The sequence below is a fragment of the Streptomyces sp. NPDC020742 genome, assembly GCF_040641675.1.
GTDB lineage: Bacteria > Actinomycetota > Actinomycetes > Streptomycetales > Streptomycetaceae > Streptomyces.
This window is the reverse complement of the sequence record NZ_JBFAEA010000001.1, coordinates 626,535-683,063: the sequence shown is the minus strand read 5'-3', so window position 1 is coordinate 683,063 and position 56,529 is coordinate 626,535. Positions and strand designations below refer to the sequence as shown.

Annotated in this window: 48 protein-coding genes and 2 pseudogenes (2 of these 50 running past the window's edge); 25 read left to right on the top strand and 25 right to left on the bottom strand. The window is 72.3% G+C overall.

All coding sequences use genetic code 11. From position 1 onward, the window contains the following. A protein-coding gene (locus AB0G84_RS02935; RefSeq protein WP_361314516.1) for a hypothetical protein crosses the window boundary here: on the bottom strand, nt 1–668 show its start. Its footprint begins 997 nt before the window's first position; 668 of the gene's 1,665 nt are visible here — the first part of the coding sequence; it begins with the start codon at nt 666–668; the stop codon falls past the left edge of the window. Nucleotides 669–1,040: 372 nt separating this feature from the next. On the opposite strand from AB0G84_RS02935, the gene AB0G84_RS02930 reads away from it, so the two are divergent. Further along, complete coding sequence (locus AB0G84_RS02930) at nt 1,041–2,111, top strand: chitinase (protein ID WP_361315116.1); 1,071 nt, start codon at nt 1,041–1,043, stop codon at nt 2,109–2,111. A 79-nt stretch (nt 2,112–2,190) separates the two neighbouring features. On the opposite strand, the gene AB0G84_RS02925 is transcribed toward AB0G84_RS02930, so the two are convergent. Next, nucleotides 2,191–3,066 (bottom strand): trypsin-like peptidase domain-containing protein, encoded by an 876-nt coding sequence (locus tag AB0G84_RS02925; protein ID WP_361314513.1) that lies wholly within the window; start codon nt 3,064–3,066, stop codon nt 2,191–2,193. A gap of 250 nt (nt 3,067–3,316) precedes the next feature. Between AB0G84_RS02925 and AB0G84_RS02920 the strand changes: the two genes are divergently transcribed. After that, nucleotides 3,317–4,666 (top strand): M14 family metallopeptidase, encoded by a 1,350-nt coding sequence (locus AB0G84_RS02920; RefSeq protein WP_361314510.1) that lies wholly within the window; start codon nt 3,317–3,319, stop codon nt 4,664–4,666. Between the two features lie 84 nt (nt 4,667–4,750). Here AB0G84_RS02920 and AB0G84_RS02915 read toward each other — a convergent pair whose 3' ends face one another. The 3 genes from AB0G84_RS02915 to AB0G84_RS02905 form a co-directional block, all read right to left on the bottom strand. Beyond that, nucleotides 4,751–4,942, bottom strand: coding sequence for a hypothetical protein (locus AB0G84_RS02915; RefSeq protein ID WP_361314507.1), 192 nt, complete (start codon nt 4,940–4,942; stop codon nt 4,751–4,753). A gap of 95 nt (nt 4,943–5,037) precedes the next feature. Then, on the bottom strand, nt 5,038–5,229 hold the full coding sequence (locus AB0G84_RS02910; RefSeq protein WP_361314504.1) for a hypothetical protein: 192 nt from the start codon (nt 5,227–5,229) through the stop codon (nt 5,038–5,040). A 10-nt stretch (nt 5,230–5,239) separates the two neighbouring features. Further along, a complete protein-coding gene (locus AB0G84_RS02905; protein WP_361314501.1) occupies nt 5,240–6,091 on the bottom strand; it encodes a helix-turn-helix transcriptional regulator in 852 nt (283 codons plus the stop codon). A gap of 266 nt (nt 6,092–6,357) precedes the next feature. On the opposite strand from AB0G84_RS02905, the gene AB0G84_RS02900 reads away from it, so the two are divergent. Then, nucleotides 6,358–6,846 (top strand): ATP-binding protein, encoded by a 489-nt coding sequence (locus AB0G84_RS02900; RefSeq protein ID WP_361314498.1) that lies wholly within the window; start codon nt 6,358–6,360, stop codon nt 6,844–6,846. Nucleotides 6,847–6,912: 66 nt separating this feature from the next. On the opposite strand, the gene AB0G84_RS02895 is transcribed toward AB0G84_RS02900, so the two are convergent. The 4 genes from AB0G84_RS02895 to AB0G84_RS02880 form a co-directional block, all read right to left on the bottom strand. Then, nucleotides 6,913–8,406 (bottom strand): gluconate:H+ symporter, encoded by a 1,494-nt coding sequence (locus AB0G84_RS02895; protein WP_361314495.1) that lies wholly within the window; start codon nt 8,404–8,406, stop codon nt 6,913–6,915. A gap of 125 nt (nt 8,407–8,531) precedes the next feature. Next, nucleotides 8,532–8,942 (bottom strand): RidA family protein, encoded by a 411-nt coding sequence (locus AB0G84_RS02890; RefSeq protein ID WP_361314492.1) that lies wholly within the window; start codon nt 8,940–8,942, stop codon nt 8,532–8,534. 92 nt (nt 8,943–9,034) lie between these two features. Continuing rightward, entirely contained in the window at nt 9,035–9,796 is a 762-nt protein-coding gene (locus AB0G84_RS02885; protein WP_361314489.1) for an IclR family transcriptional regulator, read from the bottom strand. Next, complete coding sequence (locus AB0G84_RS02880) at nt 9,793–11,124, bottom strand: sugar kinase (protein ID WP_361314486.1); 1,332 nt, start codon at nt 11,122–11,124, stop codon at nt 9,793–9,795. Before AB0G84_RS02880 ends, AB0G84_RS02885 begins: the two co-directional genes overlap by 4 nt. A gap of 388 nt (nt 11,125–11,512) precedes the next feature. Here AB0G84_RS02880 and AB0G84_RS02875 point away from each other — a divergent pair, with 388 nt between their 5' ends. Together AB0G84_RS02875 and AB0G84_RS02870 are read left to right on the top strand one after the other, a co-directional pair. After that, entirely contained in the window at nt 11,513–12,802 is a 1,290-nt protein-coding gene (locus AB0G84_RS02875; RefSeq protein WP_361314483.1) for an amino acid deaminase, read from the top strand. 144 nt (nt 12,803–12,946) lie between these two features. Continuing rightward, nucleotides 12,947–14,581: a D-aminoacylase gene (locus AB0G84_RS02870; protein ID WP_361314480.1), complete on the top strand. Its 1,635-nt coding sequence runs from the start codon at nt 12,947–12,949 to the stop codon at nt 14,579–14,581. A gap of 18 nt (nt 14,582–14,599) precedes the next feature. Here AB0G84_RS02870 and AB0G84_RS02865 read toward each other — a convergent pair whose 3' ends face one another. Next, nucleotides 14,600–17,176, bottom strand: coding sequence for a P-loop NTPase fold protein (locus AB0G84_RS02865; protein WP_361314477.1), 2,577 nt, complete (start codon nt 17,174–17,176; stop codon nt 14,600–14,602). A 168-nt stretch (nt 17,177–17,344) separates the two neighbouring features. On the opposite strand from AB0G84_RS02865, the gene AB0G84_RS02860 reads away from it, so the two are divergent. Further along, on the top strand, nt 17,345–18,556 hold the full coding sequence (locus AB0G84_RS02860) for a pyridoxal phosphate-dependent aminotransferase (protein WP_361314474.1): 1,212 nt from the start codon (nt 17,345–17,347) through the stop codon (nt 18,554–18,556). An 86-nt stretch (nt 18,557–18,642) separates the two neighbouring features. Beyond that, the gene (locus AB0G84_RS02855; protein ID WP_361314471.1) at nt 18,643–19,113 is read left to right on the top strand and encodes a hypothetical protein; all 471 of its coding nucleotides are present in this window, start codon (nt 18,643–18,645) and stop codon (nt 19,111–19,113) included. Nucleotides 19,114–19,291: 178 nt separating this feature from the next. Here the strand turns inward: AB0G84_RS02855 and AB0G84_RS02850 are convergent, their stop codons facing one another. After that, nucleotides 19,292–21,136 (bottom strand): phosphoenolpyruvate carboxykinase (GTP), encoded by a 1,845-nt coding sequence (locus AB0G84_RS02850; protein ID WP_361314468.1) that lies wholly within the window; start codon nt 21,134–21,136, stop codon nt 19,292–19,294. Nucleotides 21,137–21,375: 239 nt separating this feature from the next. On the opposite strand from AB0G84_RS02850, the gene AB0G84_RS02845 reads away from it, so the two are divergent. Further along, complete coding sequence (locus tag AB0G84_RS02845; RefSeq protein ID WP_361314465.1) at nt 21,376–22,092, top strand: hemolysin III family protein; 717 nt, start codon at nt 21,376–21,378, stop codon at nt 22,090–22,092. Between the two features lie 319 nt (nt 22,093–22,411). After that, nucleotides 22,412–23,128 carry a TetR family transcriptional regulator gene (locus AB0G84_RS02840; protein WP_361314462.1) on the top strand — a complete coding sequence of 239 codons (717 nt, stop codon included), beginning with the start codon at nt 22,412–22,414 and terminating at the stop codon, nt 23,126–23,128. A gap of 93 nt (nt 23,129–23,221) precedes the next feature. On the opposite strand, the gene AB0G84_RS02835 is transcribed toward AB0G84_RS02840, so the two are convergent. Both AB0G84_RS02835 and AB0G84_RS02830 read right to left on the bottom strand, forming a co-directional pair. Then, on the bottom strand, nt 23,222–24,571 hold the full coding sequence (locus AB0G84_RS02835; protein ID WP_361314459.1) for an amidase: 1,350 nt from the start codon (nt 24,569–24,571) through the stop codon (nt 23,222–23,224). Nucleotides 24,572–24,631: 60 nt separating this feature from the next. Next, the gene (locus tag AB0G84_RS02830; protein WP_361314456.1) at nt 24,632–26,683 is read right to left on the bottom strand and encodes a thioredoxin domain-containing protein; all 2,052 of its coding nucleotides are present in this window, start codon (nt 26,681–26,683) and stop codon (nt 24,632–24,634) included. A 458-nt stretch (nt 26,684–27,141) separates the two neighbouring features. Between AB0G84_RS02830 and AB0G84_RS02825 the strand changes: the two genes are divergently transcribed. After that, a complete protein-coding gene (locus tag AB0G84_RS02825; RefSeq protein ID WP_361314453.1) occupies nt 27,142–30,432 on the top strand; it encodes a tetratricopeptide repeat protein in 3,291 nt (1,096 codons plus the stop codon). A 671-nt stretch (nt 30,433–31,103) separates the two neighbouring features. Here AB0G84_RS02825 and AB0G84_RS02820 read toward each other — a convergent pair. After that, nucleotides 31,104–31,355: a hypothetical protein gene (locus AB0G84_RS02820; RefSeq protein ID WP_361314450.1), complete on the bottom strand. Its 252-nt coding sequence runs from the start codon at nt 31,353–31,355 to the stop codon at nt 31,104–31,106. Nucleotides 31,356–31,359: 4 nt separating this feature from the next. Further along, nucleotides 31,360–32,232: a mycothiol conjugate amidase Mca gene (mca, locus tag AB0G84_RS02815; RefSeq protein ID WP_361314447.1), complete on the bottom strand. Its 873-nt coding sequence runs from the start codon at nt 32,230–32,232 to the stop codon at nt 31,360–31,362. A 130-nt stretch (nt 32,233–32,362) separates the two neighbouring features. Between mca and AB0G84_RS02810 the strand changes: the two genes are divergently transcribed. Continuing rightward, complete coding sequence (locus tag AB0G84_RS02810) at nt 32,363–32,773, top strand: DUF4307 domain-containing protein (RefSeq protein ID WP_361314444.1); 411 nt, start codon at nt 32,363–32,365, stop codon at nt 32,771–32,773. 233 nt (nt 32,774–33,006) lie between these two features. Beyond that, nucleotides 33,007–33,504, top strand: coding sequence for a transcription elongation factor GreA (gene greA / locus AB0G84_RS02805; protein ID WP_361314440.1), 498 nt, complete (start codon nt 33,007–33,009; stop codon nt 33,502–33,504). 144 nt (nt 33,505–33,648) lie between these two features. Here the strand turns inward: greA and AB0G84_RS02800 are convergent, their stop codons facing one another. The 3 genes from AB0G84_RS02800 to ilvA form a co-directional block, all read right to left on the bottom strand. Next, entirely contained in the window at nt 33,649–34,524 is an 876-nt protein-coding gene (locus tag AB0G84_RS02800) for an ABC transporter permease (RefSeq protein ID WP_361314437.1), read from the bottom strand. Further along, nucleotides 34,521–35,558, bottom strand: coding sequence for an ATP-binding cassette domain-containing protein (locus AB0G84_RS02795; RefSeq protein WP_361314435.1), 1,038 nt, complete (start codon nt 35,556–35,558; stop codon nt 34,521–34,523). Before AB0G84_RS02795 ends, AB0G84_RS02800 begins: the two co-directional genes overlap by 4 nt. A gap of 285 nt (nt 35,559–35,843) precedes the next feature. Then, entirely contained in the window at nt 35,844–37,121 is a 1,278-nt protein-coding gene (gene ilvA, locus AB0G84_RS02790) for a threonine ammonia-lyase (protein ID WP_361314433.1), read from the bottom strand. Nucleotides 37,122–37,283: 162 nt separating this feature from the next. Here ilvA and AB0G84_RS02785 point away from each other — a divergent pair, with 162 nt between their 5' ends. The 3 genes from AB0G84_RS02785 to AB0G84_RS02775 all read left to right on the top strand — a co-directional run bounded on the left by AB0G84_RS02785 (nt 37,284) and on the right by AB0G84_RS02775 (nt 38,848). Further along, complete coding sequence (locus tag AB0G84_RS02785; RefSeq protein WP_361314430.1) at nt 37,284–37,784, top strand: MarR family transcriptional regulator; 501 nt, start codon at nt 37,284–37,286, stop codon at nt 37,782–37,784. A gap of 111 nt (nt 37,785–37,895) precedes the next feature. Continuing rightward, a complete protein-coding gene (locus AB0G84_RS02780; protein WP_361314428.1) occupies nt 37,896–38,480 on the top strand; it encodes a sigma factor-like helix-turn-helix DNA-binding protein in 585 nt (194 codons plus the stop codon). Then, nucleotides 38,477–38,848, top strand: a complete 372-nt coding sequence (locus tag AB0G84_RS02775; protein WP_361314426.1) for a hypothetical protein — start codon at nt 38,477–38,479, stop codon at nt 38,846–38,848. The genes AB0G84_RS02780 and AB0G84_RS02775 overlap by 4 nt, the downstream gene beginning before the upstream one ends. 116 nt (nt 38,849–38,964) lie before the next feature. On the opposite strand, the gene AB0G84_RS02770 is transcribed toward AB0G84_RS02775, so the two are convergent. Further along, nucleotides 38,965–40,116 carry a cystathionine gamma-synthase gene (locus tag AB0G84_RS02770; protein ID WP_361314424.1) on the bottom strand — a complete coding sequence of 384 codons (1,152 nt, stop codon included), beginning with the start codon at nt 40,114–40,116 and terminating at the stop codon, nt 38,965–38,967. Nucleotides 40,117–40,272: 156 nt separating this feature from the next. Here AB0G84_RS02770 and AB0G84_RS02765 point away from each other — a divergent pair, with 156 nt between their 5' ends. The 4 genes and pseudogenes from AB0G84_RS02765 to AB0G84_RS02750 all read left to right on the top strand — a co-directional run bounded on the left by AB0G84_RS02765 (nt 40,273) and on the right by AB0G84_RS02750 (nt 44,091). Beyond that, a complete protein-coding gene (locus AB0G84_RS02765; RefSeq protein WP_361314421.1) occupies nt 40,273–41,400 on the top strand; it encodes a hypothetical protein in 1,128 nt (375 codons plus the stop codon). A 123-nt stretch (nt 41,401–41,523) separates the two neighbouring features. Beyond that, the gene (locus tag AB0G84_RS02760; protein WP_361314419.1) at nt 41,524–42,378 is read left to right on the top strand and encodes a YwqG family protein; all 855 of its coding nucleotides are present in this window, start codon (nt 41,524–41,526) and stop codon (nt 42,376–42,378) included. A gap of 515 nt (nt 42,379–42,893) precedes the next feature. Next, nucleotides 42,894–43,607, top strand: a complete 714-nt coding sequence (gene msrA, locus AB0G84_RS02755) for a peptide-methionine (S)-S-oxide reductase MsrA (RefSeq protein ID WP_361314417.1) — start codon at nt 42,894–42,896, stop codon at nt 43,605–43,607. Between the two features lie 130 nt (nt 43,608–43,737). Next, nucleotides 43,738–44,091, top strand: a pseudogene (locus AB0G84_RS02750) (DUF6247 family protein). Between the two features lie 149 nt (nt 44,092–44,240). Here the strand turns inward: AB0G84_RS02750 and AB0G84_RS02745 are convergent. Then, nucleotides 44,241–44,894: a maleylpyruvate isomerase N-terminal domain-containing protein gene (locus AB0G84_RS02745; RefSeq protein ID WP_361314415.1), complete on the bottom strand. Its 654-nt coding sequence runs from the start codon at nt 44,892–44,894 to the stop codon at nt 44,241–44,243. A 133-nt stretch (nt 44,895–45,027) separates the two neighbouring features. Here AB0G84_RS02745 and AB0G84_RS02740 point away from each other — a divergent pair. Both AB0G84_RS02740 and mgt read left to right on the top strand, forming a co-directional pair. Then, a pseudogene (locus tag AB0G84_RS02740) lies at nt 45,028–45,123 on the top strand (peptide-methionine (S)-S-oxide reductase); the annotation flags it as partial. A 65-nt stretch (nt 45,124–45,188) separates the two neighbouring features. After that, nucleotides 45,189–46,400 (top strand): macrolide-inactivating glycosyltransferase, encoded by a 1,212-nt coding sequence (gene mgt, locus AB0G84_RS02735; protein WP_361314412.1) that lies wholly within the window; start codon nt 45,189–45,191, stop codon nt 46,398–46,400. A 484-nt stretch (nt 46,401–46,884) separates the two neighbouring features. Here mgt and AB0G84_RS02730 read toward each other — a convergent pair whose 3' ends face one another. After that, entirely contained in the window at nt 46,885–47,721 is an 837-nt protein-coding gene (locus AB0G84_RS02730; RefSeq protein ID WP_361314410.1) for a helix-turn-helix transcriptional regulator, read from the bottom strand. A 168-nt stretch (nt 47,722–47,889) separates the two neighbouring features. On the opposite strand from AB0G84_RS02730, the gene AB0G84_RS02725 reads away from it, so the two are divergent. Together AB0G84_RS02725 and AB0G84_RS02720 are read left to right on the top strand one after the other, a co-directional pair. Further along, entirely contained in the window at nt 47,890–48,627 is a 738-nt protein-coding gene (locus AB0G84_RS02725; RefSeq protein ID WP_361314407.1) for an SDR family oxidoreductase, read from the top strand. A 132-nt stretch (nt 48,628–48,759) separates the two neighbouring features. After that, complete coding sequence (locus tag AB0G84_RS02720; RefSeq protein ID WP_361314405.1) at nt 48,760–49,671, top strand: phosphorothioated DNA-binding restriction endonuclease; 912 nt, start codon at nt 48,760–48,762, stop codon at nt 49,669–49,671. A gap of 260 nt (nt 49,672–49,931) precedes the next feature. Here the strand turns inward: AB0G84_RS02720 and AB0G84_RS02715 are convergent, their stop codons facing one another. Next, nucleotides 49,932–50,510 carry a hypothetical protein gene (locus tag AB0G84_RS02715; protein WP_361314403.1) on the bottom strand — a complete coding sequence of 193 codons (579 nt, stop codon included), beginning with the start codon at nt 50,508–50,510 and terminating at the stop codon, nt 49,932–49,934. A gap of 274 nt (nt 50,511–50,784) precedes the next feature. Here AB0G84_RS02715 and AB0G84_RS02710 point away from each other — a divergent pair, with 274 nt between their 5' ends. Continuing rightward, the gene (locus AB0G84_RS02710) at nt 50,785–52,059 is read left to right on the top strand and encodes a sensor histidine kinase (protein WP_361314401.1); all 1,275 of its coding nucleotides are present in this window, start codon (nt 50,785–50,787) and stop codon (nt 52,057–52,059) included. A 154-nt stretch (nt 52,060–52,213) separates the two neighbouring features. Next, entirely contained in the window at nt 52,214–52,867 is a 654-nt protein-coding gene (locus AB0G84_RS02705) for a response regulator transcription factor (protein WP_361314399.1), read from the top strand. Nucleotides 52,868–53,120: 253 nt separating this feature from the next. Here AB0G84_RS02705 and AB0G84_RS02700 read toward each other — a convergent pair whose 3' ends face one another. The 3 genes from AB0G84_RS02700 to AB0G84_RS02690 all read right to left on the bottom strand — a co-directional run. Then, nucleotides 53,121–54,431: a DUF2786 domain-containing protein gene (locus tag AB0G84_RS02700; protein WP_361314397.1), complete on the bottom strand. Its 1,311-nt coding sequence runs from the start codon at nt 54,429–54,431 to the stop codon at nt 53,121–53,123. Nucleotides 54,432–54,592: 161 nt separating this feature from the next. Then, nucleotides 54,593–55,858 (bottom strand): Ig-like domain-containing protein, encoded by a 1,266-nt coding sequence (locus tag AB0G84_RS02695; RefSeq protein WP_361314394.1) that lies wholly within the window; start codon nt 55,856–55,858, stop codon nt 54,593–54,595. A 416-nt stretch (nt 55,859–56,274) separates the two neighbouring features. Further along, nucleotides 56,275–56,529 carry the 3' portion of a hypothetical protein gene (locus tag AB0G84_RS02690; protein WP_361314391.1) on the bottom strand. 84 nt of this gene lie beyond the right edge of the window, so only the last 255 of its 339 coding nucleotides appear in the window; its start codon lies off the right edge, out of view; the stop codon is at nt 56,275–56,277.

Here is a 56,529-nt window from a genome sequence, read left to right as displayed (position 1 = left end):
CAGCGGGCGGACTCGGCGGGCAGCCGGGCCTCGTACGCGCCCTGCACCTGCCAGGCGGGGGCGAGCGTTCGGGTCACCCACTCCGCGGTGAGCTGGCCGCGGGCGACCGCGAGCTGGGTGCCGTACCCGGGCCCGCGCAGACCGGCCTCGGTGCAGTGCCGGTCCAGGTGCACCAGGTGCGGCTCGGGGTTGGCCAGCACCGCGAAGTGCGCGCCGGGCAGCCAGGACTTCATGTGCGCGCGCAGGTCGACCTCGATCCGGTCCAGGCCGGTGACGCTGCCCAGCAGGGCGCCCGCGTGGATGTAGTGGGTCAGCAGCCGGGCGGCACTGGCCAGCACTCCGGGGCTGAAGTCGCACGGCGACAGCTGCCGCAGCTGGCGGGCGAGCAGCGCCAGGCCCAGCGGCGGCAGGGGCACCGGCACGATGGCGATCCGGTCACTTTCCAGGACGGCGCGCAGGGAGTGCAGCCGGCGGACGTGCTCGGGCGGGCAGGCGGAGGAGTAGAGCACGACCATCTCGCCGTGGTGCTCCAGGACCGCGCTGGTCTCCGTCAAGGCCTCGTCCAGCGGCTGGAGATGGGGCGCCGGGAGGACGACGGCGGCGGGGGTCTGCCTATCGGTCGCGGGCAGCGCGAGGTCAGGGCTGGTGACTGCAATCGCGGTCGGCACGTCGCTCCCCCACTCCTTCCGGCCGCCGGGGGTCCCGGGACCGCGGATCGGCACAGCTCTGCGCCATCGGCGCCATACGCTCAGCACTTTATCCACAGAGATACGCCCCGGAGAACACGTTCTGGGCTACTCGTCATCACCATCACCCGGTAGGGAAATGGCGCATACCGACCGGGCGGCCCCTACGGGAACACCCGCTTGCGTCGGGACTCTTGACAGGGCGAATGGTCTGGACCACGTTGGACGGACAGCGCAGGGGCCCCTGTAGCGCGCAACCGCACCACCCCCCTCAACTCCCCCGTCTCGGAGGCAGCCGTGGTACGCGCACGTTCAGGAGTGGTTCCCGCACACCCAGGGCACGTCGGGAGAGGGCTGAGACGGCTGTTCGCCGGCCCGGCCGCCGCGGTGCTCGCCTGGGCCGGCGTCCTCGCGGCGGACCCCGCCGCGGCCCAGACGCCGCCCGCCCCGCAGTCCGCCCCCGCCCCGCCGTCCGTCCCCGGCCCGCAGTCCGTCCACCGTCCGGCGAACGCCCCAGGCGGGGCGACCGCGCCGACCACCGCGGCCGTCCCCCGGCACGCGCTCACCGGCTACTGGCAGAACTTCGACAACGGCGCCACGGTGCAGAAACTGAAGGACGTCGACGACGCCTACGACATCATCGCGGTCTCCTTCGCCGAGGCGACCGGACAACCGGGCGCCGTCACCTTCCGCCTGGACCCGGCCGTCGGCTACGGCTCGGCCGACGATTTCAAGGCCGACATCAAGGCCAAGCAGGCCGCCGGGAAGTCGGTGATTCTCTCCGTCGGCGGCGAGCGGGGCGCGGTATCGGTCACCGACGACACCTCCGCCGGGAACTTCGCCACCTCGGTCAACCAGCTCATGGACGAGTACGGCTTCAACGGCGTCGACATCGACCTGGAGAACGGCCTCAACGCGACCTACATGGTCAAGGCCCTCAAGGCCGTGCACACCGCGCACCCCGATGCCGTGGTGACCATGGCCCCGCAGACCGTCGACATGCAGTCCCCGCAGAACGAGTACTTCAAGACGGCGCTGGGCATCAAGGACTTCATGACCGCGGTCAACATGCAGTACTACAACAGCGGTTCGATGAACGGCTGTGACGGCAAGGTCTACGCCCAGGGTTCGGTCGACTTCCTGACGTCCCTGGCCTGTATCCAACTGGAGGGCGGCCTGGACCCCTCCCAGGTCGGCATCGGCGTCCCGGCCGCACCGCGCGCGGCCGGCAGCGGCTACGTCGCCCCGTCCGTCGTCAACGCCGCGCTGGACTGCCTGACCCGCGGCAGCGGCTGCGGCTCGTTCAAGCCGCCCAGGACCTACCCGGGGCTGCGCGGCGCGATGGCCTGGTCGACCAACTGGGACGCGGCGAACGGCGGGGAGTTCGCCGGCCAGGTGGGCGCGCACGTCCACGGCCTCCCGTAGGGGCCACCCCCGTACCGCCGTTCCCGCAGCCGGGTCCCGGGCATGTCACGCCCGGGACCCGGCGATGGGTCGGGGTCGGTCACCTACGGGTGGCCGCCGGCTTCGGCAGCGCGCAGCCCGCCGCGTTCAGGTCCAGCTTGTTGCCGGCCCCGAAGCACTTGGGGATCCCGTATATCTCCTGGGCGTAGCCGATGCCCTGGTGCACCGTGGCATTGCCCTTCTCGTCGACCTCGCACGGGTTGTTGAGAGTGCACTTCTCGCCGGACTCGTTACTCGTGTTGTTGATCGCCGTGACCTTGCCGGTGGCGTTGTCGATGACCGGCGAGCCGGACGTCCCGCCGATGATCTTGCACTCGGGGGTGTAGCGGACCGAGTCCTTCCAGGTCCAGTCGCCTTCCTTGAGGGTGGGCGCGAACCCGTCGACGCCGCAGGTGTAGGTCTTCTTCCAGTATCCGGACACCACGCTGATCTTCGCGCCCTTGGTGGGGTGCTCAGTGGCCAGCTCCAGTGGCTTGATCCCGTACTTCTGCTGGATCTGGGCGTAGGTGGTGTTGGTCTGGTACAGCGACACATCGGTGTCGGTCATCGTGGCGTAGACGATCCTGGTGGCCTTGATCCGGCCCAGGTTGCCCGCCGACTTGTCGAGCAGCGTGAAGCTGCGGCTGGACGGCTGGTCGACGACGACCTCGCCGGCGCCGGGCATACCGCTTTCCAGACAGTGTCCGTTGGACATCACCAGCGCCGGGTCGTCCGGCTGCGAGGTGGGCATCTTGACGACCGAGCCGGAGCAGTTGCTCAGCGCCACGGTGCCGGCGAAGTCCACCGCCTTGGCCTTGTGGTGGGCCTGGGGGTGCGCCGCCCGTTGGGGCGCCGCATGGGCCGTTCCTACGGTGCCCACCAGGGCTGCGGCTCCCAGCACGGCCGTGGCCAGGGTGCCGACGAGAGGTCGATTCATGTGGGGGTCCTCTCAAGCTCTTGTGCCGAAGGCCCCTTCGGAGCCTTCGGATTTGTCGTGCGCATTCTCAGCGACCCGCCTCGGCAATGCAATCAACTACCCGGCCAAGAAGGCACGTTGCCGGATCCGGCCCGCGGGCTCCGGCGGTCACCGGCGGCCCACATCTGGCCGACCGGACTCCTTGACCCGACCATGCCAACGCCCGAACACTGGCGCGGTCGCTTCGCCTCACACCCCCACAGGAGTCCGCATGCGACCACGGATACCCGGCGGACGCACCACCGTCCTCGCCGCGCTCCTCTCCCTCGCCCTCGCCGCCCCGATCGCCGCCGCCCAGGCCCAAGGCGCCCCGCCCCACGGGCCCGTCGCCGGCACCGCCCCGGATGCCGAACGTCCCCACCAGTACGAGGTCACCGGCCCCGCCACGGCCGCGGCCCGCACCGCCCTGGCCGCGACCGGCGCCAGCATCGACGAGGTGCACGACCGGGCCGTCGTCATCACCGCCGACCGCGCCCAGGCCGCGGCGGTCCGCCGCCTCGGCCACACCCTGCGGAGGCTGCCCGACCCGCCGGTTGCGCCCCCGGCCGCCCCGGGGGCCAGGGCCAAGGACTTCCCGCCGGGCTACACCGGCTACCACACCTACGCCGAGGCGACCAAGGAGATCGACGCCCTGGTCGCCAAGTACCCCGCCCTGCTGTCCAAACAGGTCATCGGCACCTCCCACGAGGGCCGGAACCTCCTCGCCCTCAAGCTCAGCAAGAACGTCAGCAAGGACGAGAACGAACCCGAGGTGCTCTTCACCGCCCATCAGCACGCCCGGGAACACCTCACCGTCGAGATGGCCCTCTATCTCCTGAACGAGCTCACCTCGAAGTACGGCTCCGACGCCCGCGTCACCAAGCTGCTCGACTCCCGCGAGATCTGGATCATCCCGGACCTGAACCCGGACGGCGGCGCGTACGACATCGCCAGTGGCAACTTCCGCAGCTGGCGCAAGAACCGGCAGCCCAACCAAGGCACCAGCCAGGTCGGCACCGACCTCAACCGCAACTGGGACTTCAAGTGGGGCTGCTGCGACGGCTCCTCGGGCAACCCGGCCGACGAGACCTACCGGGGCGCCTCCGCCGCCTCCGCGCCCGAGGTCCAGGTCGTCTCGAAGTTCGTCCGCAGCCGGATCGTGGGCGGCACCCAGCAGATCAAGGCCGCCATCGACTTCCACACCTACAGCGAACTGGTGCTGTGGCCCTTCGGGTTCACCGACGACGACACCGGCCCCGGTATGACCCAGGACGAGCACGACACCTTCGCCACCATCGGCAAGAAGATGGCCGCCACCAACGGCTACACGCCCGAGCAGTCCAGCGACCTCTACATCACGGACGGCGCGATCGACGACTACCTCTGGGGCGACCAGCGGATCTTCGCGTACACCTTCGAGATGTACCCGTCGTCCTTCGGCTCCGGCGGCTTCTACCCACGGGACTCGGTGATCTCCAAGCAGACCTCCCGCAACCGCGAGGCGGTACTCCAACTCCTGGACCTCGCCGACTGCCCGTACCGCGCGATCGGCAAGCAGAACCAGTACTGCAAGGGGAGGTGACCGCGCTCGACCACTGAGGCAAGGGGCGCCCGGCCCGGACGCGGCACCTCGGTCCGGTCCGGGCGCTCTGCCTCTGCGGAACCGCTAGAGCAGGTGGTCGGCCTTACCGGCCTTGATGTCGTGGATGAGCGCGCGAAGGGCCTCACGGGAATCGGTCACGTAGGCGTCTTCGGCACCGGCTACGGCGATGTAGGCGTTGCCGCGGGCGTCCGTCCCTATGCGGAAGCAGGCCGAGCCCTCGGCGCAGAACGGCTCTTCCCAGCGGATGTCCAGCACGGTGACCTCCTAGAGTGAGCGTGCGATCTTTTGGATGACGTCACGCGAAGCCGAGGCCGACAACGACGCATCTCCACGCCCATGGGGGCCGGAGGCTAGAGCAGGTGGTCGGCCTTGCCCGCCTTGATGTCGCTAATGAGTGCGCGAAGGGCCTCACGCGAGTCGGACACGTAGGCGCCCTCCGCGCCCGCCACCGCGATATAGGCATTGCCGCGGGCGTCCGTCCCTATGCGGAAGCAGTTGTTGCCTTCGCCGCAGAAGGGCTCTTCCCAATTGATTTCCGGCATGGCGAACCTCCTAGAGTGAACGTGCGATCCTTCGGATGACGTCACGCGAAGCCGGGGCCGACAACGACGCATCGTCCATCCAGCCCAGGTGGGCGCGGTACTTCGCAAGCTGAGCGTCTGCGTGGGTGAATTCCGGTCCATGAGCGGAGTCCAACTGCACCGTGTCGAGTTGCGGCACGACGCCGTAGGCATACAGCAACGCATGCCCCGCTCCTGGGAACGCGCCCGCCTCTACCGGGAGCACGCGTATGTCGATGCCGTCGCGCTCTGATGCCTGACACAGGTGGTCAAGCTGGTGCCGCATCACGTCGGGCCCGCCGAACCTCATCCGCAGGGCCGCCTCGTGGACGTAGGCAACATATGCGGGCGGCTCGGGCCGTTCGAAGACTCTCTGGCGCTCCATACGATGGACGACGCGCAGCTCAACTTCCAGTCGTGTCGGGGGTGGAAGTACTGCGGCAAAGACGGCGCGGGCGTACTCCTCAGTCTGGAAGAGGCCCGGAACGTGGACCGTCTGCGCCGTGCTGATCCGAGCAGCGTTCCATTCGAGTTCCGCGATATCCAACAGCCCTGCGGCGAGTGTGCCCCGGTCCCGTTCCCACCAACCGCGCTCCCTGGTCACGGCCATAGCAACCAGGGCAGCGACGTACCGCTCGTCGGCACACGCGTAGTTGCAGGCGAGCCTGCGCACACGCTCGGGAGAGATCGACCTGATGCCGCTCTCCATGTTGGAAACCCGCGTCCGGTCGATGCCCAACAGGCCGGCGGCGTACTCGGTCGTAGCGCCGGCGGCGAGACGCATCTTGCGCAATTCGGCGCCAAGCCGTCTCTGTCGCACCGTCGGCGTGCTTCTGGTCGACATGCAGCCCCTTCTGCCGTGGTCGGCGCCAGTCTGCCCCTGATCTGGGCCACGAGTCCACAGAAGGGGGGTAGTTACCCCTCTTTGCGATGGACACCGTGACCCCGCCACCCCTACATTCAGTAACGCAACGCTTACGCTCGACGCAGTCGGAAGCGCATCGCGCGAGCCTGCCCGCATCCTCCTGCCCTGGGAGGGGCCGGCCGCGCCAGGGAGACAGGCCACCGGCTGCCGCACCATCAACCACCCTTGACATGCAGGGAGTTGCCATGTCCGCAGCCGTGACCGTCTGCCCGCATCCCGTCGAGACGCGCACACCCCGTGTGCCGGAGAACCTGGCCTACAGCCTCACCCTCCCCGCCGCGCTCGCCAGTCCGGCCGTCGCACGCTCGGCCGCCCGTACGCTCCTGGAGGCGCACGGCCTGCGCGAGGTGACGGCGGCCGCCGTCCAAGTCGTCGGTGAACTCACCGCCTGTGCCTGCCTTTTCACGCCATCCGACAGCGTCTATCTCTCGCTGCGCTACCGCGACGACGCGCTGCGCGTCAGCCTGTACGACGGGCACCCACGCCATACGCACCGCCGGCTCGCGGCGGCCTGCGATGCGCGGCGGCGGTCCGTACTCCTGCTGCTGGCCTGTGTCATGCACGCCTGCGAAGGCGAGTGGGGAATCGGCGGATCGTCGGAGAGCGGTGACGGAACGCGGTTGTGGGCCGTACTGCCCCGCGCGGGGGCACGGGCGTACGGGCAGACGGGATGACGGCGGGGCGTCCGGTGCGGTGGCGGACGCCCGGCAACGGGTACGTGGATCCTGCGTGCGGCGCCCCTAGACGACCAGGCTCACCAGCGCCGCTACCGCGAACCCGGCGACCGAGAGCACGGACTCCAGCACCGTCCAGGACGTCAGGGTGTCGCGCTCGGTGATGCCGAAGTACTTGCTGACCATCCAGAACCCGCCGTCATTGACGTGCGAGGCGAAGATCGACCCCGCCGAGATCGCCATGATGACCAGCGCGAGATGGGCCTGGGACAGGTGCTGGCCCTCGATGAGGGGGACGACAATGCCGGCCGTGGTGACGATGGCGACCGTCGCCGAGCCCTGGGCCACCCGTAGGACCAGGGCGAGGAGGTAGGCCAGGACGATCACCGGAAGGCCGACGTGGTGGAAGGCGTCGGAGAGCGCGGTGGCCACGCCGCTGCCCTTGAGGACGGCGCCGAAGACCCCGCCCGCGCCGACCACCAGCAGGATGTTGCCGACCGGCTTCAACGACGCGGTGGAGACGGTGCCCAGCGACGCGCGGGACCAGCCCCGGCGGATGCCCAGCAGGTAGTACGCCATCAGTAGCGCCAGGGTCAGGGCGACGAAGGGGTGGCCGAAGAACTCGAGGACCGAGCGGCCGGTGGAGGGCGGCAGCACGATGGAGGAGAAGGTCGCCAGCAGGATCAGGGTCAGGGGGGTGCCGATGACGGCGAGGACGGTGCCCAGCGGTACCGGCCGCTCCGCCCGCCCGCCGCCGGCCACGGCCCGCCCGGCGGCGACCGCGGCCCGCTCGGCGGCGACCGCCGCCCTGGCCTCCTCGGCCGCCTCGACCATGTCCGCCGGCACCCCGACGAACAGCCGCTCGCCGATCCAGGCCGCGTACCCCCAAGCGGCAAGCACGGCGGGGAGCCCGCAGACCAGGCCCATCAGGACGACCCAGCCGAGGTCGACGTGGAGCAGTCCGGCCGCCGCCACCGGGCCCGGGTGCGGCGGCAGGAAGGCGTGGGTCATGGACAGGCCCGCCAGCAGGGGCATGCAGTAGAGCAGGATCGACCTGCCCCCGCTCTTGGCGGCCGCGTACACGATCGGCGCGAGGACGAAGATGCCGACGTCGAAGAAGACCGGTATGCCGAAGATCAGGCCGGTCACGCCCATGGCCAGCGGGGCGCGCCGCTCGCCGAAGAGGCGCAGCAGACGGTCGCTCAACACCTCGGCTCCGCCGGAGACTTCGAGAATCGCACCGAGCATGGTGCCCAGCCCGATGATGAGGGCGACATGACCGAGGATGCCGCCCATCCCGGTCTCGATCATCGAGACGGCGTCGGACTTCTGGACCGTGCCGAAGAGTTCGGTGACGGAGAGGCCGGCGGCCAGGCCGACCGCGAGGGAGACGCCGAGCAGCGCCACGAAGGGCTGGAGGCGGACCTTGATGATCAGCAGGAGCAGCAGCGCGATGCCGAGGGCGGCGACCGTCAGCAGGCCCGCGGTGCCGGGTATCACGGCGAGCAGCCCGCCGGTGTGGGGTGGCGGCGCGGCGGGGTCCGTGGCAGCGAGGAACATGCGGTGACTCCGTTGTCAGGCAGGGTGTTTCGCGGCAGGGGGGACCGCGGCAGGGCGCCCCGGGGGTGCGGGGCGCCGCGCCGTGCGGCGGGTGGTGCGGACCGGTTAAGGGCACGGGTGGTGGCTCAGCTCAGGGCGGCGAGGGCGTCGATCTCGATGAGGAGGCCCTGGGGCAGTCCGACGTAGACGGTGGTGCGGGCGGCGGGGGCCTGGGTCAGGCCCTGCGCCTCGAAGTAGGCGTCGTAGATCTCGTTCATCTCGGCGAAGTGCGCCACGTCGGTGAGGTAGACGCGGATCATCATCACGTCGTCCCAGGTGGCGCCGCCCTCTTCGAGGACCGCGCGGACGTTGGCGAGGGTCTGCAGGGTCTGCTCGCGCAAGGTGGGGCCGGCGGGCGTCGGCGGCTGGCCCTCTACGGCGGGCAGGAAGCCGACCTGGCCGGCGACCTGGAGGAGGTTGCCCTTCCGGACGCCGTGGGAGAACTTCGCGGGCGGGGTGGTGTGGGTGGCGGGAGTGAGTGCGATCTTGTCCGTCATACGGTCTCCTTCGGCGAGATCCTGTCTGTCATACGGGGTCCTTCGGCAGGATCCTGTCCGTCATACGGGGTCCTTCGGAGAGATCCTGTCCGTCATACGGGGTCCTTCGGTGCGGTGGTCCCGGAGTACTCCCGGCTGATGGCGTCGGCGGTGCGGCGCACCAGCGGGAGCAGCTTGAGGAGTTCCTCGGCGCCGACGACGACGTTCGGCGCGGAGACCGACATCGCGGCCACCGCCCGGCCGTCCGCACCCCGGACGGGTGCGCCGACGCAGTTGATGGACTCCTCGTGGCCTCCGAGGTCGGTGGCCCAGCCCTGTTCGCGCACCGTGGCCAGCTCGGCGAGGAAGGCCGGGGCGTTCGGTGTCGAACGGGGGGTGTAGAGGGGGTAGTCGAGCCTCTCCGCGAGGGCGCGGCGCTCCGCTTCGGGCAGGTCGGCCAGGAGCAACTTGGCGACCGCGGCGACGGTTATCGCGACGGGCTTGCCGATCCGGGAGTACATCCGGACCGGGTAGCGGCTCTCGACCTTGTCGATGTAGAGGACCTCGTTCTCCTCCAGGACCGCGAGGTGGACGGTGTGTCCGCACTTCTCGTTGAGTGCGACGAGGTGGGGGTGGGCGATCTCGCGTACGTCGAGGCTCTCGGCAGCCTGTTGGGCGAGCGCGAACAGCCGGGCGCCGAGCCGGTAGCGCTGGTCGGGCTGGCGGTGGACGAGGCCGTGTTCGTGGAGGGTGCGCAGCAGCCGCAGGGCGGTGGACTTGTGGACGCCGAGCCGGTCGGCGACCTGTCCCAGGTCGGCGGGTCCCCCGGCGAGCAGCGGCAGGATGCTCAGGGCGCGGTCGACGGTCTGGCTCATGCTGGTGCCTCGCTCCGCTCGGCCCGGTCTTCGTCCGGGGCACGCCGCTGGGTGGTTGGCTCGCCGCGCGGAGGGCCGGCATCGTGCACGGCGTGGGCCTCCTCGACGGCCCGTTCGTCGGCCGCCGTGGACTTCGTCCAGCCAGGGCCGAGGCGCAGTGTCCCCCAGGCTGCGGGGCCAAGAGCGGCCAGTCGGTCGGCGTGCGCGCGGGAGGGGGGCTCCGCGAGGTCGCCGGGGACGGTGAGGACCGCGGCGGCCCACAGGTGGCCGTACCGCAGGCGGGTGGGGACGGGCAGGTCGCGCAGGGTGGCGGCGAGGAAGCCGGCGGCGAAGGCGTCGCCCGCGCCGGGGGCGGCAACCACCCCGACCCGTGGCGCGGGTTCGGCGTGCCGGCCGCCGTGCCGGTCGTAAGCGACGGCGCCGGCGGCCCCGCGTTTGACGACCAGGGTGGCGGGTTCGGGCAGGGCGGCGCGTACCGCGTCCGGGCCGCCGGTCAGGCCCCAGGCGTCGGCCGCCTCGTCCTCGCCGACGAACACCAGGTCGGCGCCGCGGGCGAGGTCGAGCAGCACCCGGGTGTCCGCGGCATCGTCCCACAGGCCGGGGCGGTGGTTGACGTCGAAGGAGACCAGGGGGCGGCCGGCCCGGCGGGCGGTGAGGGCGCGCAGCAGGCCGAGGCAGTCGGCGGAGAGCGCGGCGGAGATCCCCGACAGGTGCAGCACCCGCCCGGAGTCGGCCGCGGCCGCCGGCACGGTGCCGACGGACATCGCGGAGGCGGCCGACCCGGCCCGGTAGTAGGCGACCTCATGGGCGCCGGTGGCGCGGTCGCCGGCGGTGCGGAAGTAGACGCCGGTGGGGCGCCGCGGGTCGCGCCGTACGAGGGAGACATCGACCCCGCAGCCGGCGATGGCGGTGACGAGGTGGTCGCCGAAGCCGTCGGCGCCGACCCGGGAGATCCAGCGCGCCGTGTGCCCGGCGCGGGCGAGGGTACAGGCGACGTTGGACTCGGCGCCCCCGATGGCGCGGTCGAAGGAGGGCACCTCGGCCAGCCGGCCGGGGTGGCGGGGCAGGAAGGTGACCATGGACTCGCCGAGACAGACGACGTCGACGTCCGGGGCGGGGGTGCTGTCCGGGACGCGTGTGCCGTCCGGGAGGCGGGTGTCGTACGGGACGTGGGTGTTGTCCGGGGCAGGGGGGCCGTCCGGGGCAGGTGCGCCGTCCAGGACGGGAATGCCGTACGAGGCAGGGGTGCCGTTCGGGGCGGGGCCGCCGTCCGGGACGCGGGGGCCGTCCGGGGCGGGGCGTTCGCCGGCGTTCGGGGGCCTGCTCACGTCGGGTGCCTCCTTCGCTGTGCGGCTCGTCGGGGCGGTGCGCGTGGTGCAGGTCCGGGGCGGGTCCGGGGCGGGGTCGAGTTCGGCTTCGGGTCAGGTCCGGGTCCGAGTCGGGGTCGGGCTCGGGTGAGGTCCGGGCCCGGGTCGGGCGGGCGCCCGGGGCCGCCGCCGCCCGGCTCCCCACCAGGCTTCCCACCAGGTCTCCCCGCAGGCATCCCGGCGCGTTTCCGGGCGGGTCTCAGGGCGGATTTCCGGGCGGGTCTCAGGGCGCGTCGCCGGGCGGGTCTCCCACCATTGACCGGGCAATGGGCCGGATGTTAGACAGCTGCCAGCGATATACGCAACGGGTGTTGCAGAGGGTGCAACAAGATCGTGTGAGGAGGCGTCCATGGCCGGTGAGCGGCTCGCGCAGGGACTGCAGGAACTCGCGGACGAACGGGTCGACCACCGCTTCAAGGGACTTCCGCCGGACGCCGAGGGACTGACCGTCGGCGAGCTGGCCGCCGAGCGCCGCAACCTCTTCGACGGCGGCTTCACCACCCCCGTATTGGCCCTCTCCGCCGAGTCGGTCGAGCACAACCTCGCCCTGATGGAGACCTACGCCGACCGGCACGGCCTCGCCTTCGCCCCGCACGGCAAGACCTGTATGGCCCCGCAGCTCTTCGCCCGCCAACTGGAGTACGGCGCCTGGGGCATCACCGCCGCCGTCCCCCACCAGCTGCGCGTCTACCGCCGCTTCGGGATCCAGCGGATCTTCCTCGCCAACGAGGTCGTTGACGCCGCCGCGCTGCGCTGGCTCGCCGGTGAACTCGCCGACGACCCCCACTTCCACCTCATCTGCTACGTCGACTCGCTGCGCGGCATCGAGCTGATGGACCGGGCGCTGCGGGAGGCCGGTGCGACCCGCCCGGTGGACGTGGTCATCGAGCTGGGCGCCGGCGACGGCGCCCGGACCGGCGTCCGCACCGAGACCGAGTGCCGGGAACTCGCCGACGCCATCGCGGGCGTAGACACCCTCCGTCTGGTGGGCGTGGCCGGCTACGAGGGTGAGGTGCCCGACGCCACCCCCGCACGGGTGGCGTCCTGGCTGCGCCGACTGGTCGCGCTGGCCGTGGAGTTGGACCAGGCCGGTCGGTTCGCCGACCTGGACCGGATCGTGGTCAGCGCCGGCGGCAGCGCCTGGTTCGACACGGTCGCCGAGGTCTTCGACGAGATCCCCGAGCTGTCCGCCCCGGTCCTGAAGCTGCTGCGCTCGGGCGCGTACGTCTCGCACGACAGCGGCCACTACCGCCGGCTGACCCCCTTCAACCGCATCCCGGACGAGGGCGCCCTGCAACCGGCGTTCCGTCTGTGGGCGCAGGTGGTCTCCCGCCCCACGCCCACCCAGGCGTTCGTCAACGCGGGCAAGCGCGACGCCGCCCACGACCTGGATCTGCCGCAGGCCCAGGCCGTACGGTCCGGCCGGGACGGCACCGAGCGGCCGGCGCAGGGGCTCACCGTCACGGGGCTGTCCGACCAGCACGCCTGGCTGTCCACCGAGCGTCCCGGCGATGTGGAGGTCGGCGACTGGGTGGCGCTGGGCCTGTCGCACCCCTGCACGTCCTTCGACAAGTGGCAACTGATCCCGCTGGTCGAACGGGACGGCACGGTCACCGACTTCATCCGCACCTTCTTCTGAGGTCCGTGACGTTCTTTTGAGGACCGCGCCGTTCCCCTGACGACCGCGCCGTCTTCCGGGGACCACGCCGTCTTTTGCGGACCACGCCTGCACCACACAGGCCCCGCCCCGCACCGCCCCGGCACCGCGCGAAAGGCAGCCGCCATGGACACCGTGTTCCGCGACGCACGGATCATCGACGGGTCCGGTGGTCCGTCCTACCGTGCCGATGTCGCGCTGGCCGGCGGCCGGATCGCCGCGGTCTTCCGGAAGGGGGACGCCGGCCCGCGCCCCGGCGCCGCGCGGGTGGTGGACGCGGGCGGCCTCGCCCTGTGCCCCGGCTTCATCGACATGCACGCCCACAGCGACCTGGCGCTGCTGCGCGACCCCGGGCACGAGGCCAAGGCCGCCCAGGGCGTCACCCTCGAAGTCCTCGGCCAGGACGGCCTGTCGTACGCACCGGTCGACGACCGCACCCGGGCCGAGATCCGCACCCAGATCGCCGGCTGGAACGGCGGCGGCCCGGGCGACACCTCCGTCGACTTCACCTGGCGCACCGTCGGCGAGTACCTCGACCGCCTCGACCACGGCTTCGGCGGCGCCGGCATCGCGGTCAACGCCGCCTACCTCGTCCCGCAGGGCACCGTCCGGATGCTCGCCCTGGGCTGGGAGGACCGCCCCGCCACCCCCGACGAGCTCGCGCGGATGCGGCAGCTGGTCGCCGAGGGCCTGGAGCAGGGCGCGGTCGGCCTCTCCTCCGGCCTGACCTACACCCCCGGCATGTACGCGTCCGACGCCGAACTCACCGAGCTGTGCCGGGTGGTGGCCCGTTACGACGGCTACTACTGCCCACACCACCGCTCCTACGGGGCCGGCGCCCTCCAGGCGTACGCCGAGATGATCGCGCTCACCCGGGAGGCCGGCTGTGCGCTCCATCTCGCCCACGCCACCTTGAACTTCGGCGTCAACGAGGGCCGCGCGCCCGAGCTGCTGTCCCTCCTGGACCGGGCCCTGGACGCCGGCGCGGACCTCACCCTCGACACCTACCCCTACACCCCGGGCTGTACGACGCTGGTCGCGATGCTGCCCAGTTGGGCGAGCGAGGGCGGGCCGGAGGCGATCCTCGCCCGCCTCAAGGACGACGCGGCGGCCGAACGCATCCGGCACGTCATGGAGGTCGAGGGCGCCGACGGCTGCCACGGTGTGCCCATCGAATGGGACACCATCGAGATCTCCGGGGTCACGGACCCCGGGCTGGCCGGTTGCGTCGGCAAGACCCTCGCCCGCAGCGCCGCCGAGCGCGGCGAGGAGCCATGGGTGACCGCCCGCCGTCTCCTGATCAACGACCGCCTCGGCTCGACGATCCTTCAGCACGTCGGCCATGAGGAGAACGTCCGCCAGATCATGCGCCACCGGGTGCACACCGGCGGCAGCGACGGCATCCTCCAGGGCGACAAGCCGCACCCGCGCGCCTACGGCACCTTCCCGCACTATCTGGGCCGGTACGTCCGCGAGCTGGGCGTGCTCTCACTGGAGGAGTGCATCGCCCATCTCACGGCCCGCCCGGCCGCCCGACTGCGCCTGGCCGACCGCGGCCTGGTACGCGAGGGCTACCGCGCCGACCTGGTCCTCTTCGACCCGCAAACGGTCGCGGCCGGGTCGACCTTCGACGCCCCCCGCACGCTGCCCACCGGCATCCCGCACGTCCTGATCGACGGCCGCTTCGTGATCGAGGACGGGCGACGGACGGCCGTACTGGCGGGGCGGGCGGTGCGGCGGTCGGCGGGGCGGCGGGGCTGAGCAGCCTCAGCCCCGCCGCTACCGGAGCTCCTGCGCGACCTGCTCGACCCAGCGCCGCACGACGACCGAGTCGGTGGTCACCCCGAGCGCCCCGACCGCCTGGGCCCGTGCCTCGCGGTCCGGATTGATCCGGCCAGCGAAGAACCCCAGCGGTCCGAGGTAACGGCCCTCGTCGCGCAGCTTCTTGGCGAAGGTGAACCCGGCCTCACCATCGCCGTTGCGGGTGATGTCGGAGAGCAGCAGATCCACCCGGTGCGCGGCCAGCCAGTCGAGGGCGTCCTGCTCGGTGTCGGCCAGTTGGACAGTGGCCCCTTCCCGGCGCAGGTCCGTGGCCACGCCCCGCACACTGTCCACGACGTCGTCCACCCACAGGACGGACAGCCCGTGCAGGCCGGTCGCGGCGACGTGCCGTTGCCGGGCGGGGGCCTGGGAGCGGGCCACGCTCATGGCCTCGACAGCCAGCGCCGCCGTGTTGACCGGGGCGGTGGGCTCGCGGAGAGCGGCCAGCACCAGATCGCGCAGTTCCTGCGCGTTGTTGGTCAGCGAGGCGCCCAGCCCGGCGGCGCGCTCCTCACGGTCGGTGGAGCGACGGATGGTGAAGAAGACCACCGGACCGTCGTAGTTGCCGTCCGCCCTGAGCCGCTCCACCATCTCGAAGCCCGCGGCGTGGTCCGAGCCCCGGCTGATGTCGGAGATCAGCAGGTCAGGGGTGCGATTGCGGAGGGCCTGCACGGCGGCGGCACTCTTGGGCACATGGTTCACCTGCGCCCCGAGCGCCTCCAGCACCTCGCGCACCACGCCCTTGCGGTCCGGCTGGTCGTCGACCCAGAGGACGTCGAACGAGGGCGGGATGACCAGCGGTGGCGGCTGATACGCGGGCTGCGGCTGCTGGCTGTACGCCGGCGGCTGCCCCTGACCGTACGACGGCTGCGCGGGAAACACGCCCTGCGGGACGGCCGGCTCACCGTACGGCGGCTGCGAGCCGGGCGACGGCAGCGGCTCGGGCGGCCGCACCGCCCCCGGCCGGCCGCCCCCGCCGCCCATGCCGGCGCTGCCCCCGGGGCCCTGGCCCGGATACCCCCCGTATGGCTCGGGCCCCTGCCACGCCAGCGGCGGCCCGAAGCCCGTGGCGTAGCCGTCCCCGCGGGACCCCGACATCTCCTGCCACATCGGGGCCCACTCCTGGGACATCCGGGTCGGCTCCCCGCCGGAGCCGAGGGGGCCCTCGCGCAGCCGCTGGAGCAGCCGGTCCGCGTCCGGGCGGCCGGTCAGCTCGTCGACCAGCGAGGTGAACGCCGGATTGATCACCAAGTCGGGGAATTCACTGGGCAGTTGGCGTTCCAGCGCGGTCAGTGCCGCCTGGCCGGAGGTGCTGAGCGGCTCCGGCACCAGCAGGTCGTACGTCGCGAGGAAGTCCCGTACCGCCGTCAGCTCCTGTGCGGGCGGCTGCCCGGCCGCGGCCGCCAGCAGCGTCCGCCGCACCTCACGGTACATACGGAATTCGGCCACCACATCGCCGTCCACGGTGCCGGAGGGGCCGGTCATCATCCGGTAGAAGTCAGGGTAGAAGTACTGGAGCAGCAGCGTCCTGATCACCGCGCCGGGGCCGAAGTCGCGCCAGACGGGGTTCAGCGTGGCCTCCAGCACGAAGCCGTTGACCAGGCGTTTGATGCGGCGCGGGTTACGGTCCGAGCGCTGGGCCAGCAGGTCCACCAGGGCGTCGTCGAGCAGCGGTGCCACGCCCGCGGTCCGTGCGCACCAGCGGATGTAGTCCTTGACGCCGTGGTTGTCGGCGGCCGGAATCCGGTAGCTGGTCTGGAAGATCTTCTCCATGAACGCCGAACCGGCCGGCGACAGATCGCGCAGCAGCCCGTTCGGCCCCAGCGCCGACCGGTCGCAGCCGATCACGAACGCCAGCCCCGGTACGTCCAGATAGACCTTCACCGCCTCGCAGACCGCGAGCACCGTCTCCTCCGAGCAGCGGTCCAGGTCGTCGATGAAGACGACCAGCAGCCGGCGTGGCTGGAACTCGGCGGTCTCGGACCACTCCTGCACCAGATCGCCGATCGCGCCGCGCATCTCGTTGCGGGCCTGGGAGTTGACGGACAGGCTCTTCCACAGCTCGTCGACCAGCCCCGCCACCCCGAGCGGCCCGGCGGCGACCGTGGTCAGCGCGCGTACGGCCCGCAGCAGGGCGCGCCGTTCGGTGACCCGCGCCAGGCCGCGGCGCAGCACCCGCCGGTCGAAGCGCATCAGGACGGACTTGATCAGTCCTTCCAGGGCGTCCGCGCCGGTCGAGGTCCAGGCGTTGTACCAGACGGTCTCCACCTCGGGCGCCTGCGTCAGCTCCGCGTCGACCAGCCGCATCAGGCTGCTCTTGCCCATGCCCCAGCCGGCGTCGACGGCGAGGGTGAAGGGGGTGGAGTCGCGGGAGGCGACCAGCAGGCCGGCGAGCTGGCGGGCCGCGCCGCCGGCGCCCAGCAGGTCCGCCTCCGACTCGGCGACCGGTTCGTCGTTGAGTAGGGCGAAGGGACCGTGCAGCGGGGGCGCGGCCGGCGACGGTGCGGCTGGGGGTAACGGTGCCGAGGTGGGCATGCATGGGAGCGTATCGGCGCACGCCCCGGTTCCGCGGTGGTCACCGCGGAATCAGCAGTGCGCCGGCGCCCGCGCCGTCACCGCCCGTGAGGAACCCCACACCGAGCGCCGACCAACGTGGGGAAAAACACCGGGCGGCCGTGGAAACACGCCCGTAAGGTGGCGGACATGCAGGTGATCCAGTCAACGAAGCTCGCCAACGTCTGCTACGAGATCCGTGGCCCGGTGCTCGAGGAGGCCATGCGGCTGGAGGCGGCAGGTCACCGCATCCTCAAGCTCAACACCGGCAACCCGGCGGCGTTCGGCTTCGAGTGCCCGCCCGAGATCCTGGAGGACATCCTCCGGACGGTCGGGACGGCACACGGCTACGGCGACGCCAAGGGCCTGCTCTCCGCCCGCCGCGCGGTGATGCAGCACTACCAGACCATGGGCATCGAGCTCTCCGTCGAGGACATCTACCTGGGCAACGGCGTCTCGGAGCTGATCCAGATGTCGATGCAGGCGCTGCTGGACGACGGTGACGAGGTACTGGTGCCGGCGCCGGACTACCCGCTGTGGACGGCCTCGGTCTCGCTCTCCGGCGGCACCGCCGTGCACTACCGCTGTGACGAGCAGGCCGACTGGATGCCGGACCTCGCCGACATCGAGCGCAAGGTCACCGACCGCACCAAGGCCATCGTCGTCATTAACCCCAACAACCCCACCGGGGCGGTCTACGACGAGACGCTGCTGCAGGGCATCGCGGAGATCGCCCGCCGGCACAACCTGATCGTCTGCGCCGACGAGATCTACGACAAGATCCTCTACGACGGCGCCACCCACACCCCGTTCGCCTCGCTCGCCCCCGACCTGCTGACCCTGACCTTCAACGGGCTGTCCAAGGCGTACCGGGTGGCCGGCTACCGCAGCGGTTGGATGGCGGTCTGCGGCCCGAAGGCGCACGCCACCTCGTACATCGAGGGGCTGACGATCCTGGCCAATATGCGGCTGTGCGCCAATATGCCGGCCCAGCACGCGGTCGCCACGGCCCTCGGCGGCCGGCAGTCGATCAACGACCTGGTGCTGCCCGGCGGCCGGCTGCTGGAGCAGCGGGACACCGCCTACGAGCTGCTCACCCAGATCCCCGGCGTCAGCTGCGTCAAGCCCAAGGGCGCGCTCTACGCCTTCCCGCGGCTGGATCCCAAGGTCTACAAGGTCAAGGACGACCGGCAGATGGTGCTCGACCTGCTGCGCGCCGAGAAGATCATGATCGTGCACGGCACCGGCTTCAACTGGCCCGAGCCGGACCACTTCCGCCTGGTCACGCTGCCCAGCAAGGACGATCTGGCCGATGCGGTCACCCGTATCGGCTCCTTCCTGGACGGCTACGGACAGTACTGAGCACCCACCATCTTCTGTATGACCCACAACTTTAGACAGTGTCTAAGCTAGGATGGCTTCCTGGACTTTTTTCAGGAGGCCGTCCCATGTACGAACCGATCCGCACCAAGTCGGTCCACACCATGGCCGCCGCCCCGGAGATCCCGCACCGCTCCCGCGAGCAGGAGCTGGACATCCGGCTCGCCGGACAGCTGACCGCGCTGCTCACCGTCACCGACGAGCTGCACGCCCGCGCCCTACGGGCCGGCGACCGGGAGGCCGGGCAGCTGGACGCGGCCTCGCTGGCGGACGCCGCCGACCGGATCGCCGGGCAGGTCGGCCGGCTCAGCGGCGGGCACTACCCGCTGCGCGCCGAGCCCACCGACGGCGCCGCCACGGCCCGGGTGGCGGCCCTGCACCAGCGGGCGCACACCCTCGCCGGGAACGCCCTGGCGGTCGCCACGACCCGGAACGACACCGCGGCGATGGCGCTGACGGCGGAGCGGATGGCGGCGCACACCGGGCCGGTAAGAGACCTCGCCCCGGCCCCGGCCCACCGGGACCTCGCCTCGGCGTGAGGCAGCTCCGGCCCGCCGCACCCGGACCCGGGCGGCGCCGCCCGGCCGTTCACTCCACCGGCCCAGCGGCGCGCCCTCACCCGCGGTGACCACCGCGGCCCGGGCCGGCCGCCGACGACAACGGGCCGGGGCCCGCACCCGAAGGTGCGAGCCCCGGCCGTTACCGGGTGCGGCAGTCCTAGCCCAGGCGCTGGACCAGTGCGCGGTACTCGTCCCACAGCTCCTTCGGCGTGTGGTCGCCGAAGGTGTTGAGGTGCTCGGGGATCAGCGCCGCCTCCTCGCGCCAGACGTCCTTGTCGACGGTGAGCAGGAAGTCCAGGTCGGGGTCGGCCAGTTCGAGGCCGTCGGTGTCCAGGGACCCCTTCGCCGGCAGAATGCCGATCGGGGTCTCGACGCCCTCGGCGCGGCCGTCGAGGCGGTCGACGATCCACTTCAGGACGCGGGAGTTCTCACCGAAGCCGGGCCAGACGAACGAGCCCTGGTCGTTCTTGCGGAACCAGTTCACGTAGTAGATCTTCGGCAGCTTCGACTGGCGCCCCTCCGCCGCGGCAACCTGACCGACCTTGACCCAGTGGGCCATGTAGTCGCCCATGTTGTAGCCGCAGAACGGCAGCATCGCGAACGGGTCGCGGCGCAGCTCACCGACCTTGCCCTCGGCGGCGGCGGTCTTCTCCGAGGCCACGTTCGCGCCGAGGAAGACGCCATGGTTCCAGTCGAAGGACTCGGTGACCAGCGGGACCGCCGAGGCGCGGCGGCCGCCGAAGAGGATCGCCGAGATCGGCACGCCCTTCGGGTCCTCCCACTCGGGGGCGATGATCGGGCACTGCGAGGCGGGGACGGTGAAGCGGGCGTTGGGGTGGGCGGCCGGGGTGCCGGACTCCGGCGTCCAGTCGTTGCCCTTCCAGTCGGTGAGGTGGGCCGGCGTCTCCTCCGTCATGCCCTCCCACCAGACGTCGTTGTCGTCGGTGAGCGCGACGTTGGTGAAGACGGAGTTGCCCCAGAGGGTCTTCATGGCGTTGGCGTTGGTGTGCTCGCCGGTGCCCGGTGCCACGCCGAAGAAGCCCGCCTCGGGGTTGATGGCGTAGAGCCGGCCGTCCTCGCCGAAGCGCATCCAGGCGATGTCGTCGCCGATCGTCTCGACGGTCCAGCCGGAGATCGTGGGCTCCAGCATCGCGAGGTTGGTCTTGCCGCAGGCCGACGGGAAGGCCGCCGCGACGTACCGGGGCTCGCCCTGCGGCGGGGTGAGCTTGAGGATCAGCATGTGCTCGGCGAGCCAGCCCTCGTCCCGCGCCATGACCGAGGCGATGCGCAACGCGTAGCACTTCTTACCGAGCAGCGCATTGCCGCCGTAGCCCGAGCCGTAGGACCAGATCTCGCGGGCCTCGGGGAAGTGCGAGATGTACTTGGTGGAGTTGCACGGCCACGGCACGTCAGCCTGCCCCTCGGCCAGCGGGGCGCCCAGGGTGTGCACGGCCTTGACGAAGAAGCCGTCCTCGCCGAGCTCGTCGAGCACCGGCCGACCCATCCGGGTCATGGTGCGCATCGAGACCGCGACGTAGGCCGAGTCGGTGATCTCCACACCGAGGGCGGAGAGCGGGGAGCCCAACGGGCCCATACAGAACGGGACGACGTACATCGTCCGGCCCTTCATCGCACCGCGGAAGATGCCGCCCTCGCCGTTCGCGCCGGTGAAGATCTCCCGCATCTCCGCGGGGGCCTTCCAGTGGTTGGTGGGGCCGGCGTCCGCCTCCTTCTCGGAGCAGATGAACGTGCGGTCCTCGACACGGGCCACGTCCGAGGGGTCGGAGGCGGCGTAGTACGAGTTGGGGCGCTTGACCGGGTCGAGCTTCTGGAACGTGCCCTTGTCGACGAGCTCCTCGCACAGGCGCTCGTACTCCGCCTCCGAGCCGTCGCACCAGACGACCCGGTCGGGCTGGGTGATCGCTGCGATCTCGTCAACCCAGGCGATGAGCTCCTGGTGACGGGTCGGGACGGGAGAGGGAGCCGCGTTGTCGCGCGCCACGATCGCTCCTAGATGAGGGTATGGACGGATGGCTGCCCGGGGTGCCGGGAAATCCGCTTCTTTTGGTTGTTTGCCCCTTGGGGGCCGCGACCCGGATGCTTCGTGGACCGCTCATCCGGTGCCGACCGCACTCATTTGATCATCCGACCCGAATACCGTTCTGTCCAGAGGGCGCTTTCGTGACCGTCACCACTTGGGCATGAGCCGGTAACCTACGGTTGCGTAGGTAGCATTGCGCCATGACTTCCGCGCCCGACGCCGCCGAGAGCACCCCTCCCTCCGCGCCGCCCGCGATCGCGGCGGTCACCGCCGCCGCCGCGCCCCTGAAGCCGAAGCTGCGCGGCTGGCTGCACGCCGGGATGTTCCCCGCCGTCCTGCTCTCCGGCGTCATCCTCACCGCGCTCGCCGACAGCCCCCGCGGCCGCCTGGCCTGCGCCATCTACACGCTGTCCGCCTGCCTCCTGTTCGGCGTCAGCGCCCTTTACCACCGCGGCAATTGGGGCCCGCGGGCCGATGGCATCCTGCGCCGCCTGGACCACGCCAACATCTTCCTGATCATCGCCGGCACCTACACCCCGCTGACGATGCTGCTGATCCCCGGCTCCCGCGGCCAGGCCCTGCTCTGGGCGGTCTGGGCGGCCGCACTGGCCGGAATCCTCTTCCGGGTCTTCTGGGTCGGCGCACCCCGCTGGCTCTACACCCCCTGCTACATCGCGATGGGCTGGGCCGCCGTCTTCTTCCTCCCCGACTTCCTGCACACCGGTGGTATCGCGGTCCTCGTCCTCGTCGTCGTCGGCGGCCTCCTCTACAGCGCCGGCGGGATCATCTACGGCATCAAGCGCCCCAACCCCTCCCCCCGTTGGTTCGGCTTCCACGAGGTCTTCCACTCCCTCACCCTGGCCGCCTTCATCGTCCACTACGTCGGCATCTCGCTCGTGGCCTATACGCACGCCTGAGCCACCCTCCTCGCGCCACCTCGGCCGCGCCCCTCCTGGGGCGCGGCCTTGCACATGACCGGGCGAGTCACCGTACGTGTCCATCCCCACAGCACAGCGTGACACACGGCACCGACAGTCAGGACTTCGTCAAGGTTCGGAGGCCGGCCCGGTCCGGTCCGCCCCGGTTGCGGTGCGGCTCGGCTGCCTCAGGCCGAGACCGGTGTCCGAGGAACGACGTCCGGGCCGGTGTCCCGCGCGGCGGTCATGGGATGGGCGTGGGACGCCGGCCGTGGGTACGGGCATCGGCCGTGGCCCGCGCGCCGGCCGATGCCCGACAATGCTGCGCATGGTCTCCGCACGCACCACCGCCTCCACACCGCCCGGGACGCCGAAGATCGGGCTGCGGGAGCGGAAGAAGATCCAGACCCGGCAGGCGATCCAGCGGGCCGCCTTCCGGCTCTTCCAGGACCAGGGGTACGACGCGACCCCGGTCGACCGGATCGCCGAGGCCGCGGACGTCTCGACCAGCACGGTCTTCCGCTACTTCCCGACCAAGGAGGACATCGTGCTCTCCGGCGAGTACGCCACCGTGCTGGAGGCCGGGCTCCGGGCCCGGCCCGCGCGGGAGCCGATGGTGGAGTCGGTGCGGCAGGTCACCGTCGAGGTGCTGCGCGCGCTCGGTGCGGCGGACCGCAAGGAGCTGGTCCAGCGGATCCGGCTGATCCGTGACGTACCCGCGATCCGGGGGCGTACGGCGGAGAACACCGCCCGGGACGCGGCGCTGATCACCGCGGTGCTGGCCGAGCGCTCGGGGCGCCAGGCCGACGACCTGACGCTCCGGGTCATCAGCAGCGCCGTGCTGGCGGCCCTTCAGGAAGCCATGCTGCGCTGGGTCGAGGAGAACGACCCGGCCGGTCCGGCCGGTCCGGCCGGTCCCGACGGTCCCACCGATCTGGGCGGCCCCGCCGACGTGGGCGGCCCCGCCGACCTGGAACGGCTGATCGAGCTGCTCAACCAGACGATGGACGTACTGGCCCGGGGGCTCACCCTGTGACGGTGGGGACTCACGTTCTAACGGCGGGGACTCACGTTGCGACGGCGGGGGCTCACCCTCTGACGGACGGGTCCCACGCGCTGACGGACCGGGTCACCCGTTGAGCGCAGGGGCGGCCGGCGCGCCGGTGCCTGCGCCGCGCAGCGCCCGCTCGATCCCCGCCGCCCCCTTCAGCAGCGCCTCGTCCGCGCCGGAGCCGCCCACGAGCTGGAGCCCCAGCGGCAGCCCGTTCGCGGCACGGCCGGCGGGCAGACTGAGCGCCGGCAGACCGGCGTTGCTCCAGGGCAGGCACATGATCGAGGAGCCGGTGGTGGTGAGGTCGGCGGGCGCGGGGCCGGTGGCGGACGGGGCGATCCACACCTCCACACCGGCCGCGGCGCCGTCCGCCGCAAGCCGTTCGCGGAAGGCCGTACGGCGGGTGCGCGCCGCCGCGTGGTCGGCTGCGGCGATCGCCTGGCCCTGGCGGATCGCCGCCGTGGTCTCCGGGCGGTAGCGGTCGCCGTAGCGGGCGAACCAGTCGGCGTGCGCCCGCGCCACCTCGTAACGGTTCATCGTGAAGAGCTGGTCGACGATCTGCTCGAAGTCGTCCATCACGGGGACCTCGTGCACCGTGTACCCGGCCGCCCGCAGCAGCTCCGCCTGCTCGTCGAACGCGGCCAACGCCTCGTCTCCGGCGCGCTCCAGGTAGGGGCCGGCGGGGATGCCCAGCACCGGGCGCGGCGCGCCGTCGTCCGCCGGCGGCTCCGCCCACCCGTCGAGCAGCACCGCCGCGGCCAGGGCGACGCCCGCCACGTCGGTGGCGTAGCACCCCAGGGTGTCGAGGCCGACGGCGTTGGGGATCACCCCGTCGACCGGGATCCGGCCGTAGCTGGGCTTGAAGCCGACCACCCCGCAGTACGCGGCCGGCCGGATCATCGAGCCGACCGTCTGGGTGCCGATGGCCAGCGGCACCATGCCGGCGGCGACCGCGGCCGCCGATCCGCTGCTGGAGCCCCCGGGCGTATGGGCCAGGTGGTGCGGATTGCGGGTCGGCCCGGGCGCGGTGACCGCGAACTCCGCGGTCACGGTCTTGCCGGCGATCAGCGCCCCGGCCGCGCACAGCCGGTTGACGACGGTGGCCTGCGCACCGCCCAGCACCTCGGGCGGCAGCGCCGAGCCGGCACGGGTGGGCAGTCCGTCGACGTGCACGATGTCCTTGATGCCGACGGGGACGCCGTGCAGGGCGGGGCGGGCGATGGGGTCCGGGGCCCCGGCGGCCTGCCGGTGCGCCGCCGCCAGGAGCCGGGTGCGCCGCCCCTCCTCGGGTAGGAAGGCCCGCACCTGCGGGTCGACCGCGTCGATGCGGTCGCAGGTGCGGGCCGCCGCGGCGACGGGGTCGTCGGTGCCGTCCCGTAAGGCCGCGGCTTCCTGGACCAGGCAGCGCCGCCCGAGCAAGGTCGTCATCCTTGAAGGCTACAACCGCCCACCGACAGCAGCCGGTTGGGCGCCAGGGCCCCGGCCGCCTCAGTCCCGCAGCCGCCCGGTCAGCTCCTCCGCGTCGGTGGTCGGCCGCTCACAGGTGAAGCGGCGGCAGACGTAGGCGGCGGGCCGCCCGTCGACCAGCGGGCGGTCCTTCAGGAGCGGCACCGCGGCGGTGTCGTCGGACCCGGGGGCGCCGAGCGCGACGACCGCGCCCGGGGCGGTGCCGAGCAGCGCGGCGCGGTGCAGCGCGACGGTGGCCGGATCGCCCTGGGCACCGATGACCGCGACCTCCCGGGGCCCGTCCAGCGCGGCCTCGGCGACGGCGAGCCCCCAGCCGATGAAGCGCGGCACCCGCACGCCGAGCGCGGTGACGACGCCCAGGGCCCGTTCGGCGGCGGTCCGGTGGAGGTCGCTGCCGGTCAGCGCCGCGTACGACAGCAGGGCGCCGGCCGCCGCGGTCCACCCGGAGGGCGTGGCGTTGTCGGTCGGGTCCTGGGGACGGCGGATCAGCGCCTCGGCGTCGGCGGCGGTGTCGTAGAGCGAGCCGTCCTCGGCGGTGAACTGGAGCAGCACGGTGTCCAGGAGGAGGCCGGCGAACTCCACCCAGACGCCCTCGCCGGTGACCGAGGCGAGGGTGAGGAAGCCCTCGGCGACATCGGCGTAGTCCTCCAGGACGCCGGAGTTGGCGCCCGGTGTGCCGTCGCGGGAGGTGCGGTGCAGCCGGGCGTGGCCGTCCATGTGGACGCGGACCAGCAGGTCGGCGGCGTCGGTGGCGGCCTGGAGAAGGTCCGGGCGGTCGAAGTAGGCACCGGTCTCGGCGAGCGCGGCGATGGCCAGGCCGTTCCAGGCGGCGACGACCTTGTCGTCCCGGCCGGGGCGCGGCCGGCGGTCCCGCTCGGCCAGCAGCCGCCGCTTGACCGAGGTCACCCGTTCGGCATCCACCGGTCCTTCGGTGCCGGGGAGTTGCAGCACCGAGGCGCCCTCCTCGAAGGTGCCCTCCTCGGTGACGCCGAAGTACCCGGCGGCGAACTCGGCGTCCTCCTCGCCCAGTACGGCGCGCAGCGCCTGCGGCGTCCAGACGTAGTAGGCGCCTTCGACGTGCCGTCCGCTGCCCGTGCCGTCGTCGCTGTCGGCGTCCAGCGCGGAGGCGAAACCGCCCTGCTCGGTGCGGAGTTCGCGGACCATGAAGTCGGCGGTCTGTACCGCGATCCGGCGCGCCAGGTCCGAGCCGGTGGCCCGCCACAGGTGGGCGTAGGTCCGGCACAGCAGGGCGTTGTCGTAGAGCATCTTCTCGAAGTGCGGCACCGTCCAGGTGGTGTCCACCGCATAGCGCGCGAAGCCGCCGCCGAGCTGGTCGTAGATGCCGCCGCGGGCCATCGCCTCACAGGTCGCCTGCACCATCTCCAGGGCCCCGGCCGAGCCGGTGCGGGCGTGGTGGCGGAGCAGGAACTCCAGCACCATGGCCGGCGGGAACTTGGGCGCCCCGCCGAACCCGCCGTGCACCGCGTCGAATTCGCGGGTCAGGGCCATCAGCGCGGTGTGCAGCTCCTCGGGGCGCGGCGGCCGGCGGTCCGCGGCCAGCGCCCCGGCCAGGGAGCGCTCGGACAGATCGGCGACGATCCGGCCGGCGACCTCGCCGACCTCGTCACGGCGGTCCGCCCAGGCGCTGCGCACGCCCTCCAGGACCTGCCCGAAGGACGGCATGCCGTGCCGCGGCTCGGGCGGGAAGTACGTACCGAAGTAGAACGGCTCGGCGTCCGGGGTGAGGAAGACGGTCATCGGCCAGCCGCCCTGCCCGGTGGCGGCCTGCACGGCCTCCATATAGACCGCATCGACGTCCGGCCGCTCCTCGCGGTCCACCTTGACCGCCAAGAAGTGCTCGTTGAGCAGCGCGGCGGTCGCCTGGTCCTCGAAACTCTCGTGCGCCATCACGTGGCACCAGTGGCAGGAGCTGTAGCCGACGCTGAGCAGCACCGGCACCCCGCGCCGGCGGGCCTCCTCGAACGCCTCGGTGGACCACGGCCACCAGTCGACGGGGTTGTCGGCGTGCTGGAGCAGGTACGGGGACGTCTCATGAGCCAGGCGGTTCGGCATGCCTCCATCCTCTCCCACCTGCGCCCGGCCGCTCGTCGCGCACCACCGGGGCGGGGCCGGAATTCCCCGGGCTCCCGGGTGCGGAGCCCGGGGATTCCCGGCCGGGGAAGGTGCGGCGCGGTTCGCCGCTGCGCAGGTGCGCGCCGCCCCGTACCCGGTTCAGCGCTCCGGGACGACCGTGCCCATGGAGGGGCGGACGGGAAGGGGCTCGTCCGGGTGCCGGGCCTTGCGGAACTCCTGGGGGCTCATGCCCCGTTCCCACTTGAACCCACGAACGGCTCGACGGCGTCCTCCCGACCAGGCCGTCCAGCGTGGCACCCTCCCCTCCTGCCGTGCGTCGCAGTGCGGGAGGCGCGGGAGTTGTCCACAGGCCTGCCGGAATCCGCGGGGACGGGGAACACTGTGCGTACGGCGTGGATCACCGCCGAGTACTGCTGGAACTGCTGGAGGGGGAGGGCATGGCAGGCACATCGGCCGTACTGCGCGATGGCCACCGGGCGGAGGCGGAAGCGCTGTTGACCAGGGCCGTGGACGAGGAGGTGCGGCGGTCAGGGGGACGGCTCGACGGGGAGGCGCTGGCGGGCAGAGCCCGGGCGGCGCTGGCGGAGCTGGCGGGCAGCGCCGCCGAGGAGTACGCCGCGTACGTCCTGGCGCTGGACGAGGCGGCGGCCGACCGGTCGTCGCTGGGACGGCGGCTGTCGCGGAAGGAGCTGGGGACCCCGGCGGTGGCGACCGCGGTGGCGGCGGTGGCGGCCTTCGGCACCGACCTGGCGTACGGCACGGGCGCGGGGGCCGCACTGGGCGTGGGGGCCGCCGTGCTGGTGGCGGGTGCCGCGGCCACGGTATTGAAGCTCACGTCCGGTCACTGGCCGGCGGCGCACCGGGAGGCGGGCCGGCGCGGGCAGCCCGGCGGGGCCGAGCAGTTGCGGCTGGAGTGGCTGACGGCGCTGGAGGTGCGGGGCATCCGGCCGTTCCTGGACCAGCAACGCATGCTGACGGCGGCGGCCCGTGGCAACGGATCGGCGACCGGCGCGGGGGCCACTACGTCCCGGGGCACCGCCCGGGGGCCGCAGCTGCGTGGCGCCGACCGCAGTGCGGCGGCCCGGCAGCGGTCCGTGCTGGAGCACTCCTTCGCCCAACTTCCGCGCCCGGACGGCCCGTTCGCCGGGCGCCGGGCGGAGCTTGCGCAGATCGCACAGTGGGTGCACGCGGCCCGGGCGAGCACCGAGACCCGACCGACGGTGGTGGTGCTGCACGGCGAGCCGGGCTCGGGGCGGACGGCGCTGGCGGTGCGGGCCACGCACCAGCTGCGCGACCAGTTCCGGGGCGCCTGTGTGGTGGATCTGCGCGGGGACACCCCCGGGGAGGCACCGCTGCCGACCCGGGACGCGCTGCTGCACCTGCTGAACCGACTCGGCGCACCGCGCGAACAGTTGCTCTTCCGTGAGCGCCCCTCCCAGGAGCAGCACGTCACACGGCTCGGCGAGCTGTACCACCAGCATCTGACGGGCCTGCCGGTGACGGTGCTGCTGGACGACGCCCACGACCCCGAGCAGGTGCGCACCCTGGTGCCGGAGGGGTCCGACAGCCTGGTGCTGGTCACCTCCCGGGCGCCGCTGGAGCTGCCGACGGACCTGGAGGCGTGGGTGCACCAGCTGCCCGTGGGCCCACTGGACCCCGCGGGCGCCGAGGAGTTGCTGCGGACCGCCGCCGGGGCCGGCGAGAAGGCTGCGGACCCACCCGCTGCGTACGACTCCCGGGCGGTCGAGGAGATCTCCGCGCTGTGCGGCGGCCTGCCGCTGGCGCTGCGGACGGCGGGCGCTGCGCTGGGCGCGCGCACACCCACGGCACTCGCCGGGAACCTGGCGGCACAGGGCGCGCTGCCACCGGTGGAACGCGCCCTGGCCCTGTGCTACGCCGAGCAGCCGGAGGCCGCCCGGCAGCTGCTGCGCCGGCTGGCGCTGGTGGGCCGGGCCAGCCTGGGTGCGGCCGCCGCGGCCGCCCTGCTGGGCGTGCCGAACGCGGAGGCCGAGCGGCAGCTGGCGGCGCTGGCGCGGGCCGGGCTGATCGAGCACGTACGCGGCGAGCGGTACCGGCTGCATGCGCTGGTGCACACCTTTGCGCACGCCCGGCTGGTGGACGAGGAGGATCCGGCGGAGCGCGGGGCGGCCCAGGAGCGGCTGATCCGTGGCTATGCGGAGCTGGCCGATTCGGTGATCCGGCTGGTCGACGGCCGGACGTCGACCCGTGCCGACCGCTTCGGCTCGCACGGCTTCACCTCGCTGGACGCCGCCCTGCAGTGGCTGGACGACGAGACCAGCTTCATCACCGCCGCGCTGCGCCACGCCGATCAGGGCGTGGACCAGGCGACGGTGTCCCACCTGCTGGGCGCGCTGGCCGACTACTGCCTGCTGCGCGGGGACCTCTACCGCCTGGGCGAGCTGAGCGAACTGACCCGTACGGGCGGCCAGGGGCTGTTGGTCCGCTCGGTGCAGTGGCGTACGGGGGTGGCGGCCCGGCAGCTCGGCGAACTGGACCGGGCACGCACGACGCTGTCGTCGGTGGTCGACCTCTACTTCGAGGCGGAGCACCCGGCGGGCGCCGCCCGTGCGCTGCGCGACCTGGGCATCACCCTCCAGCAGCAGGGCAGCCTGCCGGAGGCCGCGGACAAGCTCCGGGAGGCGCTTGAGCTCCAGTCGGGTCCGGACATGCACGGCGACCGGGCCTGGACGCTGCACGCCCTGGCGGCGGTGGAGCGGGACCGCGCCCAGCTCGCCGACGCCCTCGCCCTGCTGCGGGAGTCGCTGGCCCTGCACGAGGAGAGCGAGAGCGTGCACGGCCAGGCCTGGGCACACTTCCAGCTGGGCCAGGTGTATCTGCGGCTGGGCGAGGTGCCACGGGCGGAGGCCGCACTACACGCGGCGCTGGAGCTGTACGGCCGGACGCACGACGAGCGCGGCACGGCCTGGGCGATGACGCAGCTGGCTCGCGCCCGGCTGGTGACCGGCGAGCCCGGGGCCGCGGTGGACGGGCTGCGGCAGGCGCTGCCGCTGCACCACCAGCACGAGGACGCCCGCGGTGAGGCCTGGACGATGTACTACCTGGGCCAGGCGCTGGAGGAGCGGGGCGAGCACGATGCGGCACTACGGCAACTGGAGCGCGCACGGACGATGTTCAGCCGGATGCAGGACGGCTACGGCCTGGCCTGCGCGCGGCACCACTCGGGCCGGGTGACCCGCGATCTGCGGGCGGAACAGACGGGCTCGCTGCGCAACAGCGGCTTCGCCCGGCAGCTGCTCCAGGAGGCCCGCAAGGACTTCCAGCGCATCGGGGTGCCGCACGGCGAGGCCTGGTCCTGCCTGGAGCTGGTGATCGTCGACGCGGGCAACGGCCGGGCGGCGCAGGCGCTGGAGCTGGCCGACGAGGCGGCACGGCTGTTCGCCGGTTATGGCGACCGGCGCGGTGAGGACTGGGCGCGGTTCCTGCGCTGCACACTGCTGCCCTTCGCCTCGCCGGGCGGTTCGGTGGTGGGCGCGGCGGTCGCGCAGGAGGAGCTGGCGCAGCTGGTCCGGGAGAAGCATCCGACCCGCGACGCCAAGCTGGAGGACTGCGCGGAGGCGTTCGGGCTGCTGCTGGAGCGCGGGGTGGAGCCGGAATCGGGGTGGCAGGCCTGGCGGCTCGGCATGGTGCCGAACCGCCACGCCCGGGAGGTGATGGGGGTGCTGGTCGCACCGGACGCCCTGGAGTGAGACCGACACCGGCCGCCGGCACCGGCCACTGCACACCGGCTCGCGGCACCCTGGCCCACGGCACGGCGTCCTGCGGCGCGGCGGACGTGGTCGTATGCCGGCCCGCCCGCCGCCGGCACGAGTACACGTCCGTCCGTCCGGGGGTTGCCGCACTCGTTCGCCCCGGGCCGTGCCGGCCCTACGTACCCGCCGACGGTCGGGACAGTGCCCGTGCCAGGAGGGTGCCAAGGATCGGACCGTGCCCGTCTCCAGGACCGGGACAGTGCCCAGGGCAGCGCCCAGGACGGTGCCCCAGGCTGGGTGCCGGGGCGGTACCAGGTCCCGCCGTGGCCAGCGCAAGGCTCGGCTCGCTGACCGCTCGGATCAGCGAGCCGCCGGGCCGGTAGGCCAGCCACTGCCTGGGCGGCCGGCCGTCCACCGACACCCGGTCCATGGGGCCGCCGGAACGTCGCCGAGCAACCGACAGGACGGCCGGGAGGGCCGTCGCCGGACCTTGCTCAGCCGACCTTCCTGCTCAGCCGGCCTTACCGGACCCCGCTCAGCCACCACTTGCCGGACCCGGCTCAGCCGACCTTGCCGGATCCCGCTCAGCCGGCCCTGCCTGACCCGGCCCTGCCTGACCCGGCCCTGCCTGACCCGGCCCTGCCTGACCCGGCCCTGCCTGACCCGGCTCAGCCGGCCTTCGGCTCGGCGGCCGGGGCGCCGGCTCCCTTGCCGGTCGCCTTGCCGCCGTCCTCGGGCTGCTCCTCGAAGTCCACCTTCCTCATGTGCTTGTTCATGGACTTCATCAGCAGCCACACGGCGCCGCCGATGACCGCGAAGACGATGAAGCCGAGGACGCCGGGGGTCACCTTGTCCTTGTCGAAGCTGTCGGCAAGGGTGACGACGTGCGTCAGGGCGAGGGTGCTGGGCGCGCTCATCATGGGCTCAATTGTTGCGGATGCCCGCGAAGAGGTCGTCCTCGGGGAGGGATGTGTCCACCAGCGACTTGGCGAGCTCGTACTCCTCCGTCGGCCAGACCTCCCGCTGGATGTCCATCGGGACCCGGAACCAGCCGCCGTCGGGGTCGATCTGGGTGGCGTGCGCGATCAGCGCCTTGTCCCGGATCTCGAAGAAGTCGGCGCACGGGACGTAGGTGGTCAGGGTGCGCTCGCGACGCTCGAACTGCTTCCAGCGCTCCAGCCACTCCCCGTAGGGCGACTCCAGGCCGCGCTCCAGCAGCGCCTCGTGCAGGGCGATGGTGCGCGGCTTGTTGAAGCCCTGGTTGTAGTAGAGCTTCTGCGGCTGCCAGGGCTCGCCGGCCTCCGGGTACTTCTCCGGGTCGCCGGCCGCATCGAAGGCCACCATCGTGATCTGGTGGGTCATGATGTGGTCCGGGTGCGGGTAGCCGCCGTTCTCGTCGTAGGTCGTGATGACCTGTGGCTTGAACTCCCGGATCAGCTTCACCAACCGGCCGGCCGCCTCGTCGACGTCCTGGAGCGCGAAGCAGCCCTCCGGCAGCGGCGGCAGCGGGTCGCCCTCGGGCAGCCCGGAGTCGACGAAGCCCAGCCACTCCTGCTTGACGCCCAGGATCTCCCGGGCCTCGTCCATCTCCTTCTTGCGCACCTCGTGGATGTGCTCCTCGATGTACGGGTCCCCCTGGAGCTTGGGGTTGAGGATGGAGCCCCGCTCACCGCCTGTGCAGGTGGCGACCAGCACGTCCACCCCCTCGGACACGTACTTGGCCATGGTGGCCGCACCCTTGCTCGACTCGTCGTCGGGGTGGGCGTGGACGGCCATCAATCGCAGCTGCTCAGTCAAGACTCGATCCTCAGTTAAGGGCCGGAGAATATGCCTCCTATAGTGACCGAAGCGAGGGGGCGCTGTATTCCCTGGGGCGGGGACCCCCCGGGGGTTCCGGATCCAGGTCCCCGTACCAGGAGGACGGATCATGACCGCGGTGCGTGAGGGGCTCCCCGACGGACGCTACGGCCGCTCCGCGGACCAGCGCGCGGACCGCAAGCTCAAGATCATCGGCGCGGTGCTCGGCGCCGCGCTGCTGGGCGTGATCGGCTGGTCCGGCGTCTCCTACATCGCCGACCAGGACCTCAGTGGCCGGGTGATCGCCTGGGATGCGGTCTCCGACCACGCGGTCAAGGTGCACCTGGAAATCATCAAGGGCACCGACGACAAGGGCGTGTGCACCCTCCGCTCGCAGGCCGACGACGGCTCCGAGGTGGGCCGCAAGGACGTCACCGTCGACCAGCGCACCGGCCAGGTGGACACCGTGGTCACGGTGCGCACCACGAAGCGGGCGACCAACGCCGTGCTGGTCGGCTGTACGGCGTCCGGCCGCGGTTGACCCGCGCGCCCCGTTGCGCAACCCCCGGGTGGTCACCCCTAGGATGCGAGAGACCACGGAGCGTGTCGTGACCGCCTCTGATCAGCGGTGATGCGTTCCTGAGCGGGGACTGTGAATTTCCTCTTCCCCGATTTGTGCCGGAATTGTTAGGCTCGTGGTTTCGCCCACCTGTGAAGGCGCAAACCTTCCTGGTAGGGCGTTTGATTTATCCCCAGTACCGACGAGGAGCACCTGTGACCCAGACCAGCGAGAACGTCACCTGGCTGACCCAGGAGGCGTATGACCAGCTCAAGGCCGAGCTGGAGCACCTGTCTGGTCCCGCACGCGCCGAGATCACCGAGAAGATCGCGGCGGCCCGCGAGGAAGGTGACCTGAAGGAGAACGCCGGGTACCACGCGGCCAAGGAGGAGCAGGGCAAGCAGGAGGCCCGCGTCCGCCAGCTGAAGCAGCTGCTGGAGACCGCGAAGGTCGGCGAGGCCCCCGCGGCCAACGGCGTCGTCGCCCCCGGCATGGTCGTCACCATCGCGTTCGACGGGGACCCGGACGACACCCTTGAGTTCCTCCTCGCCTCGCGGGAGTACGCGAGCTCGGACATCGAGACCTACTCCCCGCAGTCGCCGCTGGGCACCGGCGTCAACGGCAAGAAGATCGGCGCCGACGCCGAGTACGAGCTCCCCAACGGCAAGAAGGCGAGCGTCAAGATCCTCGACGCCAAGCCGTACTCGGGCTGAGGCCCACAGGGACCGGGGCCCAGGCCCCGCAGCCGCACCACGGCGGGCGGCCCGGAGCGCAGTGCTCCGGGCCGCCCGCCGTTGCCGTCCCGGGCGCTGCCCCAGGGTGGCGTCCCGGGCGCCGTACGGCGTCGGGGCGGGCTCTCAGGTGGTGGCCGACCGGTACTTGCGGACCGCCAGTGTCCGGAAGGCCGCGATGATCAGCACCGACCAGATCACCGAGGCGATCACCGGGTGCTCCATCGGCCAGGCGCCGGTCACCGACTTGGGCACCCTGCCGATGGTGTTCCCGAACAGCTCCCGGGAGGCGGCCACGGTCGCGCTGAACGGGTTCCACTCGGCGACGTACTGGAGGAAGGTCGGCATGCCGTCGACCGGGACGAAGGCGTTGGAGATGAAGGTCAGCGGGAAGAGCCAGATCAGCCCGCCGGAGGTGGCCGCCTCGGGCGTCTGCACCGAGAGCCCGATCAGCGCGCCGATCCAGGAGAAGGCGTAGCCGAGCAGGAGCAGCAGCGCGAAGCCGGCGAGCACCTCGGCGAGGTTCTCGTGGGTCCGCCAGCCGATCAGCAGCGCGACGACCGCGAGCACCACCAGCGTCAGCGCGGTCTGCACCAGGTCGGCCAGGGTCCGCCCGGTCAGGACCGCACCCCGCGACATCGGCAGCGAGCGGAACCGATCGATGAGCCCCTTGTGCATGTCGTCGGCGATGCCCGCGCCGGCGCCCGCGGTGGCGAAGGTGACGGTCTGCGCGAAGATCCCCGCCATCAGGAACTCTCGGTAGGCCTGGGCGTCACCGACCGGGGCACCGGGGATGTTGATCGAGCCGCCGAAGACGTAGGTGAACAGCACCACGAACATGATCGGCTGGATCAACCCGAAGATCACCACTTCGGGGATCCGCAGCATCCGGATCAGGTTGCGCTCGGCGACGACCAGCGAGTCCCGTACGGAGCGGGCCAGGCCGCTGCGGTCCTGCGGGGTCGGGGCGGTGGTGCGGGCGGTGTCGGTCAGCGCGGTCACTGCACGCCCTCCTTCTGGCGGCCGATGCCGGTGCTGCTGGCGCCGGCATCGGCGCCGGAACCGGGCGCGGCGCCGTTCGCGCCGTTCCCCTCCGCCTCGGCGGTGTGCCCGGTCAGTGCGATGAAGACGTCGTCGAGAGTGGGGCGGCGCAGGCCGATGTCGTCGATCTCCACGCCCCGGACGTCCAGTTCGCGGATGACCTCGGCGAGCAGCTTGGCGCCACCGGCCACCGGGATGGTGAGCTTGCGGGTGTGCGGTTCGACGGTGCTCTCGCCCTTGGCGAAGCCGCGCAGGACCTCGTCGGCGACGGTGAGGTGCTCGGGCGCGTGCACCACGACCTCGACGCGCTCCCCGCCGGTGCGGGCCTTGAGCTGGTCGGAGGTGCCCCGGGCGATGACCTTGCCGTGGTCCACCACGCAGATGTCGTGGGCGAGCCGGTCGGCCTCCTCCAGGTACTGGGTGGTGAGCAGCAGCGTCGTACCGCCCGCGACCAGTTCCTGGATCACGTCCCAGAGCGCCTGGCGGTTGCGCGGGTCCAGGCCGGTGGTCGGCTCGTCCATGAACATTACGGGCGGGCTGACGACCAGCGCGGCGGCAAGGTCGAGCCGGCGGCGCATCCCGCCGGAGTAGGTCTTGGCGGTGCGGTCGGCGGCGTCGCCCAGGTGGAAGCGCTCCAGCAGTTCGACGGCCCGGCGCTTGGCGTCGCGACCGGTCATCTGGTAGAGCTGGCCGACCATCTTCAGGTTCTCGCGGCCGGTCAAGTACTCGTCCACGGCGGCGAATTGGCCGGAGAGTCCGATCGAGCGGCGCACCTTGTCGGGGTGGGCGAGGACATCGATCCCGGCGACCTGCGCGGTGCCGCGGTCGGGCCGGAGCAGGGTCGTCAGGACCCGCACGGCGGTGGTCTTGCCGGCACCGTTGGGGCCGAGCATTCCGAGGACGGTTCCTTCGGGAACGTCGAGGTCGACGCCGTCCAGTGCCCTCACGTCACCGAAGGTCTTCACCAGGCCTTCGGCGTAAATGGCGCCTGGCATAGGGGTTCTCCCAAGGTCGGGTCAGTTCCAGGTCGAATATTACGTTTGGCGGTCTACGCCTGCTCTGTGGGCAATTGCCCGCAACGGAATGCCACGACCGACCGCCCCTAGGCGATCGCCGGCCCCCCGCAACCGGGGATGCTACTCCCAAACGCGATACATCGCGATACAAATGCCGGGACTGCCCCGCGCATGCCGCAGAGGGCCCCCGCCGACCTGCGGAAGCCCTCCTCGAACGCGATAAGAATCCGCCGGCCCCCGCCGTCCGGGGCCGGCCGCCCGCCGTCACTCGGCCACGACGTACCCCGCGTCGGCCAGCGCCGTCCGCACCTCGTCGCAGTGCACCGGCCCCTGGGTCTCCAGGTGCAGCTCCACCTCCACCTCGGTGAGCCCCAGCCGCGGATCCGTCCGTACGTGCCCGATGTCCAGGACGTTCGCGTCGACCCGCGTGAGCACCCCGAGCATCGTCTCCAGCGCCCCCGGCCGGTCCGTCAGCCGCAGCCGCAGCGAGAGGTAGCGGCCCCCGGCAGCCATCCCGAACCGCAGGATGCGCTGCAGCAGCAGCGGGTCGACATTGCCCCCGGACAGCACCGCCACCACCGGGCCCTCGAAGGACTCCGGGCGGGCCAGCAGCGCCGCCACCGGACTCGCCCCGGCCGGCTCCACCACCAGCTTCGCCCGCTCCAGACAGAGCAGCAGCGCGCTGGAGAGCTGGTCCTCGGTGACCGTCCGGACCTCGTCCACCAGCTCCCGGACGACCTCGAACGTCACCTCGCCCGGCCGCCCGACCTTGATGCCGTCCGCCATCGTCGACAGCCTCTCCACCGCCACCGGACGCCCGGCCGCCAGCGACGGCGGATAGCAGGCCGCGCCCGCCGCCTGCACCCCGATGACCCTCACATCCGGCCGCAGCGCCTTGACCGCCAGCGCGAGACCCGCCGCCAGCCCGCCCCCGCCGATCCCGACGACGATGCTGCGCACCTCCGGGCACTGTTCGAGGATCTCCAGGCCGACCGTGCCCTGCCCGGCGATGATGTCGCGGTGGTCGAAGGGGTGGATGAACACCGCGCCGGTCTGGTGCGCGTACTCCTGGGCGGCGGCCAGCGTCTCGTCGACCACCTGGCCCTCCAGCCGCACCTCCGCGCCGTACTCCCGTGTCGCGGCGACCTTCGGCAGCGGGGCGCCGACCGGCATGAAGACCGTGGAGCGCACCCCCAGCAGGGACGCCGCCAGGGCCACGCCCTGCGCGTGGTTGCCCGCGCTCGCGGCCACCACCCCGGCCGCCCGCTCCTGTGCCGACAGCCCGGCGATCCGCACATAGGCACCGCGGATCTTGAACGAGCCGGTCCGCTGGAGGTTCTCGCACTTGAGGTGCACCGGCGCACCGACCAACCCGGACAGATAGCGGCTGCCCTCCATGGCGGTGGCCCGGGCGACACCCGAGAGCATCTTGTGCGCCGCGCGGATGTCATCGACGGTGACCGGACCGGCGGCTAGCGGAGCACCACCGCCGCGTGCGGAGGCAGCGGTTCCGTGCGACGTACGCGGCGAATGAGCAGCCATGCCGCCAGTCTCGCAGTTCGTCCGGGCGCGGGCTCGCCCGGCCGCGCGCACCCCGGGGTTACGGGGCGTTATCGGAATGTGCAGCGCGGGTTCGCTCCCCGCCGGGTCCGCGTACGCTGTCCTCCCATCCGTACGCACTTCCACCGAAGCGAGCTCCCGGCCATGCCCACCTCTTCGGACATGACGACCCACACCGACCCCGCTCTCCTCGACGCGCTGCAGCACCAAGTGGCCGTCTTCGCCCGCCGCGCAGAACAGAGCCGGCTCGGCGGCGTCGGGCAGGCGCGCAACTCCATGGACCGCGCCGCCTATCTGCTCCTCAACCGCCTCGACCAGGAAGGCCCGATGGGCGTCAAGGCCCTGGCCGCCGGTATGGGCATCGACTCCTCGACGGTCACCCGCCAGGTCGCCCCGCTGGTGGACTCCGGGCTGGTCAGCCGCGCCACCCACCCCGAGGACGGCCGGGCGGTGGTGCTGCAGCTGTCCGAGCGCGGGCACACCCGGCTCGACGAGGTACGCGCCTCCCGCCGGGAGCTGATGGCGCTGGTGACGCAGGAGTGGTCCGAGGAGGAGCGCACGGCCTTCACCACGCTCCTGACGCGCTTCAACTCCGCGCTGTGCGACGTCACCTCGTCCCTGGCCCCGGCCGGCCCGACCTCCTGACGCCCCGCCCCACCAGGGCCGCACCGCCGACTCCTGTCACACCCCTTGACCGGGTGGCCGCGCTGCCGTGCCATAGGAGCCCAGAGGTCGGGTGTCACTCCGGGAGGCACGGTGCGAGAGCGGCGGCCGGAGCGGCAGCGCCGCCGCGCCCAGGAGTTCGAGTCCTTCGTGGCGGGCGCGGCGGGCCGGCTGCTGGGTGCCGCCGCCCTGCTGACCGGTGAGCCGCCGTCCCGTCCCGCCCCGGCCGCCGAGGAGTTGCTGACCCACGCGCTGGCAAGGACGTACGCCGCCTGGGACCGGCTGCACGGTCAGGACCCCTACGCGCACACCCGCCGGGAGCTGACGGTCCGCTTCGCCCGCACGGCCCGGCGGCACCGCCGGCCCCGGGGCGGGCCGCTGGACCGGCTCTCGCCACAGGAGCGGCTGGTCGTGGTGTTGCGGCTGCACGAGGACCTCGCCGAGGAGCAGACCGCGGCGCAGCTGGGCCTGCCCACCGAGCGGGTGCGCACACTGTCCCTGCGCGCGCTCGCCGAGCTGCGCAGCCGCCGCCCGGCCCTGGAACCCGGGCGGGACGCCGCACCGGCTCCCGGGCCGCCGCAGGGCCAGGAGCCACGGCTCGGCCACGAAGCGCGGCCCGACCAGGAAGCGCGGCCCGGCCAGGAGCCTCGGCCCGGCCCGGCACCGGCGGCCCCATGAGCCCGCCCGCCACGCCCCCGCCGCCCGAGATGAGCCCGTACGCCCCGGGCCCGTACGACCCGGGTCTGCGTGGCCCGGGCGTCCCCGACCGCAAGGAGACCGAGGTCCGGCGGCTGCTGGCCGGGCCGCGCCCACCGCTGCCGCCCGACCTGGCCGCCCGGGCCGCCTACCGGGGCCGCCGCCTCCTGGCCCGCCGCCGGCTGCTGCGCCGCCTCGGCCTGCTGCTGGCACTCCTGGTGCTGGCGGGCCTGCTGGGACCGGCCGCACGGGCGGCGCTGACCCGGGAGCCGGCCGGCCCGCCCCGGTCGCCCGGACTGCCGACGACCCACACCACCCGCCCGTGGACGGGCGCCGAACCGAACGGCTGACACCCCCGTACCGGCACGTCGGCCGTACGGGCGTGTCAGCCGTAGGGAGGTGGCAGCCGTCGGGGCGTCAGCCGCAGCAGGCATCAGCCATAGCCGGCGTCAGCCGTACCGCGATCTCAGCCGAGCGCCTGCGTGAGGTCGGCCAGCAGGTCCTCGGCGGACTCGATGCCCACCGACAGGCGCACCAGGTCGCCGGGGACCTCCAGCGCGGAACCGGCCGTCGAGGCGTGGGTCATCCGGCCCGGGTGCTCGATCAGCGACTCCACCCCGCCCAGCGACTCGCCGAGGGTGAACAGCCGGGCCCGGTTGCAGACCTCGACCGCCGCCTGCTCCCCGCCCGCGACCTGGAACGACACCATGCCGCCGAAGGCGCGCATCTGCTTGGCGGCTACCTCGTGGCCGGGGTGTTCGGCCAGCCCCGGGTAGTAAACCCGGGTCACCTTCTTGTGCGAGGTCAGCAGCTCCGCGACCCGCGCCGCGTTGGCGCTGTGCCGGTCCATGCGGACGGCCAGCGTCTTGATGCCGCGCATCACCAGCCAGGCGTCAAAGGGCCCGGCGACCGCACCCATCGCATTCTGGTGGTAGGCGAGTTCCTCGCCGAGGGCGTCGTCGTTGACGACCAGGGCGCCGCCGACCACGTCGGAGTGGCCGCCCATGTACTTGGTCGTGGAGTAGACGACCACGTCCGCGCCCAGGGCGAGCGGCTGCTGGAGGTAGGGGCTGGCGAAGGTGTTGTCGACGACGAGCCGGGCGCCCGCGTCCCGCGCGACGTCGGCCAGCGCGGCGATGTCGCTGATGCCGAGCAGCGGGTTGCTGGGCGTCTCCACCCAGATCACCTTCGTACGGGGCCGCACCGCCGCGCGGACGGCCTGCGGGTCGGAGGTGTCGGCCACCGACCACTCCACGCCCCACCGCTCGACGACCTTGGAGAAGAGCCGGAACGTTCCGCCGTAGGCGTCGTTCGGGATGACGACGTGGTCGCCGGGGGCGAGCAGGGCCCGCAGCAGGCAGTCCTCGGCGGCGAGGCCGGAGGCGAAGGCCAGGCCGCGGCGGCCGCCGTCGAGGGCCGCGAGGTTCTCTTCCAGGGCGGTACGGGTCGGGTTGGCGCTGCGGCTGTACTCGTAGCCGCCGCGCAGCCCACCCACCCCGTCCTGCTTGTAGGTGGACACCTGGTAGATGGGCGGCACCACAGCGCCAGTGGCCTGATCGGGCTCCTGGCCTGCGTGAATGGCAAGGGTCTCAAAATGCTGGTCGCGCTGATCGCTCATGCCTACCGAGGGTAGCCGCCCCCGCAACCGGCCTTCCCGGAACTTTCTGGTTCGCTGGATAGTGGAAACATACGAGGCACCGCTCACCGGTGCCGCTCCGCGCCACCCGCACCCCACCGCCGCCACCCGCACCGTTACAGCTACAGGACAGCCCACATGGACGCTCTGCTGGTTCTCCTCGCCGGGCTCGCGCTCGGCGGCCTCGTCTTCCTGCCCTGGATGCGGCGCCGACGGGCCCTCCAGCACACCCGGCAGGGCCTGGTGGTGGCCGCCGACCCGATGGCGGGTTACGGCTTCGTCCCCATGGAGGAGCTCGATGTCCGCCTGCCGGGCCCCGACCAGGAGCTGGAGGAGGCGCTGGCCGAGGTGCGGCGCACCCACGACTGGCGCCCGGCGGCCGCGCTGCTGAAGGCCACCGGCGAGGACGACGAGCGCCGCTGGCAGCGGGTGCAGTCGCTGGCCGGCTCGGCCGCGTTCGAGCTGGCCGAGGGCGGCATGGCGCAGGACGGCGCCCGGACCGGCGGCATCTGGCTGCGCACCTGGCGCGCGGAGGCCCCCAAGGACCCCGGCGGCGCCCAGACCCACGCCCAGTTCCTGGTCCTCCAGGCGCTGCGCGACCCCGGCTCGCAGGACTTCCGGATGATCCTCGAAGAGGCCCGTACGGTCTGCCGGGAGGCCGGGCTGCTGGCCCCCGGCAGCCCCCTCCCGTACATCATCGAGCTGGCCGTCTTCCGGGGCCTGGGCGAGCGGGAGGCGGACTACGAGGAGCTGTGGAGCAAGGTCGTCCAGCGCGCCCCGCACCACATGGGCGCCCACCTCGCCGCGCTCCCGTACTGGTCCGAGAAGTGGCACGGCTCCCGCAAGCAATCCGAGGCCTTCGCCGAGCGCGCCGCCGCCACCGCCCCCGCCACGACCCTGCTGCCGGCCCTGCCCCTCTTCGCGGTCTACGAGCACCTCCCCGAGGCCAACATGGTCCGCAGCCTCTACCAGAGCGCGGTCGTCGAGCGCGCCATCGAGGGCGCCCACTTCGCCCTCAGCGAGGCCCCCGCCGACCACCCCATGGCCCCGCACGTCCGCCACCTGCTCGTCTGGTTCCTGGTCCGCGCCGAGCGCTACGCCGAGGCCATGGAGCAGCTCCGCCACGTCGACGGCCATGTCGGCGCCGTCCCGTGGTCCTACGGCCGCCGCCCCGCCGCCGAATACGCCGCCTACCGCGCCCTGGCCATCTCCGGCTGGGAACAACTCGGCGGCACGGCGGCGGATTTCCCACCGGCGGGAAACTAAGGGCCGTCCCGGGGGAAGCGGCGCCGACGGGAAAGCCGGTGTATTCGCCTTCGCCGACGCCGCCACCCGCCGACTGTCAGTGGCCCCGTGCGACTGTCAGTGGCCCCGTGCATCATCGACCACATGACACAGAGCACCGTTGACCCGCTGCACGCCCTCGCCCACGCGCACCTTCCCGGCGACATCGCCGAGCGGTGGATCGGCCTGCTGCGGCCGAGCCTGCGCCTGGAGAAGGCCGCGGATCCCGGTACCGCCCAGGTGGTCGGCCGGCTCGGCGGCCTACCGGAGCTGCCCGAGGACGAGGAGTGGCCCACCTGGGAGGGACACGGCCCGCTCACCTTCGTCGCCTCCTTCGACTGCGCCGAACTCCCCTCCGCCGCCCTCGACATCGCCCTCCCGGCCGACGGCACGCTGGCCTTCTTCTACTTCGACGGGCAGCTCGACGACGGCACCGCACTGGTCATGCCGGACGAGCCGGACACCTGGGCCGGCGCCCGGGTGCTGTACATACCCGCGGACGTCCCCGTCACGGCCCGTGCGACGCCCGAGGGAATCGAGCCGTACCCCGAGGTGTCGTTGACCGTACGCCTGGAGACAACCGCCCCGTACCACTGGCACCCCGCGGTCCAGCGGGAGTTCGCGTCGGCGCCGGACGACCACCCGGTGTGGGGCGACGCATTCCAGGAGGCCCTGTGGGACCACTCAAGGGGCACCGAACACCGCCTCGGCGGACATGCGAACCCCGTACAGGACGCAGTGGAGTTCGAGGTAGCCCGCGGCGCCTTGGACAGCCCGCCGTGGGACGACCCCCGCATCAAGGAGGAGGCCCTCCGCTGGGCCCTGCTCGCCCAGATCGACACGGACAACGACGCCGACATGATGTGGGGCGACGCCGGCGCCCTCTACTGGCTCATACGCCCCGAGGACCTGGCCGAACGCCGCTTTGACCGCACGATGTTCACCTGGCAGTGCGGCTGACGGGAAGCACCCGGGCGCGCCATGCCAAGGCTCCCACAACGGGCGCGAGCACCACGAAGCCGCTGCGCCGCGCCTGCCTCAGGAGACCCGAAAACCCTCCACGCCCACTCCTCGCCGATTACACAACCGAACCCCACCCCAAAACACCGACACCCACCAAATAAAAGGCCCTAAACCCCAAACCAGAAACAATCACAAGAGAAACCCCTCAATCAACAAACAAACGGCCCCCCTCTCGCACTCCCCCGAGGCAAGACCCCACCCACCCCTTGGGACCGGCCACCCCTTGGGACCGGCCACCCCTTGGGACCGGCCACCCCTTGCGACCGGCCACCCCTTGCGACCGGCCACCCGGGCCGGAATACCCCCCACCCTCACAACGTTCCCGCCAGTACAACGCGGAGCGCCACCTCTCCACCCACGCCCACCCAGCCCCCAGCCCGACGACTCAGACCGGCCCAGTCCAGCCAAGCCCAGTCCAGCAAAGCCCAGCCCAGCCCAGGAGCCTGATCGCCATGCTCTTCTCCCGCTTCAAGACCCACCTCCCCACCCCGGAGGAGGCGCTCGCAGGCCGCCCCGAGCCGGCCTTCGCGGTCCCGGGCCGGCACACCGTCCTGGGTAACCCGCTGCTGGGCCCGTACCCGGACGGCTTGGAGACCGCCGACTTCGGCCTGGGCTGCTTCTGGGGCGCCGAGCGGAAGTTCTGGCAGACCGAGGGCGTCTGGACCACCCTGGTCGGCTACCAGGGCGGCCACACCCCGCACCCCACCTACGAAGAGGTCTGCAGCGGCCACACCGGCCACACCGAAGCCGTCCGCGTCGTCTTCGACCCCAAGGTCGTCTCGTACGGCACCCTGCTGAAGCTCTTCTGGGAGTCCCACGACCCCACCCAGGGCTTCCGCCAGGGCAACGACGTCGGCACCCAGTACCGCTCGGCGATCTACACCCACTCCCCCGCCCAGCAGCAGGCCGCCGAGGCCTCCCGCGACGCCTACCGCACCGTCCTCCAGAACTCCGGCTACGCCGACATCACCACCGAAATCCTCCCCGCCGACACCCGCCCCTTCTATCCGGCGGAGGGCTACCACCAGCAGTACCTGGACAAAAACCCGGCGGGGTACTGCGGGATCGGAGGGACGGGGGTCAAGCTAAGTGCCCCGTCGGAGACGAACTGGGGAAGGTCCTGCCCGACGGGCATCGCGCCCGCCCCGGAGGTCACGGAGCAGTAGAACGCTCCCGCCGAGTCGGTTCAGGCGCGGGTAGCCACAATGCCTCTCCCTCACTCGTTCGAGCGGAGGGAGAGCACTTGTGCCGGATACGCTGACGCACGGGATGAGAATCACGCCCATGGGAGTAGCCATGCCCCCCTCCGCCGCTGGGCAGCCACTCATTCCCCAGCCCCCCGCCACGGTGGCCACACTGCGGCAGGCGATCAGTCAGATCGCTCCCGCAACGCTGCCGGCCTTCACACGGTAGTTGGACCAAGCGGCCGACCAGTCCCGGCAGGGCTCCGACCTGGCACCGCTCCAGCGGTTCATCGCCCAGTGGGCCGCCTACGTCCACATTCAGCGTCAGCCCGACGCGGCAGCGGACCTCCGCCGGTGGGAGAACGCCGCCGAATCGGGCGACGCGGCTCAGGCACGGCAGGCCGCCTCCGAGAGCGGCCGGATCCTGGACGAAGCCCACGCCGCCATCGGCCTCCCGGCCCGGTGAGCGCTGCTGACTGGCGCTACGTGGGGCTACTTGGCACGCGAGCCCCGTAGGGACCGGGATTTCCTACCCCGTCGGCGTGGCTCCCGCGGATCCCTGATCACACGGTCGCTGGCCCACCCGGGGACCGCTGCGGCACGTGCTTGACGCGGTCAGCTGCCGCCGCGCGGTGCGCCGTACCAACGCCAGTCCGTCCGGCGGGGGCGATCGGGCGTTTCGAGGCGGCCGGTAGCCCACAGCAGGGTCGACCACGGAGTATCGCTGTGGGGTACGTCGGGGAAGAGGCGGGTAAGAGCGCGCTCGCACAAGTCCTGCGGGGGCTCGCACGCGCGGTGCACGCCCTGAGCGATGTCGTGGGTGTGCACGAGGGTCTCGACAACGCCCATCGCCGCGAATCCCTCCGGGTCGGAGGCGCCGAAGACATGCGGGGCCAAGGCGGTAGGAGCTGCGGCATCGACGGCGGCTGCGAGCAGTCCGCCGCAAGCCGTCACCACGGCCAGGAGTCCCTCGGGCCCTGCCTCCTCGTCGCCGAAGATGACATTGGCCGGCCCGTGGGGACGGTCACGGGAGACGCGCAGTGGCACGCGTGGCACGTCCATCGGCTGCGCGAGACCGAACCGCAGTGCGTAGGTGAGCAGATCGTCCGCGAGGTGTTCCAGGGTCTCCCAGCATGTCCACTCCAGGCTGCCGGCCCTGCCCTGCCATTGGGCGGCGGGGACGCCGGTGAGGGTATCGACGCAGTGGGCGACGGCTTGGCGCACATGGCTCCCGCTCACCAGCACGTGCGGTTCGACGGACTGTGACATGCGCGAAGCCTACAAGGCCGGGCCGACAGCGCCCCAGGGCCCCGACCCCCGCTGCGACCTGCGCAACTCGTGTGCGCAGACGGCTCGTTGGCCGGCTCGGCACTACCACTCCTCGCCGATCGGGGGCTGACGCCGGCGGTACCTGGACAAGAACCCGGCAGGGCGCTGCGGCATCCGCGGGACGGGGGTGGGCTGTCCAGTGGGCGCGGCTCCGGCCGGGGGCGACTGACGCTCCACGAAGTAGCGCCCTAAAAGAAGTTGAACGATACGTCTCGTCTTGTTTAGCGTGAGGGCATGACCAACCAAGAGCGCGACAAGCGCGCCCATATCGCCATGTTCTCCATCGCCGCCTACGGGCATGTGAACCCGAGCCTCGAAGTGATCCGGGAGCTCGTCGCCCGAGGGCACCGCGTCACGTACGCCATTCCTCCCCGTTTAAAGGAGGAGGTCGCCGAGACCGGTGCCGAGCCGGTCCTCTACCGCACGACGCTGCCGTCGCCCGACAGCGACCCATCGGCGTGGGGGACCACGCTCCTCGACAACGTCGAGCCGTTCCTGGACGACGCAATCCAGGCACTGCCGCAGCTCATCGAGGCGTATCAAGGGGACGAGCCGGACCTCGTACTGCACGACATCACCTCGTACCCGGCACGCGTCCTTGCGCACCGCTGGGGCGTACCCGCGATCTCCCTCTCACCGAACCTCGTCGCGTGGGAGGGGTACGAGGAGGAGGTTGCCGAGCCGACGTGGGCAGAGCCCAGGGCGACCCCGCGCGGCAGGGCGTACTACGAGAAGTTCACCAACTGGCTTGCGGAGAACGGGATCACGCAGCACCCCGACCCCTTCGTCGGTCGCCCCGGCCGGTCGATCGTGCTCATCCCCAAGGCGCTGCAGCCGCACGCCGACCGGGTCGACGAGAACGTCCACTCCTTCGTCGGCGCCTGCCAGGGCGACCGCACGGCACAGGGCGACTGGGAGCGGCCCACCGGCGCCGAGCGTGTGCTGCTCGTCTCGCTCGGCTCGTCCTTCACCAAGCAGCCCGATTTCTACCGCGAGTGCGTCAAGGCGTTCGGCGACCTGCCGGGCTGGCACGTCGTGCTTCAGGTGGGTAAGCACGTCACCGCCGACGAGCTCGGGGAGGTCCCCGGGAACGTCGAAGTACACCCATGGGTACCGCAGTTGGCGATCCTGAAGAATGCTGACGCCTTCATCACGCACGCCGGCGCAGGGGGCAGCCAGGAGGGTCTGGCCACCGCCACTCCCATGGTGGCCGTCCCGCAGGCCGTCGACCAGTTCGGCAACGCGGACATGCTCCAGGGGCTCGGCGTGGCCCGCCACGTCCCGATGGACCAGGCGGACGCCGCCACCCTCCGCACGGCAGTGCTCTCGCTCGTCGACGACCCGGAAGTGGGACGCCGTCTGACGGCCATCCAACGGGAGATGGCCAGCGAGGGTGGCACCCGACGAGCGGCCGACCTCATCGAGGCCGAATTGCCCGCCGGGTAAGCGGCACCAGCAGCACCCTTCGGACACCTGTCAGCCGGGCGGGTAGTGCCGCTGTCCCTGGCCCGGTCATTGACGGAGTCGTGGCCGCGGCCTCGTTCAACGTCGACGACGGGATGCAGGCGGCGGGCGTGCTGTTGTTCGTCGCCGAGGGCCCTCTCGTGCCTTGAGCTCCACTCGGTCCTGGACACCCCGATCGCCGCGTGGCCGGACCCACGCCTCTGGATATCGACCAATGGCGGCATGCGGGTGGCGGCTTCCGAACCCCTCCGAGTCGGTCCTCGGCCTCGGCTCATCCCGGGCGCCCTGACGGCGACGTTTGCCCCGGCCGGTAGGGCGGGCTGCGTCGCAGGGACGCCGCCGGCGGCTGGTTCTGCTTCCTGGTGGCACCGCGTGCCCCACCGTTGTCGTCCGTATCGTGCCACCGTTCGACGCTCTGTAGCCGTCACCGCTGAGGCGTGGCCGCCGCACCCGCCGGCCCCGTCCCTCAGCCGCCGCCGACGGATGCGCTCCCGGGGACCGGTGCCGTGAGGGGGGCTGTGCTGTCGAGGTAGATCACTAGCGTCTGTTCCGGGTGTTCGGCCAGGTGGAAGGCGGTGTAGGCGTAGTCGACCGGGCCGCGTTGCGGGTGTCGGAGGCGTTTTCGTCCGCTGTGGCGGGCCTGTACCTCGTGCTGGGGCCACCAAGTGCGGGCTTCCGGGCTGCCCTCGTGGAGGTCGTCGATCAGCCGGGCGTACCGGGGGTCGGCGGGGTAGCGGCCGGCCAGTGCGCGGAGCCGGGCGAGCAGGCCGCGGGCCTCGGGTTCCCAGTCGACCAGGACGTCCCGGGCCGCCGGTTCGAGGAACACCCAGCGGACGAGGTTCGGCGGCCGGTCGGTCGCCGTGGTGAGGTTCGGGAACAACTGGTCGGCCGCCTCGTTGTGGCTGAGCACGTCGTAGGTGCCGCCGATGAGGTACGCCGGGTGCGGCTGGAGCAGGAGGGGGACGGCTGCCGCTTCCGCGGTGAGCGGCTCGGTCTCCTGGGCCTCGGCGGCCGGCGCGTGGCCGGCGAGCCTGCGGAGGTGGTCGCGTTCGTACCGGTCGAGCCGCAGCACCGAGGCGAGGGAGTCGAGTACTTGCTCGGACGCGCGGATCTCCCGGCCCTGCTCCAGGTACGTGTACCAGGTGGCGCTGATGCCGGCGAGCAGCGCGAGTTCCTCCCTGCGGAGGCCGGGCGTCCGGCGCCGGGCGGTGTGGGGCAGGCCGACCTCGTCGGGGGTGATCCGCTCTCTGCGGCTGCGCAGGAAGGCCCCGAGTTCACGGCGTTGGTCCGGTTGCTTCGGCATGGGGCTGGCACCTCTGGTTCCAGAATAAACACGGTCTGTATACCAGGCTGAGTTGGCTACAGGCTGGTGTGCGAGCGGGGGCGGGGTGCGGCCTGGAGTCTCGTACGGCCAGGCCGGTACGCCCCGTACCCGGCGTCTGACCCGGTACGAGGAGGAGAGGGACACGTCATGTCCGGAATCGACGGCAAGGTAGTGGCGATCACGGGGGCCAGCAGCGGCATCGGCGAGGCGACCGCGCTGCTGCTCGCCGAGCGGGGCGCGCAACTCGTCCTGGGCGCACGGCGGTCCGAGCGCCTGGAGGAGCTGGTGGCCGGGATCGAGGCGGCGGGTGGCACGGCCGTACAGGCCCGCACCGACGTGACCCGGCGCGAGGATCTGCACGCCCTGGTCGCGCTGGCCGGTGCGCGCTTCGGGCGGCTCGACGTGCTCGTCAGCAACGCCGGGGTCGGCCCGATCTCGCCGCTCGACGATCTGCGCGTCGACGAGTGGGACGCGATGGTCGACGTCAATGTGAAGGGTGTGCTGCACGGGATCGCTGCCGCACTGCCGGTCTTCCGGGCACAGGGCAGCGGTCAGTTCATCACCACCGCCTCCACGGCCGCCTTCCGCGTCGTACCGGCCATGGCCGTCTACGCCGGCACCAAGTTCGCGGTCCGGGCCCTCTGCGAAGGGCTGCGGCAGGAGGCCGGGGACTCCCTGCGGGTGACCACGGTCTCTCCCGGCGTCACCGACACCGATTTCGCCGAGGCCTCCACGAACGACGACGTCAGGGCAGCGATCGCGGGAATGCGGGACCGTATCGCGATTCCGCCCGAGGCGATTGCCCGCGCCATCGCCTACGCCATCGAGCAGCCGGCGAACGTCGACGTCAGCGAGATCGTGGTCCGGCCGACGGCACAGAGTTGAGCCCGGGGCTCGTCGTCCGGTGGTGGAACGTGAGCAGCGTGTGGGGCGCCGGCGGGGGCCCGCCGGGGAGGGCGGGTGTCGGCATGGGGAAATGGCGTAAGGCGGTGGGTGGTTGGGTCCTACAGTCGGCGCATGGACTGGTTGGAGCGGGTGGGGAGGCTGCGGCAGTGGGCCCGGGGTGGGGTGCGGGCGCCGCACAAGCCGTTGTTGATGCTGTACGCGCTGGGGCGGTTCCGGCGGGATCCCGGTGGGACGATGCGGTATTCGGAGGTCGAGCAGGACCTGCGGGAGCTGCTGGCGGACTACGGGCCGCCGCGTCCGACGTCGCCCGCGTACCCGTTTCACCATCTGGTCAGTGACGGGGTGTGGGAGGTGCGTACGGACTTGGGGGACGGGAGTCCGGGTACCGGGGTGCAGGTGCTGCGGGAGAGCGGTGCGCGGGGGCAGTTGGCCGCGGGGCTGCGGGCCGAGCTGGATGCGGATCCGGCGTTGCTGGGGCGGCTGGCTCGACTGCTGCTGGAGGTGCACTTCCCGCCGTCGCTCCATGACGACCTCGCCGCTGCGGTCGGGCTCGAACTGGAGCCGGACGGCGGGATGCTGGGCGCCGCGGGCCGGGTGCCCGGGCGGCGGCGGGCGGGGGAGCTGCGGCAGCAGGTGCTCGTGGCCTACGAGTACCGGTGCGCGTTCTGCGGGTTCGACGGGGCGATCGGGCGGGTCCCGGTTGGGCTGGAGGCCGCGCATGTGCGGTGGTGGGCCTTCCAGGGGCCGGACGAGGTCGCCAACTGCATGTGTCTGTGCTCCCTGCACCACAAGCTGTTCGACCGTGGGGTGCTGGGGCTGGACGCGGGCCGGCGGATCACGGTCTCCCGGGAGTTCGTGGGCCGGGGTACGGCTGCCCACGGCCAGGTACTGGACCTCTCCGGGCGGGATCTGATCGGGCCGCAGACCGGCAGTGACGGCATCGCCGCGGCGCACATCGCGTGGCACACGGCGCAGGTGTTCCGGGGTGAGCCGCGCGCGGTGGAGTGCTCGGCGGCGGGGTAGTCGTGGGCGGGTGGTCGGCAGCAGGCTGAGGCCGTTGTGGACGGACTGGCAGGTCCAGTAAGGGAGTTGGCCGGTGGTTCTGCCTTGCCGTGCCGTGCCGTGCCGTGCGGGAACGCCGCGGGCCGCTCGGGCCCCTCTTGCCCGGCAGCGCCGTCCCGCCGGGCAGCTCGGTCCGTCCTGACAGCGCAATCCCCCGGCAGCACCCTCCTACCCGGCAGCCCGGCCCCGCCAGGCGGTGTGGCGGGACCGGGCCTCCAGGTCTAGCCGGCGGTCGCCGGGTGCTCCGGGCGGTGGGCCGAGTGGTCGGCGGAGGCGGAGGGTGCGGACGGGTCGGAGGGTGCGGCGGCGAGGCGGCGGCGCTTGAGGACCAGGATGGCGGTGCGGGTGAGGACCATGGCGAGGGACATGAAGACGAAGGCGTTGGCGTAGACGTCCGGGCCGCTGAGCTTGTTGTCGATGCTGAAGCGGACCAGGTCCGCGGCGAACCAGTGCTCAGAGCCGTAGGCGAACAGCACGCGGGCGCTGGAGAGGACGAGCCACAGCAGGGCGTAGCCGAGGCCGCCGGTGGTGTGGACGGCGCCGTCGGCACCCCGGTGGGCGGGCAGCAGGGCACCCGCGACCAGGCCGCAGATGATGCCCACGCCCACGCCCAGGAGCTGGAAGGTCGGGGCGTTCCCGGAGGTCGGGAGGGAGTGCACGAAGAGCGCGATGATCAGCGCAACGGCGATCACGGAACGCATCATCCGCATGGTGGTGACCCGGCGGGTGCCGAGGTCGGTGGCGAGGATAATGACCAGGATGGTGACGCTGGCGATGAGCGCGGTCAGGAAGGGACTCAACTGATTACGGGCCTTCTGGAATCGGTGGTGGGTCGGCCTCGGAGGGCTCTCAACGAACGTATGGCCGCGAGGCATTGGGCGGGTACGACCGACCGGTGGAACCGCTGTCCACCAGTCGGTGGACAAAGCCGCCGCGGCAAGGATCCGCGCGGGGTGAACATGCGCGGGAAGGATCCGCGCGGGGTGAACGTGCGCGGGGAGGATGTGCGCAGTGCACGGTGAGCGGGCGGGGGCTCTCGCAGGGCGGGGGCGCCGCGAGCCGGCAGAGCCTCCCGTGGAACACGAGAGCGACGCGGCGGACGAGAAGGCCGGGGCGCCGGTGCGCTGGCTGGGGTTGTGGGACGCCTACTTCGTGGTCTGCTACCTGGTCACGGCGGGGCTGGTGTTCACCTCCAGCAGCCCGCAGGGCCACCGTGCCCTCGCCCTCGGCGCATTGACGCTGCTCGCGGTCTGGTACGCCGGCCTGGGGCGGCCGTTGCTGAGCGGGCAGAGTGGCAGCCGGAAGGGCGAAAGCGGGCAAGGCGGCGATCGGCCGGGCGGCGGCGGTCGGCGGAACGGTGTGTTCTGTGCGGGGCTGTGCGGGCTCTTCGCACTGGTCGCGTTCGCCGATCCGGCGGGCTCGTTCGCGCTGTTCGGCGTGGTCCCGATGGTGATGATGAGCCTGCCGACCCGGCCGGCCGTGGCGGTCGCGGTACCGGCCAATCTGCTGCCGCTGGTGGCCTGGTGGTGGGCGCGCGGGGCTTCGTCCCCGCCGCCGCTGTTCGCGCTGCTCGCCTCGCTGCTCGGGGTCGCACTGTCGGTGCTGCTCGGGCTGTGGATCAAGCGGGTGGTGCGGCAGAACCGGGAACACGCCGAGCTGATCGAGGAGTTGCGGCGCAACCGCGCGGAGGTCGCCCGGCTGTCGCACCGGGCGGGGGTCGCCGCCGAACGCGAGCGGCTGGCGCGGGAGATCCATGACACCCTCGCCCAGAGCCTGACCAGCGTCATCGGACTCGTACAGGCGGTGGAGGCGGAGGTGGACGGTGCGCCGGGGCTGGACCGCGCCCGGGAACGGCTGGCTCTGGTCGGACGGGTGGCCGGGGACGCGCTGGCCGAGGCCCGGGCGTTCGTGGCCGGCCGGGCGCCCGCACCGCTGCAGGAGAGCTCACCGGCCCAGGCCCTGCGGCGGCAGGCGGAGGCACTGGCCGAGCAGACCGGGCTGCCGGTGCGGTTCGTGGTGGAGGGGGACGAGCGGCCGCTGCCGATGGCGGTCGGGGTCGTCCTGCTGCGGGCGGCACAGGAGACGCTGGCCAACGTGCGCAAGCATGCCGCGGCCGGGCGAGTGGAGGTGGTGCTGCGGTACGCGGACGGGCACGCCGGGCTCGTCGTCACCGACGACGGCCGGGGCTTCGAGGCCGGGGACGGCACGCGGGCGGCGGACGACGCGCGGCCGGAGGGCGGGTTCGGGCTGCGGGGACTGCGGGCGCGGGTGGCGGAGAGCGGTGGGGAGTTGGCCGTGGTCAGCGGACCGGGACAGGGCACCGTCGTGACGGTGCGGATGCCGGCGTGAGGGTGAGGTCACGGGCGTCGGCGTGACAGTACGGGGCGTGTGGAGATGCCCCTACGGAGGCCGGTGCGGAGGCCCGTACAGAGGCCGGTGGAGAGCGCGGAGCACGAGGGCGCGGGAACGGAAGTGGGTACAGGTGCGGGCACGGGAGCGGGAGATGGACGGGGTGCGGGACGGCCGGGACGGGGTGCGGGTCAGGGTGCTGCTGGCCGACGACCACCCCGTCGTCCGCGAGGGCCTGTGCGCCATGCTCGAATCCGACCCGGGGATCGGCGTCGTCGGGCAGGCGGGCAGCGGCGAGGAGGCGGTGGCGCTGGCGGAGCGGCTGGTGCCGGACGTGGTCCTGCTCGATCTGCGGATGGGTGGGATGGACGGGGTCGCGGCGACCGGGCAGATCCTGCGCCGCGTACCGCACAGCCGGGTGGTGATCGTGACGACCTACGAGGACGACGGCGACATCCTGCGCGCGGTGGAGGCGGGCGCGGCCGGCTATCTGCTCAAGGGGAGTTCCCGTGCGGAGCTGATCGATGCGGTGCACTCCGCGGCGCGGGGCGGGACGGTGCTGACGCCGTCGCTGGCCCCCAAGCTGTTCCGGGCCCGGGCCGGGGAGGAGGCGCCGGTGCTGTCCGGCCGGGAGTGCGAGGTGCTGCGGCTGGTCGGCCAGGGCCTGACCAACGCCGAGATCGGGCGGGAGCTGTTCATCGGTGAGGCCACCGTCAAGACGCATCTGCTGCGCGCGTTCAAGAAGCTCGGGGTGTCGGACCGGACGGCGGCGGTGCTCACCGCGCTGGAACGGGGGCTGTTGACATGACGGACGGCCGGGGCGGGCGCCCGGCCGGGGGATGCGCGGCGGCGTCGCAATCGAAACGTTCTGACCTGCGGTGGCTTTGCTGCGTTCACCAGCCGCAACGCTCCAACCAGCGGCCCCAGCACACCATTCGGCAGCCGCAACGCCCCAACCAGCGGCCCCAGCACACCATTCGGCAGTCGCAGCGTCCCAACCAGCGGCCCCAGCAGACCGTTCAACCGCCGCAGCGTCCCAACCAGCGGCCCCAGCGCCCCGTTCAGCCGTCGCCCAGTTCCGCGCGGTCGGCGGCGGCTCGGCCCTGGTGCCAGCCGGCGACGTCCCGTACGCCGCGGAGGCGGACCGGAGCGGTGTCGGGGAAGAGGCTGCCGGTGGTCTCGGCCACGGCCAGGTCGCGGGCGGCCAGGACCGGCCGGAGGTCGGGGGCGGTGCCGGCGGACTCGGCGGTGGCCGTGGCGGTGGCGGCCTCGGTGGCCGCGGCCAGCCGGTCGCGGATGCGGTCCGCGTACCCGACGAGGAAGGTCTGGCGGAAGTCCCGGGTGCGGCGCGAGCGCCCGCGGGCGGTGGGGGCACCGCCCGGCTGCCGGAGCGCTCGGGGGAGGTCGTCGGCCGCCCGCTGCATCGCGGTGGTGGCCTGGCGGAGCAGCGAGGCGTAGAGCAGCTCGGCCGCCTCCAGGTCCGGCGGGAAGCCGACAAGCGTCGAGAAGCCGACGTCGGAGGCCCAGACGGCCTGGCAGCGGTTGGCGGCGGCGACGGCGTCCAGGAGCAGCGCCTTCGCCTGCTCGTACGGTCCCTCGATGCCGATCCGGATGGCCGCGGGCCCGTCCGTCGCACCGCCCGGGGAGCCGGCGAGCAACGCCTCGTCGATGCTGTGCCGGGCCATCAGCTCCTGTGCCTTGGCGGACAGCGCCTCGGCCTCCTGGGGGTAGCCGGTCGCCTCCGCCTTGGCGAGCAGTCCGCGGATCCGTCCGAGGGCACGGGAGGCGGCGCCGTCGGGGCCGCCCCGCGCGCCCACCCCGGGGGCGGTGGGCGGTGGTGGGGTCGGCAGCGGGGTGATACGGGGCAGCCGGGCCAGCGTGCGCAGGGTCGCCAGGACGTCGTGGGCGGTCTCGAAGCGGGTGGTGCGGCGGCGCCGGGCCAGGGCGTCGAGGTAGCCGCGGTCGGACTCCCACCAGACCTCGGCGTCCAGGTGCCGCAGCTGGTCGGCCCAGCGGGTGTCGGGCGCCGGGCGCTGCGGCCGGACCGCCTCGGCGGCGATGGCGTCCACCACCAGGGCCGTCTGGACCGGGTCGATGGCCTCCCGCCGGACGATCCGCTCCAGGTCGGCCGGCTGCCAGCCGCCCGCCCAGCACTGCCGTACCGCCGCCGCGGACGCCGCCACCAGCGCCGTGCTCACCGCCTCCCAGCCGGGCTCGGCGGCGGCCAGCACCGAGGCGCCGACCTCCAGGGCGTCCTCGGCCGCTGCGCCGTCGACGGCGTAACGGACGCGGCCCAGCACCTCCGCGACCAGTTCGTCGGCGGCCGTCGTCCGCGGCCCGCCGCGCCGCCCCTTGCTTCCCCGCTCGCTCACCCCGTCACTCTACGGAGGGCCGCCGCGGGGCCACGCCCCGGAGGCCCTCGGCGACACGGCGGACGGCAGCACGACGCCCGGCGCGCCGTTGTGGGACGGCGGCGCCGGGCGTCGGTGGTGCGGTGGCGCTGGCGGGTGCGCGGGGTGTCAGTGGCCGCGGGTCAGCCGGCCGCGCTGCCGGCCACCCACTGCGACCAGCTCATGTTCCAGCCGTTGAGGCCGTTGTCCGGCTTGATGGTGTGGTCGGGGGAGTTGATCACCCGCACCACGTCGCCGGTCTGCGAGTGGTCGAAGAACCAGGCGGCGTCCGTCTTGGGGTCATCGGCCCCCTTGACGTCTTCCAGGCCGATGCAGCCGTGGCTGGTGTTGGCGTGGCCGAAGATGCCCTTGCCCCAGTAGTTGCCGTGGATGAAGGTGCCGGAGGCCGACAGTCGCTGGGCGTGCGGCACATCGGGGATGTTGTACTCGCCCTTGCCGTTCTTCTTCTTGAAGCCGACCGTCGAGCCGTCCATGCGGGTCTGCTTGAAGCGCTCGGAGATGACCAGCGCGCCGTTGTACGTCGGGTGGTCGGCGCTGCCGGCCGAGATCGGGATGGTCTTGATGACCTTGCCGTCGCGCTCCACGGTCATCTCGTGCGTCTTGGTGTCGACCGTGCTGATCTGCGAGTGGCCGACGGTGAAGGTGACGGTCTTGTTCTGGATGCCGGTGACGCCCGGGGAGGCCTGGACGCCGTCGAGGCCGAGGTTCATGGTGACCTTGGAGTCGGCCTGCCAGTACTCCTCGGGCCGGAAGTCCAGCCGGGTGTCGCTGAACCAGTGGCCGACGACCTGCTGGTTGCTGCTGGACGAGACCTTGATCGCGGACTCCACGGCGGCCTTGTCCTTGACCGGCTTGTCGAAGTTGATCGACACCGGCATGCCGACGCCCACGGTCGAGCCGTCCTCGGGCGTGAAGTTGCCGATGAAGCTGTTGGCCGGGGAGACAGTGGTGAAGCGGGAGTTCTCCACCGCCTTGCGGCCCTGGGAGTCCACCGCGTGCGCGGTGACCTTGTAGGTCGTGGCGCGGTTCAGCGGCTGCTTCGGCGTCCAGGAGGTGCCGTCGGCGGACAGCGTGCCCTCGACCGTCTGCTTGGTCTCGACGTTGGTCATGGTGACGTCGGTGAGCTGGCCGCCACTGACCGTGACGTTGGCGTCGCTGTTGATGCCCGCACCGGTCGCGCCGTCCTTCGGCAGGATCGTGATCTTGGCGTCGGAGGCGTCCTTGGCGGCCGCCTCGTCGACCTGCTGGATGTTCTCGTGCCGGGCGCCACCGCCGCCGGCGCCACCGCCGTCAGCCGCACTGCTACCGCCGCACGCCGCCAGCGTGAGTACGCCCCCGAGCAGCGCGGCGCTGGCTATGAGCCCCTTGCGGCGCTTACTGTCCGTCATCACACGCATCTCCATTGCTACCGAGTTCGCAAAACATCCCCGAGCGAGCTGCCAACTGAACGCAGGCATATCTGGACGCAGGCATTCCGGCCGACGCCAATTGAACGCCTTTTCCGATTCGCCCGTTCCATTCCTCCGAAAAGTGTGGGGTAGGCCACGTAAGGGCGGTTCTTACGATTCGCGCGGGGCGAAGGGCACCCGGACCATCCGCACGGCCCGCCAGCAGGACCCCTCCGCACGGCTCGCCCGCAGGGCCCGTCCGCAGGGCCCGTCCGCAGGGCCCGCACGGCCTGCCCGTGGGGCCCGCCCGCACGTAGTCGACCCCCGTACGGCGTGCCGTGCCGTACGAGGGTCGTGGCCAGTAGACGGAAGGCCCCCTGGCTAGGACGGGCACCCCGGAAGGAGCGCCCCCGGCGTCAGCCCTCCCCCTCCGCGTCGTCCGCCAGGTCCCACTCCGCCGCGTCCCACTCGGCGTCCGGGTCGTAATCGGTCAGCTCCTCGCTGCTCCAGGAGGCCTGTGCCAGTTCGGTGCCCGGTACGTCGGAGACCAGGTCGAACGGGTCGATCAGCTGGGCCAGCGCCTCCGCGGGGTCCCCGGTGACGGTCTCCTGCGCCTGTCTGCGCTCGCCGTCGGGGAGCGAGGAGTCGGTCTCGATGTGGTCGAGGGCGGC

Coding starts and splice junctions, on each gene's coding strand:
- AB0G84_RS02925 (WP_361314513.1), bottom strand. CDS start 3,066: ATGAATCGACCTCTCGTCGGCACCCTGGCCACGGCCGTGCTGGGAGCC.
- AB0G84_RS02920 (WP_361314510.1), top strand. CDS start 3,317: ATGCGACCACGGATACCCGGCGGACGCACCACCGTCCTCGCCGCGCTC.
- AB0G84_RS02910 (WP_361314504.1), bottom strand. CDS start 5,229: ATGCCGGAAATCAATTGGGAAGAGCCCTTCTGCGGCGAAGGCAACAAC.
- AB0G84_RS02905 (WP_361314501.1), bottom strand. CDS start 6,091: ATGTCGACCAGAAGCACGCCGACGGTGCGACAGAGACGGCTTGGCGCC.
- AB0G84_RS02900 (WP_361314498.1), top strand. CDS start 6,358: ATGTCCGCAGCCGTGACCGTCTGCCCGCATCCCGTCGAGACGCGCACA.
- AB0G84_RS02895 (WP_361314495.1), bottom strand. CDS start 8,406: ATGTTCCTCGCTGCCACGGACCCCGCCGCGCCGCCACCCCACACCGGC.
- AB0G84_RS02890 (WP_361314492.1), bottom strand. CDS start 8,942: ATGACGGACAAGATCGCACTCACTCCCGCCACCCACACCACCCCGCCC.
- AB0G84_RS02885 (WP_361314489.1), bottom strand. CDS start 9,796: ATGAGCCAGACCGTCGACCGCGCCCTGAGCATCCTGCCGCTGCTCGCC.
- AB0G84_RS02875 (WP_361314483.1), top strand. CDS start 11,513: ATGGCCGGTGAGCGGCTCGCGCAGGGACTGCAGGAACTCGCGGACGAA.
- AB0G84_RS02870 (WP_361314480.1), top strand. CDS start 12,947: ATGGACACCGTGTTCCGCGACGCACGGATCATCGACGGGTCCGGTGGT.
- AB0G84_RS02865 (WP_361314477.1), bottom strand. CDS start 17,176: ATGCCCACCTCGGCACCGTTACCCCCAGCCGCACCGTCGCCGGCCGCG.
- AB0G84_RS02860 (WP_361314474.1), top strand. CDS start 17,345: ATGCAGGTGATCCAGTCAACGAAGCTCGCCAACGTCTGCTACGAGATC.
- AB0G84_RS02855 (WP_361314471.1), top strand. CDS start 18,643: ATGTACGAACCGATCCGCACCAAGTCGGTCCACACCATGGCCGCCGCC.
- AB0G84_RS02845 (WP_361314465.1), top strand. CDS start 21,376: ATGACTTCCGCGCCCGACGCCGCCGAGAGCACCCCTCCCTCCGCGCCG.
- AB0G84_RS02840 (WP_361314462.1), top strand. CDS start 22,412: ATGCTGCGCATGGTCTCCGCACGCACCACCGCCTCCACACCGCCCGGG.
- AB0G84_RS02835 (WP_361314459.1), bottom strand. CDS start 24,571: ATGACGACCTTGCTCGGGCGGCGCTGCCTGGTCCAGGAAGCCGCGGCC.
- AB0G84_RS02830 (WP_361314456.1), bottom strand. CDS start 26,683: ATGCCGAACCGCCTGGCTCATGAGACGTCCCCGTACCTGCTCCAGCAC.
- AB0G84_RS02825 (WP_361314453.1), top strand. CDS start 27,142: ATGGCAGGCACATCGGCCGTACTGCGCGATGGCCACCGGGCGGAGGCG.
- AB0G84_RS02820 (WP_361314450.1), bottom strand. CDS start 31,355: ATGATGAGCGCGCCCAGCACCCTCGCCCTGACGCACGTCGTCACCCTT.
- AB0G84_RS02810 (WP_361314444.1), top strand. CDS start 32,363: ATGACCGCGGTGCGTGAGGGGCTCCCCGACGGACGCTACGGCCGCTCC.
- AB0G84_RS02795 (WP_361314435.1), bottom strand. CDS start 35,558: ATGCCAGGCGCCATTTACGCCGAAGGCCTGGTGAAGACCTTCGGTGAC.
- ilvA (WP_361314433.1), bottom strand. CDS start 37,121: ATGGCTGCTCATTCGCCGCGTACGTCGCACGGAACCGCTGCCTCCGCA.
- AB0G84_RS02785 (WP_361314430.1), top strand. CDS start 37,284: ATGCCCACCTCTTCGGACATGACGACCCACACCGACCCCGCTCTCCTC.
- AB0G84_RS02775 (WP_361314426.1), top strand. CDS start 38,477: ATGAGCCCGCCCGCCACGCCCCCGCCGCCCGAGATGAGCCCGTACGCC.
- AB0G84_RS02770 (WP_361314424.1), bottom strand. CDS start 40,116: ATGAGCGATCAGCGCGACCAGCATTTTGAGACCCTTGCCATTCACGCA.
- AB0G84_RS02765 (WP_361314421.1), top strand. CDS start 40,273: ATGGACGCTCTGCTGGTTCTCCTCGCCGGGCTCGCGCTCGGCGGCCTC.
- AB0G84_RS02760 (WP_361314419.1), top strand. CDS start 41,524: ATGACACAGAGCACCGTTGACCCGCTGCACGCCCTCGCCCACGCGCAC.
- msrA (WP_361314417.1), top strand. CDS start 42,894: ATGCTCTTCTCCCGCTTCAAGACCCACCTCCCCACCCCGGAGGAGGCG.
- AB0G84_RS02745 (WP_361314415.1), bottom strand. CDS start 44,894: ATGTCACAGTCCGTCGAACCGCACGTGCTGGTGAGCGGGAGCCATGTG.
- mgt (WP_361314412.1), top strand. CDS start 45,189: ATGACCAACCAAGAGCGCGACAAGCGCGCCCATATCGCCATGTTCTCC.
- AB0G84_RS02730 (WP_361314410.1), bottom strand. CDS start 47,721: ATGCCGAAGCAACCGGACCAACGCCGTGAACTCGGGGCCTTCCTGCGC.
- AB0G84_RS02725 (WP_361314407.1), top strand. CDS start 47,890: ATGTCCGGAATCGACGGCAAGGTAGTGGCGATCACGGGGGCCAGCAGC.
- AB0G84_RS02720 (WP_361314405.1), top strand. CDS start 48,760: ATGGACTGGTTGGAGCGGGTGGGGAGGCTGCGGCAGTGGGCCCGGGGT.
- AB0G84_RS02705 (WP_361314399.1), top strand. CDS start 52,214: ATGGACGGGGTGCGGGACGGCCGGGACGGGGTGCGGGTCAGGGTGCTG.
- AB0G84_RS02695 (WP_361314394.1), bottom strand. CDS start 55,858: ATGACGGACAGTAAGCGCCGCAAGGGGCTCATAGCCAGCGCCGCGCTG.